This is a genomic window from Mucilaginibacter sp. OK283, assembly GCF_900110415.1.
GTDB lineage: Bacteria > Bacteroidota > Bacteroidia > Sphingobacteriales > Sphingobacteriaceae > Mucilaginibacter.
The window spans coordinates 115,343-173,013 of the sequence record NZ_FODR01000008.1 but is presented as its reverse complement, the minus strand read 5'-3'; the positions used below and the strand labels follow the sequence as shown (position 1 = coordinate 173,013).

General features: G+C 44.2%; 44 protein-coding genes and 1 pseudogene (2 of these 45 running past the window's edge). 22 read left to right on the top strand and 23 right to left on the bottom strand.

The window, feature by feature from the left end:
- The 5 genes from BMX56_RS18770 to BMX56_RS18750 all read left to right on the top strand — a co-directional run.
- Positions 1 to 56 carry the final stretch of an alpha/beta fold hydrolase gene (locus BMX56_RS18770; protein ID WP_090651215.1) on the top strand. 820 nt of this gene lie to the left of the window's left edge, so 56 of the gene's 876 nt are visible here — the last part of the coding sequence; its start codon lies off the left edge, out of view; its stop codon occupies positions 54 to 56.
- Between the two features lie 71 nt (positions 57 to 127).
- Entirely contained in the window at positions 128 to 697 is a 570-nt protein-coding gene (locus tag BMX56_RS18765) for a dihydrofolate reductase family protein (protein WP_090651214.1), read from the top strand.
- 196 nt (positions 698 to 893) lie between these two features.
- Positions 894 to 1,187 (top strand): hypothetical protein, encoded by a 294-nt coding sequence (locus tag BMX56_RS18760; protein ID WP_090651213.1) that lies wholly within the window; start codon positions 894 to 896, stop codon positions 1,185 to 1,187.
- A 131-nt stretch (positions 1,188 to 1,318) separates the two neighbouring features.
- Positions 1,319 to 1,867 (top strand): prolyl hydroxylase family protein, encoded by a 549-nt coding sequence (locus tag BMX56_RS18755; RefSeq protein ID WP_090651212.1) that lies wholly within the window; start codon positions 1,319 to 1,321, stop codon positions 1,865 to 1,867.
- Between the two features lie 247 nt (positions 1,868 to 2,114).
- On the top strand, positions 2,115 to 2,903 hold the full coding sequence (locus BMX56_RS18750) for an HAD-IIA family hydrolase (RefSeq protein WP_090651211.1): 789 nt from the start codon (positions 2,115 to 2,117) through the stop codon (positions 2,901 to 2,903).
- A gap of 156 nt (positions 2,904 to 3,059) precedes the next feature.
- Here BMX56_RS18750 and BMX56_RS18745 read toward each other — a convergent pair whose 3' ends face one another.
- From BMX56_RS18745 to BMX56_RS18735, 3 genes are read right to left on the bottom strand one after another with little or no spacing between them, the layout of a single operon-like run.
- Positions 3,060 to 3,983, bottom strand: coding sequence for a DUF6607 family protein (locus BMX56_RS18745; RefSeq protein WP_090651210.1), 924 nt, complete (start codon positions 3,981 to 3,983; stop codon positions 3,060 to 3,062).
- Between the two features lie 41 nt (positions 3,984 to 4,024).
- Positions 4,025 to 4,633: an HmuY family protein gene (locus BMX56_RS18740; protein WP_090651209.1), complete on the bottom strand. Its 609-nt coding sequence runs from the start codon at positions 4,631 to 4,633 to the stop codon at positions 4,025 to 4,027.
- 36 nt (positions 4,634 to 4,669) lie between these two features.
- A complete protein-coding gene (locus BMX56_RS18735) occupies positions 4,670 to 6,736 on the bottom strand; it encodes a TonB-dependent receptor plug domain-containing protein (protein ID WP_177183860.1) in 2,067 nt (688 codons plus the stop codon).
- 131 nt (positions 6,737 to 6,867) lie between these two features.
- On the opposite strand from BMX56_RS18735, the gene BMX56_RS18730 reads away from it, so the two are divergent.
- A complete protein-coding gene (locus BMX56_RS18730; protein WP_090651207.1) occupies positions 6,868 to 7,818 on the top strand; it encodes a helix-turn-helix transcriptional regulator in 951 nt (316 codons plus the stop codon).
- A 207-nt stretch (positions 7,819 to 8,025) separates the two neighbouring features.
- Positions 8,026 to 9,921 (top strand): PAS domain-containing sensor histidine kinase, encoded by a 1,896-nt coding sequence (locus tag BMX56_RS18725; protein ID WP_090651206.1) that lies wholly within the window; start codon positions 8,026 to 8,028, stop codon positions 9,919 to 9,921.
- A 90-nt stretch (positions 9,922 to 10,011) separates the two neighbouring features.
- Here BMX56_RS18725 and BMX56_RS18720 read toward each other — a convergent pair whose 3' ends face one another.
- The 3 genes from BMX56_RS18720 to BMX56_RS18710 all read right to left on the bottom strand — a co-directional run bounded on the left by BMX56_RS18720 (position 10,012) and on the right by BMX56_RS18710 (position 12,968).
- Complete coding sequence (locus BMX56_RS18720) at positions 10,012 to 11,646, bottom strand: SulP family inorganic anion transporter (RefSeq protein WP_090651205.1); 1,635 nt, start codon at positions 11,644 to 11,646, stop codon at positions 10,012 to 10,014.
- 4 nt (positions 11,647 to 11,650) lie between these two features.
- The gene (locus tag BMX56_RS18715; protein ID WP_090651204.1) at positions 11,651 to 12,244 is read right to left on the bottom strand and encodes a class I SAM-dependent methyltransferase; all 594 of its coding nucleotides are present in this window, start codon (positions 12,242 to 12,244) and stop codon (positions 11,651 to 11,653) included.
- A 64-nt stretch (positions 12,245 to 12,308) separates the two neighbouring features.
- A complete protein-coding gene (locus BMX56_RS18710; protein WP_090651203.1) occupies positions 12,309 to 12,968 on the bottom strand; it encodes a methyltransferase domain-containing protein in 660 nt (219 codons plus the stop codon).
- Positions 12,969 to 13,066: 98 nt separating this feature from the next.
- Between BMX56_RS18710 and BMX56_RS18705 the strand changes: the two genes are divergently transcribed.
- Positions 13,067 to 13,774 carry a Crp/Fnr family transcriptional regulator gene (locus tag BMX56_RS18705; RefSeq protein WP_090651202.1) on the top strand — a complete coding sequence of 236 codons (708 nt, stop codon included), beginning with the start codon at positions 13,067 to 13,069 and terminating at the stop codon, positions 13,772 to 13,774.
- A gap of 35 nt (positions 13,775 to 13,809) precedes the next feature.
- Here the strand turns inward: BMX56_RS18705 and BMX56_RS18700 are convergent, their stop codons facing one another.
- Complete coding sequence (locus BMX56_RS18700) at positions 13,810 to 14,199, bottom strand: response regulator (RefSeq protein ID WP_090651201.1); 390 nt, start codon at positions 14,197 to 14,199, stop codon at positions 13,810 to 13,812.
- A 247-nt stretch (positions 14,200 to 14,446) separates the two neighbouring features.
- Positions 14,447 to 15,556, bottom strand: a pseudogene (gene tal / locus BMX56_RS18695) (transaldolase).
- Positions 15,557 to 15,866: 310 nt separating this feature from the next.
- Between tal and BMX56_RS18690 the strand changes: the two are divergent.
- Both BMX56_RS18690 and BMX56_RS18685 read left to right on the top strand, forming a co-directional pair.
- The gene (locus BMX56_RS18690) at positions 15,867 to 16,394 is read left to right on the top strand and encodes a DinB family protein (protein ID WP_090651200.1); all 528 of its coding nucleotides are present in this window, start codon (positions 15,867 to 15,869) and stop codon (positions 16,392 to 16,394) included.
- A gap of 225 nt (positions 16,395 to 16,619) precedes the next feature.
- On the top strand, positions 16,620 to 17,384 hold the full coding sequence (locus tag BMX56_RS18685; protein WP_090651199.1) for a PRC-barrel domain-containing protein: 765 nt from the start codon (positions 16,620 to 16,622) through the stop codon (positions 17,382 to 17,384).
- 232 nt (positions 17,385 to 17,616) lie between these two features.
- On the opposite strand, the gene BMX56_RS18680 is transcribed toward BMX56_RS18685, so the two are convergent.
- The 3 genes from BMX56_RS18680 to BMX56_RS18670 are packed head-to-tail and all read right to left on the bottom strand — an operon-like array spanning position 17,617 to position 18,518.
- Entirely contained in the window at positions 17,617 to 17,826 is a 210-nt protein-coding gene (locus BMX56_RS18680) for an SHOCT domain-containing protein (protein ID WP_090651198.1), read from the bottom strand.
- A gap of 4 nt (positions 17,827 to 17,830) precedes the next feature.
- Positions 17,831 to 18,022: a hypothetical protein gene (locus tag BMX56_RS18675; protein ID WP_143065473.1), complete on the bottom strand. Its 192-nt coding sequence runs from the start codon at positions 18,020 to 18,022 to the stop codon at positions 17,831 to 17,833.
- A gap of 58 nt (positions 18,023 to 18,080) precedes the next feature.
- On the bottom strand, positions 18,081 to 18,518 hold the full coding sequence (locus tag BMX56_RS18670) for an Hsp20/alpha crystallin family protein (protein WP_090651196.1): 438 nt from the start codon (positions 18,516 to 18,518) through the stop codon (positions 18,081 to 18,083).
- 419 nt (positions 18,519 to 18,937) lie between these two features.
- On the opposite strand from BMX56_RS18670, the gene BMX56_RS18665 reads away from it, so the two are divergent.
- The 6 genes from BMX56_RS18665 (at position 18,938) to BMX56_RS18640 (ending at position 27,601) form a co-directional block, all read left to right on the top strand.
- Positions 18,938 to 19,630, top strand: a complete 693-nt coding sequence (locus BMX56_RS18665; protein ID WP_090651195.1) for a TapB family protein — start codon at positions 18,938 to 18,940, stop codon at positions 19,628 to 19,630.
- A gap of 162 nt (positions 19,631 to 19,792) precedes the next feature.
- Positions 19,793 to 20,650, top strand: a complete 858-nt coding sequence (locus BMX56_RS18660; protein ID WP_090651194.1) for a chromate resistance protein ChrB domain-containing protein — start codon at positions 19,793 to 19,795, stop codon at positions 20,648 to 20,650.
- Positions 20,651 to 20,721: 71 nt separating this feature from the next.
- On the top strand, positions 20,722 to 22,119 hold the full coding sequence (locus BMX56_RS18655) for a TolC family protein (RefSeq protein ID WP_090651193.1): 1,398 nt from the start codon (positions 20,722 to 20,724) through the stop codon (positions 22,117 to 22,119).
- Positions 22,116 to 25,280, top strand: coding sequence for an efflux RND transporter permease subunit (locus BMX56_RS18650; protein WP_090651192.1), 3,165 nt, complete (start codon positions 22,116 to 22,118; stop codon positions 25,278 to 25,280). Before BMX56_RS18655 ends, BMX56_RS18650 begins: the two co-directional genes overlap by 4 nt.
- Complete coding sequence (locus BMX56_RS18645) at positions 25,277 to 26,362, top strand: efflux RND transporter periplasmic adaptor subunit (protein WP_090651191.1); 1,086 nt, start codon at positions 25,277 to 25,279, stop codon at positions 26,360 to 26,362. Before BMX56_RS18650 ends, BMX56_RS18645 begins: the two co-directional genes overlap by 4 nt.
- 54 nt (positions 26,363 to 26,416) lie before the next feature.
- Positions 26,417 to 27,601: a chromate transporter gene (locus BMX56_RS18640; protein ID WP_090651190.1), complete on the top strand. Its 1,185-nt coding sequence runs from the start codon at positions 26,417 to 26,419 to the stop codon at positions 27,599 to 27,601.
- Positions 27,602 to 27,642: 41 nt separating this feature from the next.
- Here the strand turns inward: BMX56_RS18640 and BMX56_RS18635 are convergent, their stop codons facing one another.
- From BMX56_RS18635 to BMX56_RS18595, 9 genes are all read right to left on the bottom strand, one after another.
- On the bottom strand, positions 27,643 to 28,797 hold the full coding sequence (locus BMX56_RS18635) for a L,D-transpeptidase scaffold domain-containing protein (RefSeq protein WP_090651189.1): 1,155 nt from the start codon (positions 28,795 to 28,797) through the stop codon (positions 27,643 to 27,645).
- A gap of 128 nt (positions 28,798 to 28,925) precedes the next feature.
- On the bottom strand, positions 28,926 to 30,578 hold the full coding sequence (gene glgP / locus BMX56_RS18630; RefSeq protein WP_090651188.1) for an alpha-glucan family phosphorylase: 1,653 nt from the start codon (positions 30,576 to 30,578) through the stop codon (positions 28,926 to 28,928).
- A gap of 2 nt (positions 30,579 to 30,580) precedes the next feature.
- Positions 30,581 to 31,000 (bottom strand): hypothetical protein, encoded by a 420-nt coding sequence (locus BMX56_RS18625; RefSeq protein ID WP_090651187.1) that lies wholly within the window; start codon positions 30,998 to 31,000, stop codon positions 30,581 to 30,583.
- Positions 30,988 to 33,372 carry a phosphoketolase family protein gene (locus BMX56_RS18620; RefSeq protein ID WP_090651186.1) on the bottom strand — a complete coding sequence of 795 codons (2,385 nt, stop codon included), beginning with the start codon at positions 33,370 to 33,372 and terminating at the stop codon, positions 30,988 to 30,990. The genes BMX56_RS18625 and BMX56_RS18620 overlap by 13 nt, the downstream gene beginning before the upstream one ends.
- On the bottom strand, positions 33,354 to 34,562 hold the full coding sequence (locus BMX56_RS18615; protein ID WP_090651185.1) for an acetate/propionate family kinase: 1,209 nt from the start codon (positions 34,560 to 34,562) through the stop codon (positions 33,354 to 33,356). The genes BMX56_RS18620 and BMX56_RS18615 overlap by 19 nt, the downstream gene beginning before the upstream one ends.
- Before the next feature lie 605 nt (positions 34,563 to 35,167).
- Positions 35,168 to 36,022 carry a universal stress protein gene (locus BMX56_RS18610; protein ID WP_090651184.1) on the bottom strand — a complete coding sequence of 285 codons (855 nt, stop codon included), beginning with the start codon at positions 36,020 to 36,022 and terminating at the stop codon, positions 35,168 to 35,170.
- Between the two features lie 156 nt (positions 36,023 to 36,178).
- A complete protein-coding gene (locus tag BMX56_RS18605) occupies positions 36,179 to 38,125 on the bottom strand; it encodes an alpha-amylase family protein (RefSeq protein ID WP_090651183.1) in 1,947 nt (648 codons plus the stop codon).
- A 51-nt stretch (positions 38,126 to 38,176) separates the two neighbouring features.
- Positions 38,177 to 39,529: an MFS transporter gene (locus BMX56_RS18600; protein ID WP_090651182.1), complete on the bottom strand. Its 1,353-nt coding sequence runs from the start codon at positions 39,527 to 39,529 to the stop codon at positions 38,177 to 38,179.
- 43 nt (positions 39,530 to 39,572) lie between these two features.
- Positions 39,573 to 40,343: a DUF6377 domain-containing protein gene (locus tag BMX56_RS18595; protein WP_090651181.1), complete on the bottom strand. Its 771-nt coding sequence runs from the start codon at positions 40,341 to 40,343 to the stop codon at positions 39,573 to 39,575.
- Positions 40,344 to 40,667: 324 nt separating this feature from the next.
- On the opposite strand from BMX56_RS18595, the gene BMX56_RS18590 reads away from it, so the two are divergent.
- The 6 genes from BMX56_RS18590 (at position 40,668) to BMX56_RS18565 (ending at position 55,293) form a co-directional block, all read left to right on the top strand.
- Positions 40,668 to 41,657, top strand: coding sequence for a LacI family DNA-binding transcriptional regulator (locus BMX56_RS18590; RefSeq protein ID WP_090651180.1), 990 nt, complete (start codon positions 40,668 to 40,670; stop codon positions 41,655 to 41,657).
- A 236-nt stretch (positions 41,658 to 41,893) separates the two neighbouring features.
- On the top strand, positions 41,894 to 43,504 hold the full coding sequence (locus tag BMX56_RS18585) for a DUF6377 domain-containing protein (protein WP_143065472.1): 1,611 nt from the start codon (positions 41,894 to 41,896) through the stop codon (positions 43,502 to 43,504).
- 501 nt (positions 43,505 to 44,005) lie between these two features.
- Positions 44,006 to 47,020 (top strand): SusC/RagA family TonB-linked outer membrane protein, encoded by a 3,015-nt coding sequence (locus BMX56_RS18580; RefSeq protein ID WP_090651178.1) that lies wholly within the window; start codon positions 44,006 to 44,008, stop codon positions 47,018 to 47,020.
- Positions 47,021 to 47,031: 11 nt separating this feature from the next.
- Complete coding sequence (locus tag BMX56_RS18575) at positions 47,032 to 48,570, top strand: RagB/SusD family nutrient uptake outer membrane protein (RefSeq protein WP_090651177.1); 1,539 nt, start codon at positions 47,032 to 47,034, stop codon at positions 48,568 to 48,570.
- Positions 48,571 to 48,643: 73 nt separating this feature from the next.
- Positions 48,644 to 51,946 (top strand): VCBS repeat-containing protein, encoded by a 3,303-nt coding sequence (locus BMX56_RS18570; RefSeq protein WP_143065471.1) that lies wholly within the window; start codon positions 48,644 to 48,646, stop codon positions 51,944 to 51,946.
- Between the two features lie 8 nt (positions 51,947 to 51,954).
- Complete coding sequence (locus BMX56_RS18565) at positions 51,955 to 55,293, top strand: FG-GAP repeat domain-containing protein (protein ID WP_090651175.1); 3,339 nt, start codon at positions 51,955 to 51,957, stop codon at positions 55,291 to 55,293.
- A gap of 7 nt (positions 55,294 to 55,300) precedes the next feature.
- Here BMX56_RS18565 and BMX56_RS18560 read toward each other — a convergent pair whose 3' ends face one another.
- The 3 genes from BMX56_RS18560 to BMX56_RS18550 form a co-directional block, all read right to left on the bottom strand.
- Positions 55,301 to 56,230 carry a GyrI-like domain-containing protein gene (locus tag BMX56_RS18560; protein ID WP_143065470.1) on the bottom strand — a complete coding sequence of 310 codons (930 nt, stop codon included), beginning with the start codon at positions 56,228 to 56,230 and terminating at the stop codon, positions 55,301 to 55,303.
- A 109-nt stretch (positions 56,231 to 56,339) separates the two neighbouring features.
- Positions 56,340 to 57,248, bottom strand: coding sequence for a helix-turn-helix domain-containing protein (locus tag BMX56_RS18555; RefSeq protein WP_090651173.1), 909 nt, complete (start codon positions 57,246 to 57,248; stop codon positions 56,340 to 56,342).
- 121 nt (positions 57,249 to 57,369) lie between these two features.
- Positions 57,370 to 57,671: the end of an SDR family NAD(P)-dependent oxidoreductase gene (locus BMX56_RS18550; protein WP_090651172.1), read on the bottom strand. Its footprint extends 463 nt past the window's final position; the window shows 302 of its 765 coding nt (coding positions 464–765); the start codon falls outside the window, past its right edge; the stop codon is at positions 57,370 to 57,372.

Here is a 57,671-nt window from a genome sequence, read left to right as displayed (position 1 = left end):
GCCTGATGATGCAGACGAAAACAATAGCAGGTTACCTGGACGACTTTTTAAAGTAACCAAATCGACCCTGGTATTTTTAAGAGAGGAATTTTAATGTCAGATTTATCTATGAACTAACTATAAAAAAATGAGAAAAATCAGAATTTTTGAACACATCTCGCTGGATGGCGTGATAGAACATGACGGAGACTACACCTATGGCGCTTGGACAACACCCTATCGCAGCCCTGCCGGCGCGGCAACCCTCCTGGAGGCATACGGGCCGAAATTTGACCTGCTGCTTGCCCGCCACACCTACGATATATTTAGTAATTTTTGGCCTAATGCCGGAAATTTCCCTATGGCAAATGCTATCAACGCTGCAACCAAATACATTGTAACCCACAGGCCCGACAGCCTGGAATGGGGTCCGGTAGAGAATTTGGGCGAGGACGTTATAAAGGCGATTCGCGATCTCAAGTCAACAGAAGGGCCCGATCTGATCGTAGTGGGGAGTTCGACGCTAACGTCCGTGTTGCTTGACCAGGGACTGGCTGACGAGGTTGTACTCATTACCTACCCGGTTTTGCTTGGCCGGGGCAAACGCTTATTGTCGGATAGTATTGACGCCCGGGAGCTTGCTTTTGTTGACTCGAAAACTACGCCCACGGGCTTGCTCATCAACACTTACCGGCATGTTGGTCCACTAAAATCTTAATATTTCACCGGCTTAGTCGGCTGAGTTTTCTCTATTTTTATTAGTAGCTTGTTCAGTCTGGCCGCTATATTACCAAATTCTTTAAGTAAAAGCCGTGATACAAATATTTCTGTAGCCACCTTGTTAACGCAAAGGTGGCTTTTCTGTTATTAAGCGTAAGATAATGTTTTGTATTTTGAGCCCCAAAATGATACCTATGAAAACTTTAGCCGACTTTAAAGCATCATTAAACTCAGCACAACCAGCTACCGGGTTGTCTGTGCAGTTAAAAAGCCTTTGGTATGATGGCAAAGGCGATTGGCCAAAGGCGCATGCCCAGGTTGATCATTTAAGCGATGAGGCATCGGCATTGGTACATGCTTACCTGCATCGTAAAGAAGGGGATATTTCGAATGCGGACTATTGGTATCGTAAAGCACGGCAAATGCGCCCCGACCTGTCTTTGGAAGAGGAATGGGAACGGTTGGTATTACAATTTCTTAATAAATAAATCAGGAGCCGCCAGAAGGGAACCGTTATAATCAGTAAGGTGTTGACGAGCTTTTGTACTATATTTGACGGGCGGAATGCTGTCCTGCTACAAAAACCATAAACGATAAGCCGAGATTTAACAACTACGTGATGCAACTCCGCGTTCTGACAAATGATATTTTCATAATTGAAGATTTTTGGAATCTCGAAGAATGTGACGACTTTATTTTTAAAAGTGAAGCTATTGGTTACGAACCTGCGACTATTGAAACAGAAGGCGGGCAAAAAGTTGTTACAAGTGTTCGTAATAATAACAGGGTTATTTATAAAGACTATGAGCTTGCCGATATACTATGGCAGCAACTAAAACCATTTGCGCCGAAACAGATTGGTTATAGTAAAGCCGTCGGATTAAATGAACTTTTTAGATTTTACAAATATCAGCCAGGGCAGGAATTTAAACGCCACAGAGATCAGAGTTACATCAGGAGTGATGGCGAAGCCAGCTATTACACCTTTATGATTTATTTGAATGAAGATTATGAAGGAGGGGAAACAAATTTTGGTAACCTGGTTATTCAACCCAAAAAAGGTTTGGCACTCGTTTTCTTACACAGTTTAGAACACGAAGGCAGGCCGGTAACGGAAGGTACAAAGTATGTTTTACGTACGGACATCATGTTTCGCCTGGGCGAATAAAACCTGACCTGTTAAGTCAGAAAAACAGCCTGACCATGCAATTAACCAATGTCCCAAAGTTTTGTGGCATTGAAGGTTTAATATGCCTGAAGTGCTTTTCTAAACCTTAGTTATATTAATAAATTATTAATAAATAAAGAAAATTGTTATTGAATTTTTAATAAAATAATCAATTTGTTATTAATATAGTATATTTGGATATATAGAAGCCGGTCTTCTTACAACTTATAATTTAAAAAAACATAATATGAAACAAGGACTTTTAATCGATATGGATGGTGTTATCTATAGCGGCGAGGAACTGATATACGGGGCGGATAAATTTATCAAATATTTAATTGACAGCGATATACCTTTTGCTTTTATGACCAACAACAGTCAGCGAACAAGCCTGGAAGTTGTGCGTAAATTGAAAGGTTTGGGAATTGAGGTTCAGGACAAGCATGTTTATACCAGTGCTATGGCTACCGGGAAGTTTTTGGGCGATCAGAGCCCTAACGGAACAGCCTACGTTTTGGGCGAAGGAGGTTTATTGAGCAGTTTGCATGAAAATGGCATTACACTGGTAAATACCGATCCGGAGTTTGTGGTTTTGGGCGAGGGCCGCAATTTTACGCTGGAGATGGTTCAGCGTGCGGTAGATATGATTTTGGCGGGTGCCAAATTTATTACCACCAACCGCGACCCCTCTCCGAAAAAACCAGGATGGAACAATTTAGGGATTGCGGCAACTACCGCCATGATTGAAGAGGCAACCGGCCGGAAGGCTTTTGTTACAGGCAAGCCAAGCCCGGTAATGATGCGGTCGGCCCGTAAATTTCTGGGGTTGGAAACAGCCGAAACCACTGTAATAGGCGATACGATGGAAACCGATATACAGGGGGGCGTGCAAATGGGTTACAAAACAATCCTGGTTTTGTCGGGGATATCAACTAAAGACAGGCTTGCGCATTATGCATTTAAGCCGGATATGGTTGCAAGTTCAGTCGACGAAATAAAATTCCCGTTAAAATGGTGGGATAAAGTTCCCGGTTAAATATTGGTGCATGCTATCGGGGGCTTAATCATGAAGCCCCCGATGCCTGCTTTTAGTAAGGAATAGCTGATGTTTATGCTGCCGAATTTGAAAAATTAGTGCCTGCCTTACCGCATTTTCCGGATAAATCTGGCGGTAAGCGCAGGGCTTTGTTTCTTAAATTGCCGTTAAATAATTTTCGATCACCTTGCTGATTTCCAATTTATTTTTGGCGGTATCCCATTTTTCTTTTGCCGACTGGTCGGCCAGATCAAACAGCCTTTCATACAGGAGCTTTCCATCTGTTTTTCCTTTTAGTTTTACCTGTGCATGCTGCGCATAAACCTGGTCCCAAACCTGCCGGACTGATGTCCAATAAGGTTTCCGGGTTTTCCACCAGCCTTTAGCATAATTAAATTTACTTTCATCCGCTTTGGTAAATTCTTCGTAGCCCTTTTCTCGTACCAGTAATTTATCTTCGGTGACCGAGCGGATAATTTTTTGGTTATCCTGCTCAAACATCCAGCCGTTGGCTGTCAGGTAAATCCGGTTTCCCCTCCTGAGTACGTTATAATCGTTGCGCTTGGTAAACTCCCGGCGAGGCAGGGGCGCATCACATTCGCTGTGCCACTCATGCCTGCTATCAGCATGTACCCATGTGCCTATACTTTCATAGCGTGGGCTGTCATCTACCTGGAATACTTTTTGGACCCAGCGGCCTTTTACTTCGGCTGGTTTTAAGTTCACTTTTTTCCAGGTATTGTCTTTGTCAAAAGTTACCAGGTTGTTTTCTTCGTAAACCCAATCCTCGCGCCAATGCTTAATCACAGAGGTATCGCCGGTAACCAGGATATGCTGGATCACAATTTTTTTTGGCGATTCTTCTTCAACCACAGCCCATTCATAACCGGATGAATGATATTTAGGATGGTTTTTGTAAGCGGTATCGGGCGCAAAAGTTTCCGCATAGTCAAAGGTTACTTTATAAAAACCGCCGAGCGAACGGATGGCCGCGCGGTCCTGTTCCATTTTTGATTGCGCGTAAAGGCCGGCTGCAGCCAGTATCAGCAGGCCCAATGTTAAACATATTTGTTTTTTCATGATGATTTGAAGTGTTTTATTTGTTTCTTTTTTAAAGCAAACTATTGTAAACTGGTTGTGCCATCGCCCTGGTACGCAAAACGGAAGGTATAATAGCGCGATGCCGGCCTGGTGGCCAGGTTGGCAAATTCGGCAGTTGTTGTGTTTGGGTTGCCCTTGTAATAACTTATCATTTCTACCTTGGCATAGTTGCCCGCCGATGTTTTAATCACGATGATCTTCCCTGGCACAGTAAGGATGGCATGCTGTGGCTCGGTGGTGGCCGTGTAGGTGTACCATCCCGATATGGCAGGTGCGCCTGTTGCATCTGTTTGATAACCGGCGGTTGGCGCGGTAGCCAAAGTTTCAAAGGTGCTGCTTACTATTTGGGCCTGGGTAGTTCCGGTGCCCGATGTGCCGCCGTTTATAAATATGCTTGTTCCCTTAAATTTAATATCCCATTTGGTTGTGGCCGTATCGGCGCCGGTAATTTGCGCGCCGGTTGAAAGGCTGTAATAAACGGCGGCAGTTGAGCCGTCAAGATCGGTAACTGTTTTTGTGGTGAGTTTACTTACTGCCGGAGTAACGTCATCGCTGTTTTTACTGCACGATGATGTTAGTAAAATGATAGCGCTGCTTAATGCCAATGATAAAGTTGCAAATTTGTTCATGTGTTTTATTGTTTGAATTGTTATTTGATTTGTGTGTTATTTTTTATTGAAATTGTAGGCTACCCCGGCGTAAATGAGCCTGCCCGGCAGGTTAAGGATAACCTGGGTGTCTTTATAGTTCAGCAGGTTTTGCGCGGTAAGCTGTACCCTGATGGCATCGCTCAGGAAAGGCTTTGATAGCGATGCGTTAACAAGCACGTATCCTTTTGTATATTCATCACCGCGGTTTACAATGCCGTTTCCATCGGTATCCTTATAGCCGTACCTGCCGCGATAGATGGCCCTTATAGAGGCGTTGATGCCTGTTTTATTTTCCTGGTAGTTTACACGGATATTGTACGTGTATTTTGACCGGCCGAGCAATCCGCCGTAGTCGCTTCTTTTAATAACTTTAGTAAGATTGGTTTCGGGATCTTTGGTAAAAACCTTACCCGCGGCTATCTGGTCCAGCACTTCCTGGTCATATGCTTCCAGGTATTGAAAGCCGCCCGCCAACTGTAGCGACTTAAATACCTGGTAGCTCAGATCGGTTTCGGCACCCTGCGTGTAAACTTTATTGAGGTTGAAGTAAGAGAAAACAGATTGGCCATTGATTTTTATGGCTATAGCCGCAGTTTCTATCAGGTTGGTAATATTGTTGCGGAACAGGTTGGCTGTCCAATAGAGTTTGCCTGTTGGTTTGTACCGGTAACCTAAATTAAAGGCGGTGGAACTTTCAGCATTTAAACTTTTAAGCGTAGCGGGATCAATCAATAAGGTTTCAATTTGGCCGGCCTGCTGTAAGCGCTGTATACCTGCACTTGCTTCTTCGTAACCAAAAACACTGTAGCCAACCTCGGCATTGGTAAAGTTTAAGTAAAGCTGGCGAAAGTCGGGGGCCTTATAACCTTTACCAACCGACCCTAACACTGTAAATTTTGGACTAAGTGCATAGCTTGCCGCCAGTTTGGGGCTTAACTGCGATTTATAAACACTGTGCACATCATACCTGCCACCGGCAATAATATCCAGTTTTTTTACCGGCAGCCAGTCGGCCTGGAAGTAGCTGTAGCCGGATGTGAACGATTGTAGTTTGGTGTAGCGTGTAGCCTCAACCGTTTCATACTGACCACCTGCACCGCCGGTTAGTTTCAGGTTATCCGTTAAAGCATAATCATTTTGCAGTTCGGCACGGTTAAAGGCCTGGTTAAAATAGGTCTGGTCGTATACTGACTGGTCATCCTCATACCTTACGTCCGATTTGGTTTTATAGGTTGAGCGGTAAAGCTGCAAGGTAGAAAGCAGTTTATCGGTGAAATGGTGCGTAATTACCGGGGCTATATTAAAATCTTTTTCGGTACCCGTCCCTGCAGCATAACGGTTATCAACCAGGTACCTGCTGTCCTGGTCATTGGTATAATACCTTACAGAAAGTTTGATGGTTGTTCTATCGTCTATTTTGTAAGATGATTTGCCATTAAATGTATAGCCGGCGAAAGGGGAAACCGTAGGCAGACCCGATGAAGACTGTAATGTATAACCGCCGCTGCTGTAACGGTTGGCAAAGCCCGAAATGTAGAACCGGTCATTTTTGTAGGCCGAATTTAAGCTAATATCTGCGGTATTATTGGTACCATACCTGGCTGCCGCCCCGCCCGATATTCCCTTTACCGGATCGGCAGTAATGATATTTACAACCCCGGCCATCGCTTCACTGCCGTACAAAGAAGATGTTGGGCCTTTTACAATCTCAATACGGTCGATATTATTAATGGTAATCCTGGAAAGCTCAAGGATACCCGTATTGCGGCCAATTAAAGGTAGCCCGTCTATCAAAATCATGGTATAGGCAGGGTCAAAGCCCTGAATCTGTATGCCCTGCCCGTGCGGGTCATCTAAAATGGTCATCCCGGTTTGCTCGGCCAAAATCTCGTTCAGCCGTACCAAACCTTTTTTCTTTATTTCGTCGGCTGTAATGCGGGTAATTGGTATTGGCACCTGTTGCAGGCTTTTCTGGGTGCGGGTTCCGGTAACCACTACTTCTTTCAGCTGCTTAATATTTGCTGTATCCTTTTTCAATGTATCCCGCCTTTGCGCATAGGCCATATGGAATGTAAATAACATAGCAAAAGCGCAAAAGATATATTTTATTTGCATTTATTTAGACTAATTAAAAATAATGATGCAAATTTGGGCGATTTACAAACAGTATGATAACGCCAGCGGGATTTTAATAAACGCGATACGGATTAATAATGATCAGGATTACTTCTGCTTTATTGGATGATGATGTTTACCATTTTGATGGTAGTTTAAGGGATAAAGCCTTATTTAATCAAACCGGGAACTGGGGCCGTGTAAGCATCATCACGGTAAAACTGCCTGATATCTGTTTCTTTGTAATCGATTTCGAAGGCGATAAAATATCCCCGGTCACGGTGGAGGTTGATACCCTATGCCTGATGATGAGCTTTACCTTATCAGGGCCAACACAACCAGGTTTAGCGGGCTTCCCATTTTGTGAAGGCGAACACAATAGCTTTTTTTCGCCCGGCCATTTAAAATTTAAAGCCCGCCTTCAGGGCCATTTATTACTGTTTGTGGTCTGTTTCCTTGGAGATAGTTTGAAAAAAAGTTTACCGGGTGCATTGAGCCCCGAACAGCTGGAGTTGCTGCAGGTAAACAGGCCAACCACGCTGCAAATGAGCCAGGCTATTCAGGGTATAATGGCTAATATTGAAAAAAAGGGGAACCATCACATTTATTTTGAAGCGAAGGCATTGGAGTTACTTTTCCTTGAATTGGAACAGGTAGCTGCCTTAGCGGAACAACCGGCCAATTCATTTTTGAAAATGCACGACCTGGAACGCATTAACCAGGCCAAAACCATAGTGGAGGAAAATTTGTTAAACCCCTGCTCGCTTATTGAACTGGCGCATAAGGTAGGCCTTAACGATTTTAAACTAAAAAAAGGTTTTAGAGAAGTTTTTGGGACAACGGTTTTTGGCTATTTATATGATTTACGGATGGACAAAGCGAAATTGCTTTTAAAAGATGGAAAGCCGGTAAGGGAAGTGGCTTTTGAGGTGGGGTATAAAAATGCCCATCATTTTACAACGGCATTTAAAAAGAAGTTTGGTTATCTGCCCAGCAAAATTAATAAGCTTTTGGGGCTGTTGGTTTTTATGCTTTCGCTTGCTGATTAGTGTTACAGCCATTCCGGGTGTCAGTCAGCAAAAACAAAAAGACTCCGAATGAAAAAATGCAATGGTATTAACCAAACCGGCCACGCTGGCGGTAAAATATCGTCAGGTATTCAGAATTTGTTATTAGTTAACGGATTGGAAAATTATTTAAGAATAATCTAACTGATATTCACTTATCTTTATTTTTGAGGAAAATGTTGTGACTTTATGCAAATCATCAACGAATACAATTTATCCTATATATTGCGAAATGCGCCGGTAGGTATTTGCATAGTGGATGCGGCCACCCTGGTGGTCGAAATGGCTAATGCTCATTTTTTGAAATTGGCCGGTAAGCCGGAAGAGGCGGTTTTGGGGAAGCATTACCGGGAAATATTTCCTTTGGACAGGCTTGATCAGGATGAAATGATCCTTAATAAAGCCGTCCAGGAAGGTCGCCCATATACTGCCAGGGAAAGGGAGATGCTGCAGTTACATGACGGTGAGAAAGAAATGGTAATGGTTAGTTTTGTTTACTCTCCAATAAAAAACAGCAAAGGTAGTGTTACCAGTTTAGCTGTATGGCTGCTGGAGAATACCGCGCACGGACTGAATGAAGAACTGGCCGCTACCAACGAAGAATTTGCTGCCGCCAATGAAGAACTTGCCGCGGCTAATGAAGAGCTGGCGGCCACCAACGACGCGTTGATTGAAACCCAGGCCAACCTTCAGCGGAGCGAAAAATTGTTCCGGTCAATTGCACTGAATATTCCCGGGTCGCTGATTATGGTGATTGACAGGAACCACCGGTATATAACCATTGAGGGCGATATCATGGAAAAGATGGGTTTTGACCGGCAGAAATATGAAGGCAGGCATCCCTCGGAGGTTTCGCCCGAACGTTATGAAGCCTCCCGCCACCTGTATGAAAGGGTGATAAACGGCGACCAGTTTTCGATTGAATGGAAAACTGATGCCGGCGAATTTTATATTGTACATTTTGTACCGTTAAAAAACGAGCGAAACGAAGTAGATGCCGGCCTGATCATTACCCTTGATATTACCGGCATTAAGCAGGCCGAAGAAAAAAGCGCGAAGCTGGCCGCAATCGTCCAATCATCTGACGATGCTATCGTTGGCAAAACACTGGAAAGCGTGATAACCAGTTGGAATGCAGCAGCCGAACGGATATTTGGCTATACGGAAGACGAGATGATAGGCCAGACAATTTATAAGATTATCCCTTCTGACCGCCAGGATGAAGAGCCTCAAATACTGGCCCGTTTAAAAAAAGGAGAGCGGGTAGATCATTTTGAAACCAAACGCCTAACCAAAGACGGGCGCTTACTGGATATTTCATTAACAATTTCTCCCATTAAAGATGCGCAGGGCAATATTATTGGTTTATCTAAAATAGCCCGGGATATTACCGAAAAAAAACAGGAAGAGCAGCGGAAGAATGATTTTATCGGGATGGTTAGCCATGAACTTAAAACACCCCTCACCTCGCTTAGTGCTATCATCCAAATGGGCACCAGTAAGCTCAGGAACAGCGAGGACGAATTTTTATCCGGCGCCATGGAAAACGCCAGCCGCCAGGTTAAAAAGATGACCAGTATGATCAATAGTTTTCTGAATATTTCGCGGCTGGAATCGGGGCAACTGCTTATCGAAAAAGAACCTTTCAGGCTTGATGAACTACTGCGCGAAACCCTGGAAGAAACTAAACTCACCGTGAGCAGTCATATTTTTAGCCTCAATGAATGTAACGATATTACGGTGAACGCAGATCGCGATAAAATCGGCTCTGTTATCTCCAACCTCATCAGCAATGCGGTAAAGTATTCGCCCCGGGGAAAATTAATTGACATTCGATGCCAAACTGAAGGAAAAATGGTGGTTGTGAGTGTAAAAGATGAAGGGATAGGCATTAAAGCATCAGAAATTGACCGGGTATTTGACAGGTACTATCGCGTTGAAAATCGCGATTTACGTCATATTTCAGGTTTCGGCATCGGCCTGTATCTAAGCGCTGAAATTATTAAAAGGCATGATGGCAAAATATGGGCAGAAAGCGAAAGCGGCAAAGGCTCTACGTTTTATTTTACGTTGCCGCTGGCCTAAGGAAATAATAACAGTTTTTGTTTTAGCGTGCCTTTATACCCGATGGGTTTTACAACCTTAGCAAACACAGGCCGGCCATTATTGCTGATTTTACCCGGCTTCCAAGATACTGTTGGCGCGCTTTAATGCGTTTTCAAAAGTATCTTTAACGTTTCCCTTACCAATCTGAAATAATAAACGCGCTTTTTTCAGCTCATCCATAACCTGTCCGCTGGCAACCTCGGCTAAAACCAGTTTTGTTCCGTTGTTTTTTGTTGTTGCATGTACTTCCCGCAACACCCTGATGCCGGTAGCATCAATAACCGGCACGTTCCGCATCCGGATGATCAGCACACGGGCCGGGTTTTCAATAACCTTCATCGCATCCTTAAACTTGTAAGCCGCGCCAAAAAATAAAGGGCCGTTAATCTCAAAAACATCAAGGCCTTTAGGCATATCATCCTGATTAAATAACTCGCCCGGCAAAACATCCGCTTGCTGTACAGAACTGGCCTGCATCATTTTCCGCATAAACAAGAATGCAGCCAGGATCATGCCGATCTCGATTGCCACTGTCAGGTCAACCAATACAGTGAGCGCAAAAGTGGTAACTAAAACTACGGCATCGCTTTTGGAGCCCTTAAGTACCGATTTAAAACTTTCCAGCTCGCTCATATTCCAGGCAACCACAACCAATATTCCGGCCAATGTCGGCATCGGGATCAAGGCAGCCCATTTGCCCACAAACAGCATAATAATTAATAAGGTGAGTGCATGAACAATCCCGGCCACCGGTGTTCTGCCGCCGTTTTTTACGTTGGTGGCCGTCCGTGCTATAGCCCCGGTGGCAGGTATCCCCCCAAACAGCGATGAACAAATATTGGCCAGCCCCTGGGCAATCAATTCTGTATTGGATCGGTGGTTTCCGCCGGTCATGCCATCGGCCACTACTGCCGATAACAAGGATTCGATACTGCCCAGCAATGCAATGGTAATGGCCGGCCTTATTAATTGCTGAATGGTGGCGAAACTGACACCGGGAATTACCGGCCGGGGCAGGGATGACGGTATAGCGCCAAAACGGCTGCCGATGGTTTCGACAGGTAAATGAAAAAAACTTACGGCAAAGGTTGTAACCAGGATGGCAATCAGCGAACCAGGCACCCTGTGTGTTACTCTGGGCCAAAGCAAAACCAGGCCCAGGGTAACCACTCCGATACCCGCCGCGTATGGATTGACCGAAGAAATATGCTGGCCAAAAGCCAGCCATTTGCTGATAAAATCGGCGGGAACGCTGCCCATATGCAGTCCCAGGAAATCCTTAACCTCCGAGGAAAAAATAATGAGCGCTATGCCCGTAGTGAAGCCGGTAATTAAGGGGTAGGGGACATATTTGATGGCATTGCCTAATTTGGTAACACCCATAACAATCAACAATACACCGGCCATAAAAGTGGCGATGATTAGTCCGTTGATACCAAACTGCTGTACAATGCCATAAACTACCACGATAAAAGCCCCTGTTGGCCCGCCTATTTGCACCCGGCTTCCACCCAGTGCCGAAATGATTAGCCCGGCGATAATGGCAGTAAAAATTCCTTTCTCGGGCGATACGCCGGAGGCGATGGCAAACGCTATAGCCAAAGGCAGGGCCACAATGCCCACAATGGTCCCGGCAATCAAATCTTTAAAGAATTGTTCTTTCCCGTAATACTTTAGGGTATCTATGAGTTTGGGCTTAAACATCGGCTTATTCTTTAATCCACATTTTTAATAGCCTGCTATAGGAATTGTTTACCAGCTGATAACCAGGCGGAACCTGGCCGCCGGGGGTATGAAAGGTAACCAGCCGCGTTTTTGAAGGCTTTTCAGCCAGCATTTGGTAAACCAGCCTGCTATACTGGTCATACAGTTCAAAGGAAGTTTCAACAGCATAATCTATGCGGCTGTCGGGTTCAATATTTTCGTAGAATGGGTTATAGAAATAAAAATGATCGTAGTTGTTAAATTCCAGTTCAGTCAGGTTCCCGTGTGTAAAAGTTACATTGGGCAAATCTAACCCGGCTTTGGCTGTCTCGGCAAAATTGTATAGTTCACGCCGCTGTTCAATGCCCGAGAACGTTGTTTCGGGATGGAAAAAACCGGCGGTTATACAAAATTTGCCAACGCCGCTGCCGATATCCAAAACCCTGGTATTAGGAACGGCCAGGAAATTGCCCGCTATTTTGGCAATCTCCACGGGTGTCCAGTGCATTTGCGACAGTTTCCGGATATGTTCGGGATACAACTCGTCAAAAGCGCTGTCATGGTAAAACAGGGATGGGTTTAATAGCTCATTAAGCATTCTTTTATTTTTGGAAGGATAAAAATTTTTAAAGACGGGGGTAAAAATTGGAGTTTCCATCAGGTCAGGCTTTAATCCACATTTTCATCAGGCCATTGCAGGCTATATCTGCCAGCCTGAAGCCGGATGGTATTTCCTGCTCCAGGCTATGAAAGGTAACCAGCCTTGTTCCCAATGGCTTTTTATCCAGTTCGGCGCACAGGTACTGGTTATAGTAGGCATAAAGGCTTTGCGATAATTCCAGGCTATCATCTATTTTGTTTTCGGGATCGATATTTTCATAAAAGGAATTATAAAAATAAAAGTGATCAAACTCCTTAAAATTCACCTGGGTAATATTGGCATAGATAAAATTTACATTGGGCAATTTTGTATATCCTTTGGCTTCTTCAGACATGCATATCAGCTCATGCCGTTGTTCAACGCCATAAAAATAGGTTTCGGGAAAATGGTAAGCTGCAGCCAGGCAAAATTTACCAACGCCACTGCCTATGTCCAGCACCCGGGCGCCAGGCTCGGCCAAAAAATGGGCAGCTTTATGTGCAATGGCCAATGGTGTCCAATGTTTCAGCGATAGCAGCTGAAAATGTTCGGGGTACAGCCAGTCAAATGCCGCATCATCGCTGAATAAACCTGTAATCGGATCGATTTTTTTTAGTTTTAACTGGCCTTCGTTGACGTCATCTGCCGACGGGAAGAAATGGAAAAAAGGGTAAGCTTTCATTGCCGGTAAATTTAAATGCTTAGGTAACCCGGTTTTCCGTAACAGATCAACGCAGGAACTGATATTTATCAGTTTTTAAAAAATCCGTACCTTAGCGTATGAGCCTATCCGGAATTTTTCCAATTGACAGGTGGAATTTTACCACGCAATCAACGCTTCATGTGCTTTCCGAAGCCGACCATGCAGATTTACTTGCGCACCACAGCGATCAGCATTACCAGAAAGGCGACGTGATTTTCAGGGAAGGTACCGTACCCTCGGGCATATTTTTAATTAAAAGGGGCAAAGTCAAAAAATACAAGGTTGATAATATCGCAAAAGAACAAATCTTTTATGTGGCCAACCAGGGCGAGTTATTCGGTTACCATGCGGTACTGTCTGATGAGCGGTACCCAGACTCGGCAGCGGCTATTGAAGATAGCCTGATAAGTTTTATACCCAAGGAAGATTTTATCAGCATTTTACACCGGTCTCCGGCTTTTACCTGGCGGCTGCTCAAGGCGTTAAGCCATGAATTTACGGTATTAACCAACAGTATTTCGGTAATCGCGCAGCGCACAGCCTCGGAACGGTTGGCCATAGCCCTTATCGTGCTCCGGGAGAAATATAAAGTAGAAGGTGCCGATGAAAAAAATATTGTTTTAAATATCACCAGGCTCGATCTGGCTAATATGGCGGGCATTGCACAAGAAAACGTAATTCGCTTATTAAAGGAGTTTAAAGCAGAAGGCATCGTAGAAACTGATGGCCGTAAAATATGGGTTAAAGACTTACAGCGGCTGATCAAAAAATCAAACTATAAATAAGCCGGCCACCTAACCGGTTGCTTTATGCTGACGGGTTAAGCGTGGTCGGCAGTTTCCCGGCGCTTATGGCGTTGGGGTAAATATTTTCTGATTACTTGGTATAGTTTATGCAGCTCAAACGGCTTTTGGATATAATCATCAAAGCCAAATTGCCGGTATTTTGCTTCAATTTGGTTATCACAGCTAAAAGCGATTACCGGCAGGTGTGGGAAATGCGCTTTTATCCACTGGCTAACCTGCCCCGCCGAATTGTGGCTGAGCCAACAGTCAAGTAAAACCAGTTTGGGGTGATGGCGCCTGATCATTTCCAACGCATTTTCGTTCGTATCGTCCAGGCTGCAAACCCGGTAGCCTTCCATTTGTAAAGCAGTGGCTACCACATCCAGGGTAGCGGCATCCGCTTCTTGTACCATAATTGTTTCCATAAACTTTTAATTTTTAGATGAAAAGATAGAAACCGGAACAAACGTATAAGTAGCCAGCAAAAAGGTAAATAAAGTTAAGCATAAATTGTGCTTTCCCCGATGGTGCTTTTTTAATTTTTGCTGTATTAAATTAGCAACCACCGGGTAAAGCGCTAAACTGTCGAATGCCCGTCCGTGCATCCTGTTAATAACTTAAATAGCCATATCTTACTAAACCTGCTATGGAATAGTTTTTCCCTTACGGGCTTTAAAGAGCGTAAGACCTGGCCCGGGACCGTGCTTTTTTCTCTTCGATAGCCTGCAATAACTGGTCGTATGGCTTGTTAAACTTTTCGATTGCCTCGGTTTCCAATTGTGCGGTAACCTCATCAATATTGATCCCTATCTTTTTCAGGCGGGCCAGCGCCTGCACAGCTTCATCTGTGCCCTGCTCTAACCTGCTTTCCGGCTGCCCATGATCGCGGTAGGCGTCCAGCGTTTCCAGTGGCACGGTATTCACGGTTTCGGGGCCAATAAGAGCTTCTATATACTTGGTATCCGCGAAAGATGGATCTTTGGTGCCGGTGCTGGCCCATAACACGCGTTGCGGGTGGGCGCCGTTTTCCTGCAATTTTTTAAAGCGGTCGCTGCCGAAAACCCTTTTATATATCTGGTAGGCCTGTTTGGCGCAGGCAATCGCTATTTCACCTCTCAGTTCGGGATAGCCCTTTTTTTCCAGCATAGGGTCTACCAGTACATCAATACGGCTCAGGAAAAAGCTGGCTACTGAAGCAATTTGGTCAATTGGCTAGCCATCGGCTAAGCGGTCTTCCAGTCCCGACAGGTAAGCGTCGGTAACAGCTTTATATTGGTCGAGCCCAAACAGCAGCGTGATATTGATATTAATCCCCTCGCAAATGGCCCTGCGGATGGCGGGCAAACCTTCGGCGGTGGCGGGTATTTTGATCATTACGTTTTTCCGGTCCGTCTTTCGCCAAAGTTCCGTTGCCTGCCTTATGGTCCTGCTGGTATCCCGCGCCAGGTGTGGCGAAACCTCCAGGCTGACAAAACCGTCATGCCCGGTTCTGAAAACGGGTTCGAACAGGTCGGCCGCCTCCCGGATATCTGTAATTGCCAGCTCATAAAAAATGGCCTCGTTGTTTTGGTACTTTTCTGCCAGTTCCCTGATCTGCTCGTCGTAATCAGCGCTACCGCTAATGGCTTTTTCAAAAATGGCCGGGTTCGAGGTCATGCCCCGCAGGCCGTCTTCTTCAATCATTTTTTTTAACCTGCCCGAGCGGATGAGGCCCCTGTCCAGCAAATCCAGCCAAATGCTTTGGCCGAACTCCTGAATTTGTTTGATTTTATTAGTTTCCATGTTTCAATATTTTAAACAGCGGGATCCTGGGCCCGCTATCGTCAGTATGGTATTATATAGAAGCCGGAAAATGGGATGCACAAGGACTAAACAGTATGCCTTGGCTTTCGATTTATAAAGGTGTTATGTGGTGAAATTAATTAACAGGTCCCTATACAATGTTTATAGAACAAAGCTCATTTTTATTGGTTTGCATTTTTTTTAATTGACAGGGAAAATTTCAATCAAATTAAAAAAAACGAAGCCTGGGTTAAACTTTTTTAAGGCACACTTGTTTTTGACTTATTGGTCACCAATAAAATTCAAGCTCATGAACGACGCATTGTTTGCAAGTGAATTTGCCAGGGAGCTGGAGGCCGAATCGCCTGCCAGTCTCAAATGCCTGGAGCGGATCCCTGCCCGGCTGTTTGGCTGGAAACCGCATGAAAGATCCATGGAACTGGGTTACCTGGCGTTGCTTGTGGCCGAGATACCCTTATGGATTACACATATCATCAAACATTCCGAGATCGACTTTGCTACCTTTCAGCATTTTAAACCGGATGATACGCAAGGCCTGGTAAATTATTTTAAACAAAACGTGGCAGGGGCTAAAGCAACCCTGTTAAATGTCGGCGAAGGTGAATTGGCAGAAACCTTTTATCTTAAAACAGGTGGCCGGGAATTGCTCCGGTCATCCAAAAAAGAGCAGGTAGAATCGACGATTAACCATATGGTGCACCACCGCGGGCAACTAACAGTTTATATGCGCCTGAACGATATTGAGGTGCCATCAATATATGGGCCTTCGGCAGACGACAGGAGTTTTACTTCGGCAAGTGGTGTACAGTATCTGTAAAAGTGTCCTGTAATGATTAGGTGAGGGTTAGTCTTGAGTCGAAAGTCTTAAGTTCCATGAGGCTGTTTTTAAACAGCTTCTAAATAAAAGACAAGCAAAATATGACTTGAGACTTCCGGCTAAAGACTGTTGACTTAACAATGGATTATCCCGCAGATATTCCGCTTTTCAGCATGATTTTTGTGGGTAATTAAGAAGCAGATGCTGCGATAAACCGAAAAAATCATGAAACGGAATGTAAAAAGTTTGGCTGGCTTCAGTATGGGGGCAACCGATGGTGAATTTGGAAAACTGGAAGAGTTTTATTTTGACGATGAAACCTGGACTATACGTTACCTGATTGTTAAAACGGGGGGTTGGCTGTTTGGCCGCAGGGTGCTGATTTCGCCTGCTGCATTAAAAACGCCCGATTGGGAAAATAAAGTTTTCCCGGTGAACCTAACCAAAAAGCAAATTGAACACAGCCCTGATATTGATACGGAAAGAACAGTTTCCCGGCAGCAGGAAATCGACCTGTATAGTCACTACGGCTGGCCATACATGGGTTCCGCCGGAGCAGGATTTTATGGGGGCATGGGTATGTCGGGCATGATGGAGTCCCGGGTACCGTTTGAAGAAAGCATTTTGGCAACAACAACCGGCGATAAGCACGTCAACCCACATCTGCGCAGCACCCGCGAAGTTACAGGTTACCGCATTCATGCCACTAACGGCGAAATTGGCGATGTGGAAGATTTTATTGTTGACGATCAAAGTTGGCGCATCCATTTCCTGGTAGTGGATACCGGTCATTGGTTTCCGGGAAAAAAGGTGCTGGTATCGCCCAAATGGATCACCCATGTAAAATGGGAAGAAGACGCGGTTTATGTAGATATCACGGTTAACGCCGTAAAGAACAGTCCTGAATACGACCCCTCGGTGCCGCTGCCCGAAACGAATGAAAATGAATTTTACAGGCACTACGGTAACGAGGCAGAAAACAGCTATTGATTCATCACATTGCCCCATCGGGCTTAATATCATTAAGTTAAAAAAAGCAGAAAGATAAATAATATTGAACATTGAATTCTGAATGCCCAACACCGAAGTTTTTTCCTTCATTACCCGATATTGGACATTCCTTATAAACAACTGTACATGCATCACTTGCCGGGCAAGGAATAACAACCCCGGGGCCAATCCCCGGCCCGGCAATTTTTTGGTTAAAAACTATAAAAACTATTTACTTTTCCAGTTCCGCTTTTCTTTCCCGGTATTCTTTTTGGTCAATCTCGCCCCTGGCAAAACGTTTTTTCAGGATATCCAGCGGTCTTTCCCGCTGATACCGCTGCCCGGGTATGCCAATAGGCAGGGCAAATATCCAAATGACTATCAGGCCCCAAACTATCCACCAAATCCAGTTCATTCCCCAGTAATATTGATAATACCACATGACTTTATTTTTTAAATGGATGTTGAATTTTTTCCTGCAAACGCCGCCATTTTGCCAGCGCTTCCTGCGCGAGTTTCCTGGCACGCTCTGCCGCTTGTCCCTGCTGATCTTTTTCGGCAAGCGGACCTTCCGTTTTAAGCTCGGGTGCCGGTTGCCCGGCATCATTTTGCTTGCTTTGATCTATACTGGCCAACATAACTAAAAAAATAAAGGCGCCTGGTACGGCGCCTGTTAACAATTGCCGCAGTTGTGGCTTATTTAATCTCTATCTGGCGGCTGGCCGTCCTGGTTTCTTCTTTTTTGGCCACATTAACCTTCAGTAAGCCGTCGGTGTATTCCGCATTGATACCCTCGTCATCCACAGAATCGGGCAGTGTAAATGAGCGTACAAATGAGGTATAATTATATTCGCATTTGTTGTACTTTTTGTCGTTAGCCGGTTGCCCGCTCTGTTTTTCGGCCGAAATGGTGAGTACGTCGCGGTCAAGGCTTACTTTAAAATCTTCTTTGCTTAGCCCCGGCGCGGCCAGTTCAATATGGTAATAGCCATCCGTTTCTGAAATGTTAACCGCCGGCACGCGCGATACCATACGGTCGGATAAAAAAGTGTCGTTCATGATAGATTCAAAAATGTCGTCGAACCCCGGGCGCAGCATACTGCTTTTCCCGTCATTAAACTTTACAAGTGTCATGATGCTTCCTCCTCTTGATTTTTGATCTGCCGGAATATCCGGCTTACTGTTACAACAAAGGGGAATGCGGGTGGTTTGTCATTTTTTTATTTTGGCCCAACCAAATGCTTCCATAATTGTATGTCAAAAGCCCAATAAGGAATTGATGCCGGGAAATCATTTAAATCATGATTTTGCAGGCCCGCTTGTTAACATGTCCTTTCGCGGCTACTTGTCAATAAGCATTATACAGTTACCATGTTAGGTTTTTGGGGGCCGAATTGTATTGTAAAATCCGAACTTACCCCTTGTTTTAAAATATCCCTTGTTTTTAACATTTCAGATTACGTAACTGCCGCATCATGATGACGTATTTATACGATTGTATATCTGTTCTTTAGGCAGGATATTTACTCCCGGTTTAATCATCTTTAAACGTCATGAAAAAATTGATCATCCTGCTGCTATGTGCTGCTATTGGCGGGCATACAGCCAACGCGCAAAGTTGTAACCAGTTTGTTAACAACGTCAACGGCAAAAAACTCAGTTATATTAACCACGATGCCAAGGGACAGCCACAAATGACCGCTGTTTATACCAGCACCAAAAAAGACGCGTCGACCGTGGCGGTACATGCCGTTATCAGCGACCATAATGGCAAGGTTATGGGCACCGGCGATTCGGAGATGATTTGCAGCGGGGACGCGATTAAGATTGATATGAAATCGTTTATCCCGGCCGCCTCTATGAAACAATACGGGGACATGCAGGTGAATGGCGAAGCCAGGTACCTTAGTTACCCTGCCGATATTAAAGCCGGGCAAACGCTTGATGATGGATCGGTAACCATCAGCCTGAATAATGGCGGCGCGGCAAAAGGGGAGATGCAAATGGACATTGTTAACCGTAAAGTAGAAGCAACCGAAACAGTAACCACCGGGGCCGGTAGTTTTGATTGCTTTAAAGTAACGTACGATGCTACAACCACGATGAAGATGATGGGGATCAGTATACCTTTCAGGATGAAAGTAACCGAGTGGTTCGCGCCAAAACTGGGCCGTTTTGTAAAGTCGGAAACCTATAGTAAAAATGGCAAGCTAATGGGCACCATGACACTGGAGTCTATTAACTGACCAAACGTTGGCGGTGTTTTTACTTTGCAGATACGGGAATAAGCGTCAATCACCGCTTTAGCATGTTTCTGGGAATTGAACAAATTTGTTACGATACACCCGGATAGTCGCCAAAGAATCCGTTGCTATAAAAAGGATTAGATTTCTAACTTTGGTAACGAAATGAAATGGATTACCCGCGAACATCCGAAGATAGACCGTATTGCCTGTCCCTGGCTAATCAAACGCTTTATCGATTCCGAGGCTGAGATTATTTATGTACCGGTAGACCAGGTGATTTCGCAGGCCGCAGTCTTGAATGCTATTCCCTTTGACCTTCCGGGTGTAGAGTACACGCACTACGACGACCAGTGTACCTTTGATTATTTTATAAAAAAGCATCAGCTCAAGGATATCGCGCTCGACCGCATAGCTGCCATTGTTCGGGGGGCCGATACGGATAGACATGATTTCGCCCCTCAGGCATCGGGTTTGTCGGCCATTTTTTTAGGGTTATCAAAAAATATCCCTGATGACCACGAACTGCTGGAACTGGGTATAAAAGTATATGACGGCTTATACACCTGGGCCAAATATCTGTACGAGCAAAAACATATACAGGAGCCTGTAGAATTCCTTTTACTGGAGGTTTTTAATAAATACCTGAAGCAGCAGGGATCAAAAAAAGCACCGGTATGGGCAAAAGAGATTAAGGAGATGATCCAGGACCAAATTGATACCAATATGAGCTTAAGCTTGCAACAGGTGTCGGAAGAACTAAAGATTAACCCGGCCTACCTGTCGCGGGAGTTTTCCAGGTACTTCGAAAATTTATCCTTCGGCGACTATATCCGTAAAATGCGCATCGAAAAATCAATAAACCTGATGGAAACTACCGACTATTCTTTAACAGAGATTGCTTACCTCACCGGATTTTCGGACCAAAGCCATTTTAACCGGATTTTCAAAAAACAAATGGGGATGAGAGCCTCCGACTACAAAAAAAACGTGGTAAAAAGTAAAGCAGATTCTATTCGGTAAAATCTGTTCTATTTTAAAATAGTAAATTGCCATAGTATTGCGCTTACATATACAGTACTGGATTTCCAGCTATGAAATATCCCGACTTACCCGCCCTTCCAAAAATCAGCGTGCTTGCAGGTGTGCTTCTTTGTTTTTTATTCCCCAGGCAAACTTTGGGGCAGCAAAGTAAGCCCTATCTTGATTCCCTGCTGCATACCGCAACAGCTAATTATCCCTTGATAAAAGCCAAGAGATTGCAAACACAATCTTTACAATATGCTGTGAAGTATAAGCAGAATGGCATTATTCCGTCGCTTAACGCATCGTACCAGGTAGATTATGCAACCGCCAATAATATAACCGGCATGGTTTATCCGCAGTTTATTACACCTATCAGCGGTCCGCCAAGCAAGGGTAATGATTATAGCGGCGTGCCGGGCAGCGCGGCCGCACTTAACCTGCAATGGGAACCCGTTACTTTTGGTCAGCGCCGTGCCGAAGTTGACCTGGCTAAGGGCATATTGAAATACGGGCAGGCAGACGAGAACTTAACCCTGTTTCAGCACCAGGTAAATGTAATTGGCGCCTGGTTAAATTATTTACTGGTTAGCGAGTTGATTAAAGTTTACCGGTCAAATATTGATAGAGCAGCTTTTAATTTAAAACAGGCCCAAACCCTGGTAATAAGCGGTTTGCGGCCCGGAACCGACTCTTCGTCCTTTCAATCGGAGTATACACGGGCCCAAATGCAATTAATCACTTTTGAAAAGCAACAGGATTCCACGTTGATAGCGCTTAAGGAACTGGTAGGTGGTACGCTACCAGCCGGCCTGGTGGTTGATACTTCACTTTTTAAAACTCTCCCCGTAATTGCTTTAAGCGATACTATAACAACCAGCCACCCCGAAGTGCAATTGGGACAGGCCAACCTAAATGCCAATGAACTGGCGTTAAAATCATTAAAGCGAAGCATCCTGCCCAAATTAACCTTATGGAGCACCGGTTACGGTCGGGGATCGGGCATTGCCGCCGATGGTTCGGTAAACTCCGGCGACGGCTGGCGCTTTCAGCGTTATAATTATGGTGTGGGGGCACAAATTGCTTTTCCGATACTGGAAGTTTTCAGGCAGAAGCCCCTATGGAAACAACAGGAACTTATCACCGCATCAAGCCGTGAGCAACTTTTGCAAACCGAATTACACCTTAATACCCAAAAAGAAATTGCAGCATCCAATTTTAAAAGGGCGCTGCAATCGGCACAGCTTGCCCCGCAGCAATTACGCTCGGCCGAGTATACCTACAAGGGTATTCAATCAAGATATAAATCGGGTCTTATTAATTATTACGATGTGATACAGGCGCAGCAATTATTATTTCAGTCGGCAGCTACAGTCAGCATCGCTTATTACAGTGCATGGCGCGCATTATTAAATGAAGCGGCTTACAGCGGCAACCTGAACCTGTTTTTAAATCAATACGGCAAATGAACATTATCCAGTTTTTATACGCCTCATTAAGAAAGCCGGTCACCATTGTTGTAGCCGTTATTGCCATCGTTTTTTTCGCAGTGGTATCAATACGTACCATGCCGGTAGATATTTTCCCGAAGCTGGGTACCCCCACCATTTATGTGGCGCAAACATACGGCGGGCTATCGGCCGAACAGATTGAAGGGTTTGTAACCTCCTATTATGAGTACCACTTTTTGTATGTAACCGGTATTAAATCTGTAGAAAGCAAAACCATCCAGGGGGTTACTTTATTAAAATTGAATTTTTACGAGGGCACCGATATGGGGCAGGCCACCGGCGAGGTTGTATCAATGGTGAACCGCGCGCGGGCTTTTATGCCTCCCGGCACGGTATCGCCATTTGTAACCCGCTTTGACGGGGGCAGCGTGGCGGTTGGCCAACTGGTTTTCAGCAGCCCTACCAGGTCATTAGGCGAGGTATCAGATCTGGCCCTATTTAAAGTACGGCCCATGTTCTCTACCCTGCCTGGCGTTTCGGCGCCGCCACCCTTTGGCGGTAATCAGCGTTCGGTGCTCATCAAGGCCGATCCTAATAAACTAAGGAGCTATGGGGTTAGCCCCGAAGAACTGGTGACCGCAATTGCCAAAGGGAACACCATCCTGCCGGCGGGTAACCTGCGTGTGGGCGATCAGATGCTCATTGCCCCCCAAAATACGGTGGTAGATAATATACAGGATTTGGGCAATATTCCCGTAAAAACAGGCAGTGGCCCGGCCGTTTATGTACATGACCTGGCGCAGGTGGATAATGGTGCCGATATTACAGCAGGTTATGCGTTAATTAACGGCAAACGTTCTGTTTATATCCCTGTTACCAAAAGGGCCGATGCCTCCACCTGGGATGTGGTACAAAAGGTGAAAGCAGCCTTGCTGGATATGCAGGCGGCCATTCCGCCTGATATTAAAGTAAGTTATGAGTTTGATCAATCGGGCTATGTTATCAATTCATTAAAAAGCTTAATGACGGAAGGTATTTTAGGAGCTTTGCTCACCGGCCTTATGGTACTGCTATTTTTGCGCGATTGGCGCGGTTCGCTCATCGTGGTTTTAACTATCCCGCTGGCCTTGCTTTCGGCGGTTATCTGCCTCAGACTTTTTGGGCAATCCATTAACATCATGACCCTTGGCGGTTTGGCGCTGGCCATAGGTATTTTGGTAGATGAAGCCACCGTAACGATAGAAAATATCCACCATCACCAGGAAAAAGGCGAGCTGAAGGGACGGGCCATTTTAGAAGCCTGTAAAGAAATTGCTTTGCCCAAATTGTTAATCCTGCTTTGTATCCTGGCGGTATTTTTTCCGGCTTTCTTTATGTCGGGCATTCCTAAAGCCATGTTCCTGCCGCTTTCCCTTTCGGTTGGTTTTGCGATGATAGCCTCGTTCCTGTTATCGCAATCATTTGTGCCGGTGGTTGCTAATTGGTTGTTCAAAGATCGGCTGGCCGAAACCACAAAAGAAGGTAAACGGATGACACGCTTTAAAGAAAGACATGAAGGGCTGATTCATCGCCTGTCGCCGGGCAGGAATATTTTAATACCTGTTTATCTCGTGCTTTCCATTGCTTTGGCGGCGTTACTTTTTCTTACAGTGGGAAAAGAGCTTTTTCCGAAAGTTGATGCCGGGCAGTTCCAGGTAAGGCTAAGGTTGCCAGAAGGGACGCGTATTGAACGGACGGAAGCAAAAACAAAACAACTGCTTCACCTGGTCGATAGTCTTTCGGGCGGTAATAAAATTGCCATATCATCGGCCTATGTTGGTTTGATGGGTTCAAGTTACCCGGTTAGCGTTATTCACCTGTGGACGAGCGGACCCGAAGAGGCACTGCTAAAGGTTAAATTTATTACAGGCTCCGGTATCAAAATAGATGATTTCAGGGAAAAGGTACGCCAGGCGGTAAGTATGCAAATGCCCGGGGCACATATTTCTTTTGAACCCGCCGATTTGGTAGGCCAGGTAATGAGCCAGGGAACGGGCACTCCTATACAGGTGCAGGTTTTAGGTAAAAGCCTGGCACAAGACAGGCAGTTTGGGAAAAAGATTGTTGAGCGTTTGAAAACCCTGCCTTACCTGCGCGATGTAGCTTATAGCGCCCCGCAGGGTTACCCAGCCATGAAAATTGAATTTGACAGGGTAAAGCTGGGACAATTAGGCCTTACTGTAGAGGATGCCGGGAAATCGCTGGCTGCGGCTACTTCATCCAGCCGTTTTACGCAGCCCAATTATTGGGTAGATAAAACAGCCGGAACAGCTTACCAGGTACAGGTGCAGATACCTGAGCAGGTAATGAACGATGCCGCGCAGGTAGATAATATTTTGTTGAGCTCCAATAACGGCAAGCAGGTTTATATGCGCGATGTAGCAACCTGGAAAATGGGCAATACCGAAGGCGAATTTGACCGCTTAAACCAAAAACGCTTTATTACCATAACTGCCAATTTGCAGGGCAAAGCGCTGAGTTCGGCCATTAACGATATCGATAAGATTATCAGTGAAACCGGCAAACTGCCCGAAGGCATGAAAATACAGCAGCCGGGCCAGGCCGAAGTTTTTTTACAAACTTTTCAGGAGTTGCAGAATGGTATTTTGCTGGCTATCGTGGTAATTTTCCTTTTGTTAGCAGTAAACTTCCAGTCGTTCAGGTTATCGCTGGTCATTATCTCGGTTATACCGGGCATATTAGCCGGGAGCCTGCTGTTGCTATGGATCTGCGGTAAAACACTGAATATACAATCCTATATGGGCTGTATCATGGCTGTAGGTGTGGCCGTGGCCAATGCCATCCTGTTTGTAACGCAGGCAGAAAAATATAGAAGTGAAAAATTACAGGAGCCCTATTTGCAGGGAATTAAAGACCGGATAAGACCTATCCTGATGACCAGCTTAGCGATGATTGCCGGAATGGTGCCAATGGCCTTAGGCTTAGGCGAGGGGGGCGACCAAACATCGCCCTTAGGTACAGCCGTAATAGGCGGCCTTATCTTTTCCATCTTCTCCAGCCTGGTTATTTTGCCGTTAATATACCAGTTCTCCATAGGTAACCGGCCGGTGCCTGTTATCTCTTTGGATCCGGATGATCCGCAAAGCAAATATCAATCCCTAACCGAAAATCAATCATGAAAGCTGTCAATTATATATTCTTAGTCCCTGTTTGCCTTTTGGCGGCCTGTGGCGGCAACCAGGCCGAAAAAGCAGCCCCCCAGGGCCTGCCGGAAAAACCGGTGGTTAAACTGTTAACGCTGAAACCAGAACCCATTGCTAACAAACTGAACCTCACCGGAGAAATTATTCCGTTCGATCGCGCCAATATTTATGCCCGTACACCGGGCTATGTGAAGGAAGTAAAAGTTGATATCGGCTCAAAAGTTACTAAAGGCCAGGTTTTATGCGTCCTTGATGCTCCCGAATTAAAAGCGGCGCAAGCGCAAAGCCAAAGTAACAGCATGGGCGCCAGGTCAAAATATGAATCCAGTAAATCAACATATTTAAGGTTATTAAAAGCTGCGCAAACGCCCGGTGCTGTGGCTGATAACGAACTGGAAATTGCACGAAACCAAATGCGGACGGATAGTGCCGTTTACCAGGCCTCCCGTTCGGCTACTCAGGCCAATAAAGCTATGGAAGATTACCTGGTGATCCGGTCGCCTTTTAACGGTGTGGTTACAGCCAGGAACATATTTAAAGGAGATTTTGTAGATAATACCGGTAAAACGCTGCTGTTCCGTGTTGAAGATAACTCGTCGTTAAGGGTTGATGTGGCAGTGCCGGAGGCATATAATTCCACCACGCTAAAAGATAATGAAGCAAGTTTTACGGTATCGGCCAATCCCGGCCAGGTGTTTAAAGCCAAACTGGCACGAAAATCAGATGCCATTGACCCGCAAACGCGAAGTGAAACCTGGGAGCTTACCTTTCCAAATGCAAACGGTTTACTTAAACCCGGCATGTTCGCCCAAATTGTATTGCCGGTTAGCCGCCCCAAAGATGGGTTCCTGGTGCCGTTTAAAGCAGTGGTATCTACCCAGGAACGCAAGTTTGTGATCAGGGTGGTAAACGGAAAAACTCAATGGGTAGATGTAAAGACCGGTTTTACCGGCAAGGAAAAAACCGAGATAGCCGGCGATTTGAAGCCTGGCGACCAGTTGGTGGCACAAGCCAATGAGGAACTGAAAGAAGGCACAACCGTGCAGGTAAAGCAATAGGTAAAAAGGCAAATATTGTAGCCTGGCAAATATGCACAACGAGGAGAAATACCCATGGAAGAGCAATTAACCAAACAACAACCGGCTTATTCATTGCTGGATATTACAAAATACTTTTTAAAAATGGGCACCTGGGGTTTTGGCGGCCCGGTAGCTTTGGTAGGGTATATGCAGCGCGACCTTGTTGAGCAAAAAGACTGGCTAACGACCGAAGAATATAAAGAAGGATTGGCTTTAGCGCAGCTGGCTCCCGGGCCTTTAGCGGCTCAGTTGGGTATCTATATAGGCTTTGTTCACTATGGCCTTATCGGTGCAACGCTTACAGGCCTGGCTTTTGTACTGCCTTCCTTTATCATGGTGGTGCTGTTAGGCATGGCATACAAGCTTTATGGCGGCTTAACCTGGATGCAGGCAGTGTTTTATGGAGTAGGTGCAGCGGTTATTGGTATCGTCGCCATGAGCGCTTATAAACTAACTGTTAAATCTATCAGCAAGTTTGAACCGGCTGCCATGAAATCCAAATGGCTGTTGTGGCTTTTTTATATAGCCGGTGTTGTAATTACGATTATTACCGAAAGAGAAGAAATACTATTGTTCCTGGGCTGCGGCATTGTGTATATGGTTATCAAAGCGCCGCCCCGGTGGGTCAAAAAGCCGGCGGTACTGCCGGCCGGAATATTGATAAGTACCGGTTTCTGGAAATATGACGGAAAGACTTTGCAGGAGATTGCCTGGTTTTTTGCAAAAGCGGGTGCGTTTGTATTTGGCAGCGGCCTGGCCATTGTGCCGTTTTTGCATGGCGGTGTGGTAAAGGAGTTTGGCTGGCTAACAGAAAATCAATTTGTAGATGCGGTTGCCGTAGCTATGATCACGCCGGGACCCGTGGTTATCACGGTTGGGTTTATCGGTTATCTTGTTGCCGGTTTTCCGGGAGCATGTGTGGCCGCGTTAGCTACTTTTTTGCCTTGTTATTTATTCACTGTCGCTTTAGCGCCATCTTTTAAAAAGATCGCCAAAAATACCAGCATCAAAGCATTTGTAGAGGGCATCACCGCATCGGTAATAGGCGCCCTGGTAGGGTCGGTAATTATTATCGGGTTACGGTCAATTGTTGATATCCCTACAGCGCTGATTGCTTTAGCTACCGTAGCTGCACTTATTTATATCAAAAAAATACAGGAACCTTATATTATTGGTATAGCTGCCGTTATTGGGTTAATCATCAAAATCAGTAGTTAAAATGCTAAAACCGGTATCAAATTTTCGGTGAGGTGGCGTGATCAAGGCTTGCTAACCTTGTATAATGCTTTTTTCAATCTTTGATCGGCATAAAAAATATCTTTATAAGTAACCAGCTGCCCGTTCCGGATATCGCAGGTGAGGTAAGTAAGCGAGACTGGAATGGACTGCTTTTTGCCGATGTTTGATAGCAAGGCCAAAAGCTTAGCGCCGCGGACAACATTAACCTGGATAATGGCTGTATCCTGGCCAACAACGGGTGTTATTATAACCGGTTCTCCTTGCTTTTGATAGCCCGGCCTGCTTACCTGCAAAAATACATGCCCTTTAGCTGTGGTGATGTTGATTGCCGAATAATCCAGGCCTGTCGCCAACATATCCATACCAGGTTTGCCTATTTTTATTTTGAAGTATTGATCGCCGGTTTTGGTATGCACAGTTAATATACCTGAAGGGATGTTGATATCAACAGGTGTTTTTTTCCTGTTGCTGTACCAGCGCAGGCGCTCCATATTGATGGCTACCCGTTGCACGTCGGCTTCACTAAACTCGTAACAATCCAGTTCATAAAGTCCTTTCATCAAATACATTTGATGTTTCAGGGACGCGTAAGCTTTGGATTGAGGTTGCACCTTGCTGATCTCTTTTTCAAATTGCTGGCTTTTAAGTGCATTGATCAGCACCTTTTCGGCATTAAACTCGCTTTTAATTCCCGAGTCGATTTTTGCGGTAGGGTAATTCGGGTTAAGCCGGCCATAATGCAGGTTGTTTTCAAAAGCAATTATGGCATCGGTTAACAGGATGTCGAACATCGCTTTTTGCCTGTTGCTAACCGGGCTTGAGCTTGATCTGAGTAGCTTCAACTTATCGTATAATAACTGATCTGGATGATAATCGGCGTGTTTTAGCCCGTAGGTAACCACACAATCAAGCAACAGCATAGCATCGGTAGCATGAGTTTTAACGGTGTCTGGCGCTATCCAGGCCAGCTTGAAGCCGGTTTGCCGGTAAACGCGCTGAACACTGTTTGGGAAGTATAATTCTTTGCGGTGTACTGCGAGTTGGCTTTTTATAGAGGTTGCTATGGATGTATCTTTTCGGGCACTGTATGCCGCGGCCTCTGGTGCAGCGCCGAATAACAATAACAACAAAGTTACTCCTGCCGAAAAGAAAAACAAGCGGTGATATTTTTGCATCTTTATCTGGTTTTAGCTTTATAAAGATCGTGCTAAAACCTGCCATTGTGCATGATGGCCGTCATGGAAAAAACTGACATTGGGCACAAAACGGCCAATCAATTAACAACTAATATACAGATACCTTGTTACAGGCTATACATTTTCTCGTAATATTCGGCTGCCAATCGCCCGGCTTCAAATGTGGGTGCCACATCTGTGGCAGCCTGTTGCATGATACCTAACCATTTTTTTGGAGCGCCATAATACATGGGCAATACCGCTTTTTCCAGCACATCCATGAGGTTCCTGTTTTCCTGGTTATCTTTTTCATGCGCCTGCAGCTCGTTGGATGCGGGCTGAACCAGGAAACAGTTTTTCATGTCTTTGGCAAACTCAGGTACCCAGCCATCTGGCAGGGAGAGGTTAATGCTGCCATTCATGGCCGCAGTCATGCCGCTGGTGCCCGATGCCTCGCGGTACATCCGCGGATTGTTGAGCCAAACATCCGATCCTTTTTTTAGCAAGGCCGATAAATGCAGTTCGTAACCGGTTAACACCGCGCAGTTGGCAAATGCCCGCGTACGTGCGATGATCTGGTTGAATAAAGCGATAGAACCTTCATCCTCCGGGTAGGGCTTGCCGGCCCAGATCAGTTGTACAGGATATTTAGCATTATTTACCATGGCCATAAATCTTTCCCAGTCCTGCATTACCAGGTCGGCCCGTTTATAGCCGGCAAAACGGCGGGCCCATACTATGGTCAGCACGTTTGGGTCAAATAATTTTCCGCACTGGTCTGCTATCACCCGGAACAGATCAAGCTTCATAGCCTTTTTACGGGCAACAATAGCTTCAGCATTATTCGCAGCGATGGCCTCATCTAATGCAACATCCCGCCAATAGGCTTTATTTTGTGCGTTAGTGATGGCTATAATTTCGCAAACACCGGGATTATCGCTCCACATTTGCCGCGCTACTTCGCCATGAAGTTTAGATACGCCATTTGCTTTACCCGAGAACTTAAGCGCCGCCAGGGTGTAGTTAAAACTATCTCCGTCCATCCCTAACAACGATTTTACTTCGTGCTCCCGTAAATGATAAAAAAACGACATTTTTTTTAGCAGGTCATATCTATGCGCTTCGTTACCGGCCATCTCGGGGGTATGGGTGGTAAAAACCACTCTTTTCTTCACTTCTTCCAGGCTTTTATATTTAGCGTACAGGTAGAAGTTTAATGATACCGAGTGCCCTTCGTTCATGTGATAAATATCCGGTTCAAAGCCTAAAATGTCCAGCAATATAGCGCCGCCAACGCCTAAAATAATGGTTTGCGCTATCCGGGTTGCCTCGTTTGAATCGTATAGCCTATAGGTAATCGACTTAGACACTTCATCGTTTTCCGGAACATTTGTACTCAATAAAAATATGGGCGCCGTACCAAATGTTTCGGGTTTTAACAACCAGGCTTTAACATGTACAGGCGCGTCATGCACCTGTACAATAAAAACTATACCAGTATCCTGTAAAAAGGAATACTGCTTTTCAATAAATTCCGGCTTCATAAAGGCGTTGCCATCCCTCACCTGGTCATAATAACCGTATTTCCACAGCATACCTATGCCTACCATGTTTTGCTTTAACTCATAAGCACTTCTTAAATGCGAGCCGGATAAGAAACCCAATCCGCCGCTATAGATTTTTAAAGCCTGGTCAACCGCGAATTCCATTGAAAAATAAGCAACGGATGTTTTGTATTTCTGATCCGGCTCATAGCCAAAAATATCTTGTTTATTCAGCATATTTAACTTTTAATCCTATAAGGTGTCCATTTAAAATACCTATCTTCCACTATCTGCTGTTCAACCAATTGGATGTTGGCATCAACCAGATTTACATGTAAATCTTCGTAATGGTCTATCCTGTATTGCAATAATGCGGCCACACCGTCGTCGCCGCGTTTAATTAACTCATTTATGGATGCCAGGGCACCTTCCTTGGCTTTTTCCATAGCTTTTACCAAACTGGTTGTTTGATAATATTGCTCATAATCCGGCTGTAAAGTATAAATAACATTATGCCGGTCTGTCAATCGGGCACCAACCAGGCTAAAGTCATTTGCCGGTATCATTTTTATTCCGGTGTCATTTTTATCAACGCGATAGCTGCGGTAATAGGTATGCATATCGGGCCTTACAACTACCTCTTGTTCTATTGTTTCCATTTCCAGTTAAGTATTTCGGGCATATCCTTGCCGTTGGCTTTAATATATTGCTTGTGTTTGGTAAGCTTATCTGTTAGGTACTGTTTAAGATAAACGCCTTTGCTGCCCGTTTGCGGCAGGCGGTCAATAACATCCATTACCAGGTGAAAGCGGTCCATTTCGTTAAGTACGGTCATGTCAAAAGATGTGGTGATGGTGCCTTCCTCTTTATAACCCCGCACATGCATATTAGCATTATTGGCGCGGTTATAGGTTAAGCGGTGTACCAGCCATGGGTAGCCATGGAAAGCAAACACCACGGGCTTATCAATGGTGAACAACGCGTCATAATCTTTATCGCTGAGGCCATGCGTATGTTCGGTGCTTTTTTGAAGTTTAAACAGGTCTACAACGTTAACAACCCTTATTTTTAGCTCGGGCAGGTGTTCCCTTAAAATCGATACCGCTGCAAGTGTTTCTAAAGTTGGCACATCGCCGCTGCAGGCCATTACCACATCCGGTTCGGCTTCCTGGTCGTTGCTGGCAAAATCCCAGATCCCTATGCCGCGGGTACAATGCTCAACCGCCTGTTGCATATTAAGCCATTGCGGTGCGGGGTGTTTACCTGCCACAATAACGTTTACATAATGATAGCTGCGCAGGCAATGATCCATTACCGATAATAGGCAGTTGGCATCGGGCGGTAAATAAACCCGCACAATGTTGGCTTTTTTGTTTACCACATGGTCAATAAAGCCGGGGTCCTGGTGAGTGAAGCCGTTATGGTCCTGCCGCCAAACGGTAGAGGTCAATAAAATATTAAGCGATGCTATGCGCCTGCGCCAGGGCAGTTCGAGCGTTGTTTTTAACCATTTGGCATGCTGGTTAAACATCGAATCGACAATATGGATAAAGGCTTCGTAACAGTTAAACAGGCCATGCCTTCCGGTAAGCAGGTAGCCTTCCAGCCAGCCTTCGCATTGGTGCTCGCTCAGCATTTCCATTACGCTGCCATCTGCTGCCAGGAATTCGTCGTACGGAATTATTGGGGCGTCCCACTGGCGGTTGGTTACTTCAAATACAGCATCCAGTCGGTTTGATACGGTTTCATCGGGCCCAAATATCCTGAAGTTTCGTTTTTCCTGGTTTGCCTTGATCACATCGCGTAAAAAGCGCCCGCTTACGTAAGTATCACCTTCGCCGTTAACGCCGGGGCTTTCCACCGTGGTGGCATAGTCCCTAAAATCGGGCAGTCGCAAATCGCGCAGTAAATTACCGCCATTGGTATGCGGATTGGCACCCATCCGCCGGTCGCCTTTTGGCGCCAGTTCTGCCAGTTCGGGCACCAGTTTGCCCTGTTCGTCAAATAATTCTTCGGGATGGTAACTTTTCATCCAGTCTTCCAGCATTTGTAAATGTTCGGGCGGTGCCGAAGCAGAAACTGCCAGCGGGATCTGGTGCGAACGGAAGTTGCCTTCAATTTTATGTCCATCCACTTCCTTAGGCCCTGTCCAGCCCTTGGGCGACCGTAATACGATCATTGGCCAGCGCGGGCGTTCGGTATTGGGTCGCCCGGCATCATATTTTATTTGTTTAATGCGGTCAACCGCATAGTCAAGCGCGGCGGCCATGTCCTTGTGCATTTGCTCAGGGTCTTCGCCTTCCACAAAAATGGGGTTCCAGCCGTAGCCGCGGAACAGTTGCTCCAACTCTTCGTGGGTGATGCGGGCTAATACGGTGGGGTTAGAGATCTTATAACCGTTCAGGTGCAGTATAGGCAATACAGTCCCATCGGTAAGCGGGTTCAGGAATTTGTTGGAGTGCCAGGCTGTTGCCAAAGGGCCGGTTTCGGCTTCGCCATCGCCTACAACACAGGCAACCACCAGGTCGGGGTTATCCAGCACCGCGCCAAATGAATGGCTTAGGGAATAGCCCAGCTCGCCACCTTCGTGGATAGAGCCCGGCGTTTGCGGCGAAGCGTGGCTGGATATGCCGCCGGGATAAGAAAACCGGGTGAACAGTTTCCGCAGGCCGTCTTCATCTTGTGTAATATCAGGATAAACTTCTGTGTATGTTCCTTCCAGGTAGGTGCCGGCAACAACAGCCGGCCCGCCATGTCCCGGACCAGAAACATAGATCATATTCAGATCATATTTATTGATGATACGGTTTAGGTGCGTATAAATAAAGTTTTGCCCCGGTGTGGTGCCCCAATGCCCCAGCAGCATGTTTTTTACATGCTCCAGCTTAAGCGGTTCTTTTAACAATGGGTTGTGGTGCAGGTACAATTGCCCTACCGATATGTAATTTGCAGCGCGCCAGTAGGCGTGTATTTTTCTTAATAGTTCGGGCGATAATTCAGCCTGTTCTATATCTAAAATTTCGGTTTCCATGGTGAGTTTTGTTTTAAAATAATAGTTTGTGTATGTTGTGCAATCATTGCTTCTTCATTGGTTTTTAGCATCATAACCTTTACCTTGCCTGTTGGTGACGAGATGTTTTCGTTGTGATGGTTGTTCAATTTTTCGTCGATGTTGATGCCTAAAAAGAACAGGTTGTGGCAGATCAGTTCCCGGATAACTGCCGAATGCTCGCCTATGCCGCCGGTAAAAACCAGCAGGTCTAACCCGCCCATCGCCGCTGCCAGCGAACCGATAAACTTGCGTGCCTGGTAACAAAATGTGGTAATGGCCGCGCGGGCTTTGGCGTCATGGGCAGCCAGGCCCAGCAATTCCTGCACATCGCTTTTGCCTGCAATGGCCTTTAACCCCGATTGTTTACTAAGTAAAGTATCCAGCTGTGTAGTAGTGAGCCGCCCTTGTTTCAGCAGGAACAGCACAACGCCGGGGTCAAGATCACCGGAACGGGTACCCATTACCAGGCCGCCAATAGGGCTAAGGCCCATGGTAGTTTCTACGCTGATACCATTTTTTACAGCGGCCATGCTGGCGCCATTGCCCAAATGAGCTATAATGATATTTTGTTTATTCACATTAATACCATCGGCGGCCAGTTTTTGCATAATGTATTGGTACGAAAGGCCATGAAAGCCATAATGCAGCAGGCCTTGTTCCCGGTATTTATCGGGCAGGGGGTAATATTTAGCTTCATCCGGCATATCAGCGTGGAAGGCCGTATCAAAGCAGGCTACCTGTGGCAACTGCGCAAAAGCTTGTTGGAATGCTTTGATAGCTTTTATTTCATCGGGCAGGTGGTTAGGCGCCAGGTAAATATATTGGTGCAGGGTTTTCAGTAAATCGTCTGTTATGAGTTGCGGTGCCCGGTGGTTTGGTCCGCCCTGCACCAACCGGTGCCCTATGGCCAGCAGCCTATTGTTGTATGGGCTTTTTTTAACCCAACGGATTACGGCTTTTACTGCTGCATCCAGGTTTTTAAATCCGGCGGGGTGGCCGGGCAGCGCTTGTTCCTGCTTGTTTATCACAAGTTTGCTTGATGCACTGCCAATAGCGTTTACACTGCCCGATAACTCCTGCTGCAGCGAACCCGTATGGTACAAACTAAATTTAAGGCTTGATGAACCGCAATTAATGGTTAACAGAAAAGTATTTAAGGAGACCGCCATACCTGTTTTAATCGTGTAGTTTTAAAATGGACTACAATGCGAAGCTATAGCTTACTACCGGCTCGGGGAATGACGTTCATGACCATAAATAGTGATGTATATCATATCCTTAGGTACAACCCGATGGGTATTAAAATGTTTTGAATTTTCCTGGTGTATTTGTGATAGAATTTTGTGTTAAATATTAAGGAGGTAGAAGCAGGGCAAACACATCTAAATACTTAACGGCAATAAGCTGTCATTTAATAATCGCTAACGGAATAAGCTTATGGGGTCGGAAAGATATAAGCATCAAACGATACCTTGTTTTTATTAGCTGATCGTGGTTAAGTGATCCAGGTATCAAAGGGACTTGTATTGACCAACAACAGGCACAAATATCTGGATGCTTCTAAATTGCACGATCAATTTAGTGTTAACCATGTTAAAATATAAAATATTGATTATTAAATATTTATAAAAAATATATTTGAAATGTGTTAAGTTATGTTAACCCAATTAAACGCATGTGCTGGCGGTAGAAGTTGTTTTTCCTTACCATAAATAGCAAAACGCCGCCCGGAGTGCAGGCAGCGTTTTGTTTAGTTAGCTGGTTTCCAAATCAATTACGCCCGGAAAACCAGTAAAGGAACAGACAGTTGGGCAGCCATTTTTTTCGTATGGCTTAAGCTTAAAATATCATCAATAAAACTATAGGGGCCATGGTTCATAGCCAGGATATCTACCTGCCCATGCTCACATAGCCGGGTAAGGCCTTTTTCGGCATTGGTATCCTCCAGCGCACGGTAATAAATGTGGGGATAATCGGCTTTGTTAGATAGTTCGGTGAGCAACTGATCTATCAGCAACTGAAGTGCCGCAGAATGGTGCTTATCGGTATAAACATGGGTCAACAGAATTTCGGCATTAAGGGGCCGGGCTAATGCTATTAGTTCATATATAGATTTCATGTCTTTCCCGATTTTGTTAAAATCAGTAGCGAAAGCGATCTTTTTAACCATCCTTACATCCGCCTCGGGCGGAACGACCAGCAGTGGCTTCTTAGCTGCATCAATGAGGGCGCTGCAATGATTTGCTAATAAAAATCCGCCCCACCCGCTATTACCATGCCTGCCGATAACAACAAGACCAACATCGGCAGTTGCGCAGTTTGCGTTCACTACATCAGTAACCCGGCCTGCTTCATTTACATAACCAACTTCGGGCCTGAAGGTGTCTGTTTGGTCAGTAAGTTCAAGATGGGCTTTTAAACGCTGTAATTCAGCGGTACTATCATCTATCAGCAATTCGTTTTCTTCTATCGGCCAGCCTGTAAATCCCGCTTGCGGCATTTCTGCCGGTACAATTACTGCATTGCACAGCAATACATTTGCCCTCATTTGTTTAGCCAGGTAATAGCCATATTCGGCTGCATGCCCGGCGTTATCTGAAAAATCGGTAGGAATTAATAATGTTTTCATTTCTTGCCATTTAACCGGGAGTAAAATTGGCTAAAGTGCCCGTGCAAAAGTATGACGATGGTCACTGCACAAAATGATATGTGCTACAAAATGAAAAGGACAAATGGTTGGAACATAGGCCGCCCAGTTACTATCAAAAATATTGATGGATCGGGGTTATAAAACCTCCATTAAATGAAAACCGAAGGGTTCAATGATCAGGTATCCATCACTATTGGCAATATCGTATTCAATGCCGGTCCAATGGTCGGTTAACTGCGTTGTAATACCCTCATTTAACCCAAAGGCTGCCCATGCAAGATAGCATACCTCGTTACTGAAATTAAATACACCGTAAAAGGTTTTGTTTTCATAAGTCCTGGCGTAGCCCGCTACATGAATGTTATAAGGCTTAAACCAATTCAGGTTATTATGATCGGCCACGGCCGGTAATTTTTTGCGTATGGAGATTAACTTTTGAGTGCCCGAAAAAATAATATTTTCAACTGTTCCGGGGGTATTTATCAAATCGTTTTTTTGCCAGTCAATCACCGGGCGGTGCATCCACCGGTTATCATAACTTTTAGCCTCATCGGTTAAATAGGAGTAGTCGTTTGTATAGCCGGCTTCATCACCATAAAAAATCATGGGTATGCCGCCAAGAAAAAAGCTGTGCGCCTGCATCAGTAAAATTTTTTGAATGGCCGTGTTTATTGCACCTGTATCGTTACGTTGTATTGCCTTTTCAAGGCCGCATAATGAAGCCAGCGAACCGCTGATGCGGGCATCGCCCGTTTGGGGGTTCGCCGAAAATAAAGCGCCTGCCGATGGGCTCGATACAAAATTGCCTGTATAATAATCCTGCAAAAACCGGCGATGGCGATAGGGATCGTAGCCCGCCCTCCTGATCATTTCATCATCGTAGCCTAAACCAATATCGTCATGGCACCTGGTATAGGTAATCCATGAGGCGCCGTATGGTTTTTGTTGCAATTGGTTTTGCGCGGCAAGCATTACACGGGTGTCGCCTGTGGCCAGCATATCCCATTGTAGCGCCATTTGGGTGGCGTTGTAAGCAAAGTCGCATTCTTTAGCGGTAAACCGGCCATTGCCAAAGTACTTCATAATCTCGGCGGGGGCCACAATAGCTTCGCCAAGCAGCGCCATCCCGGGCGATGCTACCAATACGCATTGCTTAATAAGGCGCAACAAGGCATGTGCCTGCGGCAGGTTTTGGCAATTGGTGCCCAATTGCTTCCAGATAAACGCGGGTGCGTCAATCCGCAGAATATCTACACCCAGGTTGGCATAAAAAAGCACGATATCCAACATCTCCAGGAACACAGCGGGGTTGGTATAATTTAAGTCCCATTGGTAGTGGTGGAACACGGTCATTACCCATTTATTACACTCCGGTATGTAAGTAAAATTCCCGGGCGAGCTTTCCGGGAAAATTTCGGGCATGCTTTGGTCGTATTGATCTGGAATTGCCCTGTCATCATACATGTAAAAATAGTCCTGGTATTTAGGGTCGCCATTTTTTGCCTTTAACGCCCATTCATGCAGGTTGGATGTATGGTTAAGCACAATATCCGTCATGAGGTACATTTGTTTGGTGTCCATCTTCCGTCGCAGCCGTTTTAAATCGGCCAATGATCCAAACCGTTCATCTATTTTTCTGAAATCAGATACCGCGTACCCGCCATCGCTTGCAGTCGGCGGGCTTTCAAATAAGGGCATCAGGTGCAAAAAGTTTACACCCAGATTTTCAAAATAGGCCAGTTTATTGCCCAGGTTGGTTAACGTGCCGCAAAACCTATCTACGTAAAGGCTCATGCCGGTAATTTGGTTGCTTAAAAACCAGTTGTCCGTTGCAGCTTTTGCTTCATCTTTATTTTTAAACGCCGCCGGCCTTTTTGAATAGGCTTTGATGATATTTAAGAACAGTTGTTCAAACACAGGTGCAGCGGCCGGGTGGTTGCCGTAGATCTCCTGATAAAGGTCTTGTATGGTATCGGCACTGGTCATCAGCCGTATGTAAAATGCATTGTCGGTGCCGGCTATGTCAAGTTTGTATTGGTTTAAAATACTGTTAACCTGCTGATGTAATTGATGGTTGTACACGATTATAATTTTTATCCAAAAATGGGTTGATAAAACAGGTTGTCCATATCGTTAATGCACTGCTCCGGCTGGTACTATCACATCATCTGTAATGGTATCTTTTTTAATGCGTATGGTTGCTGCAGCTGCAATTAATAATAGCACCCCTGCAAAAGTGATGGCATTTAAGGGGTTATCGCCCAGGAAATTTTTATAAATAAAGCCAAAGCTAATGGTTTGCAATATCATAGGTACAACAATCATCATGTTGATGATGCCCATATAAACGCCATACCGCTCTTTGGGGATGCTGCCTATTACCATAATGTAAGGTACGCCCATCATGCTGGCCCAGGCTATACCAAAGCCTACCATTGGTGCAAACAACAAATTTCTGTCGGTAAGGTGCGGGAATATCAGCAAGGCGGCACCGGCCATCAGCAGACAACCAATATGCACGTACTTGGCGCTGAACTTGTGTGCAAGCCAAACCAAACCAAACGCCGAACAAAAGGTAACTATATTATAAAATCCGTTTACCTTGCCCGCCCATACTACGGCCTGCTCATACAACTCTTTGTTCCCATCGGGCGTGGTATGAAATACCGATTTAGCTATACTTAACGATACAAACTGCCAGTAGCAAAACATGGCATACCATTGAAACAGGTACACCAATGCCAGTTTCCACATAGTGCCAGGCATATCTTTAATAGCTGCAAAAATTTCTTTTACCGGTTCAAAAAGGCCTCTCTTCCTGCTCCTTAGTTCGGCCAATTCCGCTTCGGAAGGAGGAATTTCGGGCGTAGTGGTTACCGACCAGATGACCGAAACGATAGAGCAGATGGCACCCACAAAAAACGACCCGAAAACCCAGTAGGGGATACCCGACTGCCCATCGCTGGTTTTTGTACTGCCCGATATGATATTTTTAAAAAAGCCAAGGGATAAGTTGGCCAGGGTAATACCCAGGCCAGTAAAAAAACTTTGTGTTAAAAAGCCAAAGGCCCGTTGCTTTTCGGGTAGCTTATCGGCTATAAATGCCCGGTAAGGTTCCATGGCGGTATTATTGGCTGCATCTAATATCCACAGTAAACCAACCGCCATCCATAAAGCCCGGCTAAAGGGGAATGCAAACAGGCAAATGCTGCAAAAAATGGCTCCTATTAAAAAGAAAGGCTTACGCCGGCCCCAGCGCGGGTGCCATGTCCTGTCGCTCAGTGCACCAATAAGTGGCTGGATGAGCAAACCTGTCATTGGCCCTGCTAAATTAAGCAGTGGCAGGTCTTCGGGCCTGGCGTGCAAAAAAGTATATAACGGGTTTATAGCCGTTTGCTGAAGCCCGAAACTATACTGGATACCAAAAAAACCGACATTCATGTTAATGATTTGCCAGAAACTTAAACGGGGTTTTAAAACAGACATGGATGGTTGTTAAATTGTGATAAGTTAAGAAAGTATAGCATATTTAAGCTGATTTCACATAACGGCCGGCTTCATCAAATGAAGCTTTAAACAAAGTAACCCCGTCCGTGTCATCGGCAGGCATATTAAGCCTGGCCTTGATGCGCATTTTATAAACGTAGATGGTATTGGCCGAATATTCTAAAATACCGGCTATGGTTTCGCAATCGGTAATGCCCAGTTTCATGAGGGCAAAAATGCGCAGTTCGGTATTTAACTGCCCGATGCGTTTTGGCCATATCTGGTCTTCCTTTTTCAGCATCGCGTTAAATTCCATAACAAAATTGGGGAAGGCTTTTAAAAAGTACTTGTCAAAGTCGCGGCAAAGCGATTTGCGTTCGTATTTAACGTCTATGTCATCAAAACAGGGAAGTATATCACGGTAGTTTTTTACAGCTAAGTGGCGTTTTATGCTCCGGTTTAGTTTTTCAAATTTGGTAATATAGTTTGATACCAGGCAAACAAAGTGGCCTATATGATCGGCCTTGCTTTGCCCGTTTTGCTCTATTATTTCATTTAAACTAAGCAAGCGCGATTGCTGCTCTGCTATAATATCCCGCTGAAACTTTATTTGTTTGGATAATGCATAAACTCTTAGTATACAGGCAGCCGATACCAATACCGATGTTGCCAGGGTTATAGCGATGCCGGTATTTATTTGCGGCATATGAAGCATAAACGCAGGAATATCTTTTAACAAAGAGGTTCCGCTTATTTCTAAAAGGTACGTATAGCAAAAAAATGAAAAAACGGAGGCAGTATGATATATGCTCATGTCTTCGGTAATTTTAGCTGGCAAAAAAAGTAACAGGTTATAATTGGGAATACTTTGCTAAAAGTAGGGTTTAGCTTTCATGTTTTATACGCACGGCAAGCAAAATAAGGTTCGCAAAAGCCTGCAAACGTTTGCGATAATGTTTGTTGTTGAAAAATAGTTAAGGAAATACCGTTTTAAGCGTTGGCTAAATGGAGTGATAAAGTGAATATGGGTGTTGTTTAACAGGATAATAGCAATAAGCGGCACGGTTTAAAAGCAGGCACCTGAATTGAAACAAAAAAATGTACTACTTTTAATAACCGATTACCAACAGCCAATGCTATGCCCGATATAACTTTAAAAAAACTTGCCGAAATGCTTAATTTAAGTATCTCTACAGTTTCGCGGGCGCTAAAAGATCATCCGGATATCTCAAAAGAAACCAGGCAAAAGGTTAAGGAACTTGCTGCCGTTGCCGAATATGAGCCTAATACCTACGCCATTAACCTCAGGACCAACCAAAGCAAGGAATTGGCAGTAATTATACCAACAATAGCCAATGATTTTTACCAGTCGTTCATCAGTTCGCTTGAAGAAGAAGTGCGGTTGTATGGCTACTCGTTGATTATGCTGCAATCCGGCGACGACCCGCTCATAGAGCAACAAAACCTGAAACGGTGCAGGCAGGGGAGGGTGTCGGGCATATTTATCTCGATAACTACCAAAACTACAGATATCAGTAGCTTTCTTAAACAAGGCGACCACCCTATCCCCATTATTTTTTTTGATAAGGTGCCCGCGTTTGAAAATTGTATTAAAATATGTGTTGATGATGTAATGGCAGCAACCATAGCAGCCAAAACGTTAATGGCTAAAAACAAACAAAATATCCTGGGCGTTTTTGGAAATGAAGAGTTATCCATCACCAAAAAAAGGCTAAGCGCTTTTACCGAAACATTGGAGGCGGATAATCCCGGGGCAAGGTTAACCATTCATCATGCAAGCTCAATAAATGAATCTTTTAGCATTGTAATGAAGGCCTTACCCCATCAACAGCCAGACGCTATTTTTTGCATGAGCGACGAGGTGCTGATAGGGGTAATGAAAGCTATACAAACCCTGCAGTTACGTATACCCGGCGATGTTGGTGTTATAGCTATAAGCGAGGGCCAGGTACCTACATTTTATTACCCGCAAATTACCTTTATTGAAACCAGTGGCTTTAAGCTGGCAAAAAGCGCTTTTGTAAAAATGATGGCCTGCATAGCCGGAAGTACCGGTATGCAGGAAATAAAAATTAACGCTGTCCTTGTAGAAGGTGGTTCGCTTTAATATGCTGCACGGGCAGCACCGCAATATGCCCGTATGGTTTAATTATGTTAATAAAGTAAGCCATAAAGACTGCTCCTTTATATATCTTTGAGATATAAACCCGTAATTTCAATTTCATAGTAGTAAAATAAAAGAAGATCTGTACCGGACGCTGTTTTTATCGTTGCAGCTTACTTGAATATTGTTCTGTGAAGGGCGGGTTAGTTAATGTGTTTAAACCTTTGAATTATATAAGCATGAAGTATTTTTTCTGTTTCTTATTGTTATTAAGTTCTTTATCAACATTTGCATCTGATGCAACAAATAATTTACTTGAAGAATTAAAAACGGAGATTGGAAAAAAAGGTGCTTACGAGCGTATTAAGGAGTCGCGGATTAACAGGCTGAAATTATACCGGGCAAGGCTATCTAAAAATGATTATGATGGTCAGTTTTCTACATTAAACAGTATTTACAGCGAATATAAAGGCTACCAGTTTGATTCGGCATATGTTTATGTGGATAAGATGATAGCCCTAAGTAAACAACGTGGCGATAAGCAAGGCGAATATTACAGCTACGTTAAAATGGCTTTTATCCTGCTGTCATCGGGCATGTTTCACGAAGCTTTTGATTATTTGCATAAGGTTGATGTTAAGGTTTTGGAGACCCCGGCCAAAATTGATTATTATTTTTTTTTGGGCAGGTGTTATTACGATATAGCTAATTATAGTAACGACAAATATTTTACGCCCGGTTACATTACAGCGGGCAATAAATCTATCGATTCGGCCATATCTTTTTGCGGCGATGACTTTGTGAGCCGTAATTATCTGCTGGGTTTGCAAAAGCTGCAGGAACGTAACTACGTTCAGGGCAAAGTTTGGTTTGGTAAGCTGCTCGAAAAAAACATGGTAATAACCATGCACTTAAGGGCAATGGTTTCCTGCTCATTGGGAATGATTTACTTACAGGAAAATCAAAAAGAGGAGGGCATTAACCTGATGATCCAATCGGCCATCGCCGATATCAAATCTTCTACGCGCGAAACCGTTGCCCTTTATACCCTTGCCGACCTTTTATATAAAAAAGGAAATATAAAAGACGCCTATAGTTTTATACAATTGGCCAAAGCAGATGCCGATTTTTATGGAGCAAGGCAACGGAAAATCCAGATAGGATCAATATTGCCAATAATTGCCGCCGCCGAACTCAATAACTCCGAACATCAGAAAAACCGCTTTCTGATCCTGTTGATTACGCTAACGGCCCTGGCCTTACTGGTGGTGTTTTTCCTGGTGATGATTGTTAAGCAGCTTAGAAAACTGAAAACTAAGGAAAAGATAATAGAAGGGAAAAATGCACAGCTTAATGATATAAATGGCAAACTCCTTGTAGATGCAAAGATTAAAGAAGAATATATCGGGCAGTTTTTTAAAGCGATATCGGGATATATACTAAAGCTCGAAAACCTGAAGGTATCTATCGAGGCTAAAATCTCGATGAAAAAGTACGATGCCATTACCTCACTCATCAATAATATAGATATTAAAAAAGAGCGGGAGAATTTATACTATAGTTTTGACCATATTTTTGTGAAAATATTTCCAAACTTTATTAATGTATTTAACAGCCTGTTTGACGAAAAAGATCAGATTTGGCCACAGGAAGATGAGTTATTGAATACCGATTTAAGAATATTTGCGCTTATCAGAATGGGTATTGCTGATAACGATACTATTGCCAAAATATTAGAATATTCTGTGAATACCATCTACGTTTATAAAATGCGTATCAAAGCCAAATCGCTGCACCCCGAACAATTTGAGCAGCGCATCATGAACATCAAACCATTTGACATCAGTTAATTTTTTTAAGCCTCAATAGGTGTTTATGAAGTTTAAAAAGCGCTTGTCGGGTAATTTAGTACCAAAATTTGTTAAAATAGAGGTAATAAAAACTTTATATTTTTATCATGGTCTTGTTTTTTAAGTACCTGATAATTAGGTATGTAAAAAATAAAAACAGCGAAAATGTTTATATAAATTTAAAATTATCCGCGTTTTACCAATCTTGTGTCCTACATCACATTTTTCTACTGCTTTAATAACTAAATTGCATAAGATTTTTAGGTGTAATATTATAAACCATTACATTTTCAGTAGCCAGTATTGTTAGTTAGTTCTCAGTGACGCCATTTTGAATTGGTTTTAAACGAGAATTTTTAACGTTTAATTAAGTATTTTTTTTCAAGATCTCAATTGAAAATACTTACAACATATGCCGGTCGCTAATTTGAAAGGTCATTTTTATTAGCCCAAAAAGTCTAAACCAGTTAATTAAACCAATTCAACTAAATCTCTGTAATTATGCAATTTAAACACTTACTCAAAGTATGTTTCTTTGCCGTAATTTATCTTTTCTCGGTGCCCGTTATGGCCCAGAATAAGATAATTACCGGAAAAGTAACTGACAAGAAAGATGGATCTCCGTTAATAGGGGTATCAGTTAAAACTTCATTAACCTCCCCGGGTGGCGCGATAACCAACACCGAGGGCGAATATCGTATTTCAGTTCCCGGGAACGCTACCGTTTTGGTATTAACGTATGTTGGCTATGTTAGTCAAACTGTTAATATTGATGGCCGCACAACAATTAATGTTACGATGGATGCCTCCAGTAAAGCATTAAACGAGGTTGTAGTTATTGGATACGGATCGCAAAGAGTAAAGGATGCAACAGGTTCTGTTGCTTCGTTAAGCACTAAGGATTTCAACAAGGGTGTTATTGCAACGCCTGAACAATTGTTACAAGGTAGAATTGCCGGTGTACAGGTTACCCCTTCAAGTGGCGAGCCAGGTGCCGGTGCAACTATTAACATCCGTGGCGCAAGTTCTATTCGTTCAAGTAATAATCCATTATACGTAGTGGATGGTGTTCCTCTTGATAACGGTGGTACAGCAGGTGGTTATGATAGCGGCGCAGGTAGTTCTTCAGCCCGTAACCCTTTAGCCTTTATTAATCCTGCCGATATCGAGAATATCAGTATATTAAAAGATGCATCCTCTGCTGCTATTTATGGTTCGCGCGGTGCAAACGGCGTTATTTTAATTACAACCCGTAAGGGCCGTAAAGGTGCAGGTATTCAATTTGGCGCAAGTACAAGCGTTTCCAATGCGGCAAAACGTTATGACTTGCTTGGCAGGGAAGATTTCCTGAAAGCCGTTGCGAGTGTTGGTGCGGACGCTACTTCGGTTGACTACAAAGGCAACACCAACTGGCAAGATCAAATTTTGAGAACAGCCATTTCTCAAAACTATAACATAGCATTTGGCGGGGCTAATAACACAGGTAATTACCGTTTTTCTGCAGGATATGATGATCAGCAAGGTATCGTGAAAAAAACCGATTTAAAGCGTTTTAATGCACGTTTAAATGCTTCTCAATCATTATTTAGCGGCCGTATCAAGTTCGATCTGCAATCGTTGTATTCAAATGTAAAGGATCAGTTTGCGCCTATCACCAATAACGCCGGTTTTAACGGAAGCTTAATAGGTGCTGCTTTGCAAACTAACCCTACTATACCTGTTTATGATGATAAGGGAAGGTATTTTGATATCAACGGATACGATGACCAGGGATTTCCGAAAAATAACAGTTTCAGAAACCCTGTATCAATGCTTAACCAGATAGATGACAGGGACAATATTAACCGTTTTCTTAACAACCTAACGCTTACTGTAAGACTTGTACAGGGCTTAACATACAAGGGAAATATAGGAGTGGATCTTTCCCGTGGGTTAAGAAAAACATTTTATGATCCAACAATAGTTGGTTTTACAGATCAAACCAACATCAGGGATTTTAATGTACCTTCTGCTACCGGTAATGGCCGGGGTATTCTGCAGCATACCGAACTTACCAGTATTATTACCGAACACACGTTAAATTACGAAAAGAAGTTTTCTGATAATAGTAGTTTAACTGCATTGGCCGGTTATTCATATTCAAACTATAAAAACTACAGCCGTAACGATTTTGGCTGGGGAACTGCAACTTCTGGTCAGTTTGTTAAAAACTATAATGATTTCAAAAATCATTTGGCTTACCCGGTTGGTGATAGTAGTAGTTACAGGTTACAGTCTTTTTTTGCACGCGTTAACTACTCATATAAAGATAAATATATCTTAACAGGTACGCTCAGAAGAGACGGTTCAAGCCGTTTTGGTAACAATCATAAATATGGTAATTTTCCGGCGTTGGCAGCAAAATGGCGTATCAGCAATGAAAGCTTTGCTCCCAAAGGAATATTTGACGATTTAAGCCTTAGGTTGAATTATGGACAAACAGGTAACCAGGAGTTTCCGTCATATGCATCGCTTGCTTTAAGGCAACTTAATTATTACGGTACATCAAGCACGCCGTTAAATGCAGCAAACCCCGATTTGAAATGGGAGACCCAAACAGCCTATGGCGCCGGTATAGACTTCAGCATACTTAACGGCAGGATATCTGGTACGGTTGATTATTTTAATAAATCTCAAAAAAACCTCCTTTTCTTACAGGATTTAGCACAGCCAGCTGCCAGTACAAGGTATTGGGTTAATTTGCCAGGTAACGTGCGTAACACAGGTGTAGAAGTAGGTTTGCTTTTGCAAGCTGTTCAGGGTAAAAAATTCAGCTGGGATATTAATTATAACATGACGTTTGTTAAAAACCGCATCGAAAACTTTGGTAACCGCAACGTAATAACCGGTAACATAGATGGCCAGGGCTTATCCGGTGCATATGCACAGTTTTTCGGAAACGGATATCCGTTGTATGAGTTTAACGTATCTCAGTATAATGGCTTGGACGCTAATGGATTTGGTATCTATCCAAATGGTATTGATGCGGCAACACCTCATGGTAGCCCGCTTCCAACCTTCCTTGCTGGTATCAATAACACTTTTACATATGGTAACTGGATGTTAAGTTTCTTCCTGAATGCACAAACAGGCTTTTATATTTACAATAACACAGCCAACGCATTCTTTTACAAAGGTAACCTTGTTAGCGGCCGTAACGTGACAAAAGCAGTTGCTTCAACCAATGAAAATCCTTTAAACTCTGGCGAAGTATCATCACGCTTCCTTGAAAAAGGCGATTTTTTAAGAATGAGCAACGCGTCTCTGGGTTACACATTCCCGGTTAAGCGAATGGCAATCAAATCACTGCGTGTTGCAGTCACCGGCCAAAATCTTTTCCTGATAACCGGTTATAGTGGCCTTGACCCGGAAATTAATACCAATAAGGAACGAAATGGTGTGCCTTCAAGAGGGATAGATTATACTTCTTATCCAAGCGCACGCACATTTACATTAAGTTTAAATGCAAGTTTTTAATATAAATTAGTATGAAAAAAATTACATCAATAGCAGTTACCTGTAGTCTCCTACTTTTGAGCACTATGGGCTGCAAAAAGTTAGACGAGACCGTTTACGGTTCCAAGTCTATTGACAATGGCGGAGCGGCAAGCGCTGCCGATCTTAACGGCGTTTATTCACAATTATTCGGACAATCAGATCAGGCAAATACTTATGCTCTACAAGAGCATCCTACAGACGAAATGATGGGGCCGACACGTGGTACCGATTGGGGAGACTTTGGTACGTGGCGCAAACTTCACACTCATACCTGGACGCCTTCACACAACCAGGTTAATGATACCTGGGACCAATTAAATATCGGGGTGTTTCGTGCTACGCAGGTTATTTCAAGAGCAACTACAGACCAGATTAAGGCTGAAGCCAGCTTTTTGCGTGCATACTTTATGTTCCAGATAGTTGACTTGTATGGCCAGGCCCCTTTTCGCGATCCCAATGCTTCAAACTCGTCTATTCCTAAAGTTTACAGCCGCTCAGAAGCTACCGCATTTATTATAGCCGACCTGGAGTTTGCGGAATCAAAATTAGGTGCGTCTGCTAATATCGGCATTGCCAGCAAAGCCGCAGCAGAGGCGCTTTTAGCCAAAGTTTATTTAAATAAAGCTGTTTATACAGCAACTACAGTTGGCGGGCCCTTTACGTTTGCAAAAGCCGATATGGATAAAGTTATTGAGTATGCAAACAAAGTTACTGCTGCTGGTTATTCTTTGGAACCGGCCGGCAAATACTTCCAGGACTTTGCCTGGGATAACACTACTCAATCGCATGAAAACATCTTTGGTATCTATAATACAGTAGATAAAGTACAAGGCTCGGCCAAAAATCGTTGGAAGATGGGCTTGCATTACAACCAAACACCCGATGGATGGAATGGCTTTACTACGCTGGCTGATTTTTACAAATCATTTGAAGCTACAGACGAGCGTAGAGGTGTTGATTATCCGGGACTTACCGACAAAGTTGGTTTAAGAGCAGGGTTTGCTGTTGGCCAGCAATATGGCCCTAAGGGCGTAGCTTTAAAGCAACGCGGTGGAAAACCACTTGTTTTTACTCCCGATGTAAATCTAAATTATTCAACAGAAGCACAAGGTATCAGGGTATTCAAATACTTTCCGCACCCGAATGCTGACGGAACAGTTACCGACAGCGGCGAAGATAATGACTATGTAATATTACGTTACGCCGATGTTATGCTTGAGAAAGCAGAAGCCATTATGCGTGGTGGTACCGATCCAAGCGGGCAAACTGCACTGGCTATCGTAAACGCTATTCGCGTACCGCGCGGAGCTACTCCATTGGCAAGTGTTGATGCTGCAGCTATGCTGGCCGAACGTGGCCGCGAACTTTATTACGAAGGTTGGAGAAGGAATGACCTGATCCGTTTTGAAAAATTCAATGATCCGGTTGATCAGCGTCCGTTAAAGACAGATAAATCAAAAACTTTGTACCCTATCCCTCAGCGTGCTGTGGATACCAACCCTAATCTTAAACAAAATCCAGGTTATTAATATATTGGGGTTTATTTGATTTATAACAGAACGTAGCGGAAATTTTCCGCTACGTTTGTTTTTTGCTGATGATATGATGCTATTTAAAAAGTGGTCTTTTGTTTTTGCAGGAGTTGTGTTATTATGGAGTTGTAACGGTGGCCAAAAAAGCACGTTGTTTTCATTACAACCCAACGATGAAACAGGCATAACTTTTATTAACCAGTTAACCGATCAGGACCGCACCAACGTATTTAGCTACCGCAACTATTATAACGGCGGCGGCGTTGCCATTGGCGATGTTAATAACGATGGGCTTAATGATGTTTACCTTACTTCAAATACCGGGGGTAACCAGCTTTTTATAAATAAAGGCAACTGGAAATTTGAAAACGTTACCGCCAAAGCAGGGGTAAAAGGCACCAAATATTGGAGCACCGGCGCAACTATGGTTGATATTAATGGTGATGGCTGGCTGGATATTTATGTTTGCCACAGCGGCAACGCCCGTGGTAAAGAAAAAGGGAACGAATTATTTATTAACCAGCGCAATGGCACGTTTAAAGAAGAGGCCGAAAAATATGGCCTGGTAGATAATGGTTTATCAACCCAGGCCATATTTTTTGACTATGATAACGATGGCGATCTGGATTGCTTTGTGTTGAATAACTCGTTCAGGCCAATTGGCTCTTTTGATTTTAGCAAAAACCTGCGCGAGGTTGTCGACCCCCTGGGCGGCGCGCGTTTGTACCGTAATGATGGCGGCCATTTTACCAATGTTACGCAACAGGCCGGTATTTTCTCCAGCGATATAGGGTTTGGCCTTGGGGTATCCGTGGCCGATGTTAACCAGGATGGCTACCCGGATATTTATGTATCTAACGATTTTTTTGAACGCGATTACCTCTACATCAACCAAAAAAACGGAACTTTTAAAGAGGATATCCAAAACGAGACCGGCCACCTGAGCCTGGCATCTATGGGCTCGGACATTGCCGATATTAATAACGATGGCCAGTATGATATTTTTACTACCGAGATGCTGCCCGAAGGCGATAAGCGCCTCAAAAAAATGACCTCGTTTGAATCGTACGATGTAATCAAGGCCAAACAGCACGATGGTTATTACAATCAGTATATGCAAAACTGCCTGCAGGTAAATAATGGCGACGGAACATTTTCCGAAACTGCTTTTTACTCGGGTATAGCCGCTACCGACTGGAGCTGGGGAGCGTTGATGTTTGATATGGATAACGACGGCTGGAAAGATATTTTTATCTCCAACGGAATTTACAAAGACCTTACCGACCAGGATTATATCGAATTTTTGGGCAATAGGGATAACATGGCCAAAATAGCCGCGGGGCGTAAAAAGTTTGATTTTAAGGATTTTACAGATAAAATGGTATCAACGCCTTTGTCAAATTACGCCTATCTTAATAACCACAACCTCACATTCAGCAATAAAGCTGCCGATTTTGGTTTAGATAAACCTTCCTTCAGTAATGGTGCTGCCTATGCCGATCTGGATAACGATGGCGATAATGACCTGGTGGTTAATAACGTAAACATGCCTTTATATGTGTATAAAAGCAACGCCGAAAGGAACGGCAACCACTTTATTCAATTAAAACTAAAAGGTAGTGGGTTAAATACTTTTGGTGTGGGCACAACCATCAAAGCCTTTATGAAAGGCAGCGCGCTTATTTATTATAACCAGCCCACCCGTGGTTTTCAAAGCTGCACATCGCCCAATTTGCTTACTATTGGTATAGGTAAGTATAAACAGGTCGATTCGCTCCAGGTAATCTGGCCGGGCGGTAAATACCAGCTCGTTAAAAATCTTAAAGGCGATAGCGTTTATACATGCAAACAAGTCAACGCAAATTTGAATTATAACTGGAACAAGCCGGTAATCAAATCATTATTTGCCGATGTAACCAAAGCCGTGTTTGATAGCATTCCCAAACACAAGGAAGATGATTTTATCGATTTTGATAACGAGCGGCTGATGCTGCAAATGCTATCTACCGAAAATCCTTATATGGCAAGCGCCGATGTGAATGGCGATGGCTTAACTGATTTTTATTTTGGCAGTTCGAAAAACGGATTTGCGGCCATCTACATACAACAAAAAAACGGCAGTTTTAAACAAACCATCCCCGATGATTTGGCTAAACAAAACTACCTTGAAAATGCTGGTGCCGTATTCGCCGATTTTGACGGCGATGGCGACCAGGATCTCATCATTGGGGTAGGGGGCAATGCCGATGAAGCAGGTACGCCTGTATATTTCCCCCGGTTTTATGAAAACGATGGCAAAGGGAACTTCCATCGTGATGCAAGCCGTACATTACATGCAGCGGTTAATGCGTCGATGATTGTATCGGCAGATTATGATGGCGATGGCCACCCCGATTTATTTATTGGCGGCAGGAGTGTGCCCGGGCTTTACGGCTGTTCACCACAATCATATGTTTTTCATAACGATGGTAATGGCCATTTCACCGATGTATCTGCTTCGGTATTAGGCAAGGATACCAAACTGGGCATGGTTACATCGGCCAAATGGGCCGACCTGGATAAAGATGGTTACCCCGATTTAATTGTAGCCGGTGACTGGATGGGCATCCGCATTTTCAGGAACAACAAGGGCAAATTTACTGAAGATACGCAACTGGCAAATTACAAAGGCTGGTGGAGCAGCCTGGAAGTAGCCGATGTAGATGGTGATGGCCACTTGGATATTATTGGCGGCAACATCGGGTTAAACTCCAAATTCAGGGCATCGTTTACCGAGCCGATGAAGATTTATATTAAAGATTTTGATAATAATGGCACAAAAGAATGCGTAACATCTATGTACCGCGGCGATGATATTAGCTATGTTTTTCATATGAAGCCCGATTTGGTTGGGCAACTGCCGATATTGAAAAAACGCTTCCTGCAATATGTGGATTATGCCGGTAAACCTTTTAATGAAGTATTTACCCCCGAGATGCTGGAAGGTGCCGAAACCCACGAGATGAACTTTTTAGCATCGGCCGTATTTTTAAATAACGGCAAAAAATTTACCTGTAAATTGCTGCCTGCCGACGCACAGTTATCTATGTTGAACACCATTTTGTGCGATGATATGGGTAGCGCAGGTAACACTAAAATAATTTTGGCCGGCAATTTTTATGGCTTTAAGCCCGAGATAGGCCGGCTTGATGCCAACCGCGGCCTGGTTTATCAATATAACAAAAATGGCTTTACCTATCTGCCCCCGGCAAAAACAGGGTTTGATTTGCGCGGGCAGGTACGGTCGTCGCTGGTTATAAAAAATCTATCGGGAGGCAAATACTACCTGTTTGGCATCAATGACGAACCTTTAAAAGCTTATAAACTCCGTTAATATTCAAAATGTTGTTTTACAAAATATACAGATCATTGCCGGCGAAGTTTTTGTTGTGGAGCTGTTTTATGGTGACGGTTTTCTTATCGGCCTGCAAACCTAAAAAGGCGGGCGAGGGCGTTTTTAAGTTATTACCTGCTAATGAAACCGGGTTGGATTTTGTAAACAAAAATATCGTTTCCGATTCTGTTAACATTCTTGATTACCTGTATTTTTATAACGGCGCGGGTGTAGCTGCTGCTGATTTTAATAACGATGGCCTGCAGGATCTGTATTTTGTATCTAACCAGGGTTCCAATAAACTTTACCTTAACAAAGGGAAATTAAAGTTTCAGGATATTACCGCCAAAGCGGGCGTAGCGGGTACAGGTAACTGGAAAACCGGCGTAACAGTTGTTGATATCAATGGCGATGGGCTTAAAGATATTTATGTATCGGTAGTATCGGGCTATAAAGGCTTTAAAGGTAAAAATCAGCTTTACATTAACAACGGCGATTTGACGTTTACCGAATCTGCCGCCAAATACGGGCTCGATTTTGCGGGCTTCTCCACCCAGGTTTCTTTTTTTGATTATGATAAAGATGGCGATCTGGATATGTTCCTGCTTACCTCATCGGTGCATAGCAACGATACCTATGGCGATTCTACCTTAAGGTTTAAATACAGCCACGATGCAGGCGACCATTTTTTCAGGAACGATAATGGGCATTTTACCGATGTTACTGCCAAATCGGGCATTTACAGCGCCCCGATAGGCTATGGCCTTGGCCTTAGCATTGGCGATTTGAACAATGATGGCTGGGACGATATTTATGTAAGCAACGATTTTTTTGAACAGGATTATTACTACATCAACCAGCACGATGGCACTTTTAAGGAACAGCTAAAAAGTGCTTTTGGCCATACCAGCCTCTTCTCGATGGGTAACACCATCAGCGATATCAATAAGGACGGCCACCTGGACGTGCTCACCACCGATATGTTGCCCGAGGATTTGAAAGCACTGCGGTCGACCATAAATGACGAGCCACTGGATATTTACAACCAGGAAGTTAATGCCGGGTATTATTACCAGTACTCAAAAAATTGCCTGCAGCTTAATGTTGGCAGCGGCAATAAGTTTGTTGATATGAGCTTATACGGTGGGGTATCGGCTACCGATTGGACGTGGTCGCCCCTGGTGCAGGATTTTGATATGGATGGCCGCAAGGATATGTTTTTTAGCAACGGAATAAAAAAACGCCTTAACGATATGGATTACCTGAAATACCTGGGCAATCCTGAAGTGATGCAGGAATACAAAAACAGCCGGGTATTTGATAAGGATAAAATCAATATGATGCCCGATGGTGCTGTGCACAACTTTTTTTACCATGGCGATGACATGCTAAAATTCACCGATGCATCTTTTAACAACGATATGCAAAAGCCGTCAATCTCGGCAGGCTCGGTAGCCGTCGATCTGGATAATGACGGCGACCTGGAGATTGTAACCAACAACATGGATGAGCAGGCTTACATTTACAATAATACCACCATGGAAGGTAGGGGGAAAGATAACCCGGCATATTTGAAATATGCTGTTAAATATACCAAAGCTAATCCGGATGGTATTGGTACCAGGTTTTTCCTGAAATCGGGTAAGCAACTGGACCACCAGGAAATTCAAACCAGTAATGCTTATGCGAGCAACCTGAGCAGCGAGTTGCTTTTTACCTTTCTGCCGGGCGATAAGCCGCAGGAAATGTTGGTAATATGGCCGGATAACAGCTGGCAGTTGATAAGGGATTTTAAGCCGGGCACTAAAACAGTAATAAAATTTGACAGCGACCAAACGCAATCAACCGGCGATGTGTCCTCGGTAATAAATACATTTATCAGTAATAAGCAACCCTTTGATTATACGCCGGTTCAGGCTAAGTTACTGGCAAGGTTAAAACCCTTTGATACGCCCGATTTTAATTACTATTCGCTGTTGCCACATACTTATTTGCCGCACACGCCTGCTGTTGCCGTGGCCGATGTTAATGGCGATGGTATTGATGATATTTACGTGGGCGGCTTTGCCGGCGAAGAAAAATACCTGCTGGCTGGCGACAAAAGCGGCGGCTACAACAAAGTAGCGGTACCTGAATTTAACCAGGTTAAAGATTACGGCGATGGACAGGCTGTTTGGGCCGATGTTAATAATGATGGCAAACCCGATTTACTGGTGATTAGCACCAATCACCCCTTACAGGAAAGTGATAAGTTGCTGCCGCCACGTTTGTACATTAACAAAGGAAATTTCCGGTTCGAGTATAAGGCATTACCCAAAATAGTTAATCAAACTGCTAAAATAGCCGTGTTTGATTTTAATGGAGATGGACGGAATGATGTTTTATTAACGGGCAGCATTTCTTATACCAACTATACCGCACCGCGCCCGTCGACCATTTTGATTAACAAGGGTAACGGGAATTTCGAGGTGAGTCATGATAAACAGTACAATGATATTACTGCCATTCAGTACGTAACGGATATAGTTACAGCCGATATTGACCACAATGGTAAACCCGATTTGGTAATCACCGCCGAGTGGCAGCCCATACAGCTATTTTTGAATGATGGCAAAAAGCTGAGTAAATTTTCATCACCGGTGCTGGAAGCCCAAAAGGGCTGGTGGCAATCGGTAATGGTGGCCGATGTGGATGGCGATGGCAAAGCCGACCTGGTAGCAGGTAATTGGGGAACCAACAATAAATACAATGTATCGGCAGAACAGCCCTTGTATGCTTACAATAGCGATTTGGATAAAGATGGTAAAAACGATTTGATACTATCCTATTGTGTAAAAGGACAATACTATCCATTTCGCCCTAAAAACGATTTGGAGCAGGAACTACCGTATCTGAAAAAGGAATGGCTGAGCTACCAAAAAATGGCCGATAAAACCACCGCCGAAATATTTAAAGATAAACTGGATGAAGAAAACCGTTTAACCGCCAATCAGTTCAGCAGTATTTTTGTGAGCGATGTGCTGCATGCCACCAAATTTGAGCCCTTGCCTTATCAATACCAGCAGGCGCCCATTCGGTCAATTATGCGTGCGAATAACAAAGCCGGGGATTTGCTGTTGAACGGCAACTTTTGGGGCGTGGTACCTTACGAAGGTAAGTACGATGCGTTAGGCCTGGTTGGTCTGCACTATGATAAAAATCAAAAAAAGTTTTCGGCACCCGGCTATATGGTGAATGCGGCCTTTAATTTCCAGGAGCTCCCGTTCATCAGTACTATAAAAAGGGCCACATCCACCAATTACCTGATCGTAACTTATGATGGCAGGCTGATGCTGGTTACTCAATAATTATCCTTTAAAATATGGGGGAGTATATTTTGGTAACCCATTTTGAGGTGTCCTTTTCAAGATACCTATCGGTCACCATCGATTCAAAAGGCATGGCAGGAGCTACCAGTTTATGATCTTTCATATACATTCTTACTTCTTCAAAGGCATCGTTTACCGTATTGGGGCCGCCCTTTACATCGGCTATCAGTAAATTGCCACCCATTACCAGGTTGTTGATAATCGATCCTTTACCCGGCGTTATTTTTTTATCAATGGGGATAGCATAGCTAACCTGGTATTCTTTACTGCCCACCTGGGTGATATTCAACATCGGGAAATTAGTCATTTTGGCTCCTTTAGCTATAGCTTCCTTTTTCAGGTTTTCGATACTGCTATAGATGCTTTGCATGTCGGGGTAGGTGGCTGTGCTTGCAGTTTTGGTTAGTAAAAATGGATCTGTTACTTTATTTATGTAAATTTTATAACCGTAGGCATTTTTCTGATCTTCCAAAAATGTTTTGAAGCGGGCTAAAACCTGCCGGGTTTTATTTTGCAGGCCGCGCGCGGCAAAATATTCTGTTACCCGTTGTATCGGGTTCATGCTGCTTTGTTTTTTGCCCACCAAAGTTACTTTTGCCGAAAAATCTCCCGCTAAATAATTAATATCAGCATTAATTTTAAAACTGCCCTGTTGCAAATCTACATTTACACCGCCGTTGGTGGTTTTATTGATGGTGAGCTGTACCCCGTCATAAGCAAACTGGTTTTCATTGATTTTTGTGCCAGGCCACCATTTGTCCCAACGTTGTTGATGGGTAAGGAATTTGGCCACCACGCCATCCGATGCTTCGATGGTTAGCTGGTTGCTTACGGTTAGAGTAGCTGGGATTATAAAATATATAGGGGCTGCAATAACTACAACAGCGGCAAAAATTATCAGTACGGTTTTCTTCATTTGGGTTATAAAGGGGCGTCCAAATTTAAATATAATGGACCAATGCGCGGCATTCGAAACGCAAATAAGCGATGGTATACCCAAATAAAAAGCAGGCAAATATTTTTCCCTATGATCTGAACGCCACAGGGGTAAACGATGTTTGTTTTTTAAAGTTTTTAGAAAAATGGGCAGGGTCATCATAACCCAGTGCATAGGCAATTTCGCTTACGCTCCAATGGGTTTGTTTTAGCAATATTTTAGCCTCCTGTATTATCCTGTTGCTAATAATTTCGGTCGTGGTACTACCTGTAACCTCTTTTAGTACCTTGTTCAGGTGATTAACATGCACAGCCAGGCGGTCAGCATAATCTTTGGCGGTTCGCAAACCAAGTTTTTGGTGTGGGGGCTCAAGCGGGAATTGCCGTTCCAGCAATTCGATAAACAAGGAAGATATCCTTTCGGATGCGTTTTGCGTGGTACTCATGGCCAACATGGGCTGTAGTTTTTGCCCGTAATGTATAAGTTCTAAAACCAGGGTGCGTAAAAGGTCATATTTATATTGGTAATCGGCATCAAGCTCCCGCTGCATTTTCCTGAAAATGTATTCAATTTCGTTTATCTCTGTCTCAGAAACCTGGAAAACCGGTACCTGCCCCGGTTGAAATATGGGCAATTCATCCAACAATACGGCTGATTTGCCTGGCGAAAGAAAATCGGACGTGAAAATGCAAAACATACCGGTTTGGTTGCCGTCTTCGGGCAGCCAGCGATAGGGGATTTTTGGTGTGGCAAACAGCAGGGCGTTTTTCTGTATATCTATTACCTTATCGGCATACTCGGCCTTGCTTTTGCCTCTTAACCAGCTAATTTTGTAGTATGCCCTGCGGCTGTAAGGCATTATTCTTTCTCCGGTCGCTTTATCAAACAACTTTTCGGCTTCAAATACATTGAAATGGCCAAGCTCTTTACTCGTCCCACCGTGAAACGGCGCGCCGTTCCGGTGGTAAAAATCTTCGAGGGATGTAGTGGTAATCATGCTGCTTTCCGAAATTTAAAGTTAGCAATTAATGCATTGTTATCGGCAATTGCCATTATCGGCAGGTAAAAGCAGGGTACACTATTCAATCAGGTACTACCTGCTTTTTCATTGAGTTTTATTATACCAGCATGCCGCCCGAAGCTTCGATGCGTTGCCCGTTTACCCACCGCGCATCTTCGGTACATAGAAAGGCCACTACGCCGCCAATATCTTCGGCCACAGCCGGCCGGCCTAATGCCGTTACCGAACTTACTTGTTTTTGTGTTTCTTCACTTGCCCGGAAGTGCCCGCCGCCAAAATCTGTCATTATCGCGCCGGGTGCCACAGTGTTGGCCCTGATGCCCCTTGAACCTAACTCTTTGGCAAGGTAACGGGTAAATACTTCAACGGCTCCTTTCATAGCAGCGTAAACCGACGATC

What these genes read in the sequence shown, in the direction of transcription:
- BMX56_RS18560 (WP_143065470.1), bottom strand. Translation starts at nt 56,230, where the DNA reads ATGAAGAAAACCGTACTGATAATTTTTGCCGCTGTTGTAGTTATTGCA.
- BMX56_RS18745 (WP_090651210.1), bottom strand. Translation starts at nt 3,983, where the DNA reads ATGAAAAAACAAATATGTTTAACATTGGGCCTGCTGATACTGGCTGCA.
- BMX56_RS18645 (WP_090651191.1), top strand. Translation starts at nt 25,277, where the DNA reads ATGAAAGCTGTCAATTATATATTCTTAGTCCCTGTTTGCCTTTTGGCG.
- BMX56_RS18685 (WP_090651199.1), top strand. Translation starts at nt 16,620, where the DNA reads ATGAAACGGAATGTAAAAAGTTTGGCTGGCTTCAGTATGGGGGCAACC.
- BMX56_RS18655 (WP_090651193.1), top strand. Translation starts at nt 20,722, where the DNA reads ATGAAATATCCCGACTTACCCGCCCTTCCAAAAATCAGCGTGCTTGCA.
- BMX56_RS18665 (WP_090651195.1), top strand. Translation starts at nt 18,938, where the DNA reads ATGAAAAAATTGATCATCCTGCTGCTATGTGCTGCTATTGGCGGGCAT.
- BMX56_RS18565 (WP_090651175.1), top strand. Translation starts at nt 51,955, where the DNA reads ATGTTGTTTTACAAAATATACAGATCATTGCCGGCGAAGTTTTTGTTG.
- BMX56_RS18690 (WP_090651200.1), top strand. Translation starts at nt 15,867, where the DNA reads ATGAACGACGCATTGTTTGCAAGTGAATTTGCCAGGGAGCTGGAGGCC.
- BMX56_RS18715 (WP_090651204.1), bottom strand. Translation starts at nt 12,244, where the DNA reads ATGCTTAATGAGCTATTAAACCCATCCCTGTTTTACCATGACAGCGCT.
- BMX56_RS18590 (WP_090651180.1), top strand. Translation starts at nt 40,668, where the DNA reads ATGCCCGATATAACTTTAAAAAAACTTGCCGAAATGCTTAATTTAAGT.
- BMX56_RS18620 (WP_090651186.1), bottom strand. Translation starts at nt 33,372, where the DNA reads ATGGAAACCGAAATTTTAGATATAGAACAGGCTGAATTATCGCCCGAA.
- BMX56_RS18720 (WP_090651205.1), bottom strand. Translation starts at nt 11,646, where the DNA reads ATGTTTAAGCCCAAACTCATAGATACCCTAAAGTATTACGGGAAAGAA.
- BMX56_RS18640 (WP_090651190.1), top strand. Translation starts at nt 26,417, where the DNA reads ATGGAAGAGCAATTAACCAAACAACAACCGGCTTATTCATTGCTGGAT.
- BMX56_RS18650 (WP_090651192.1), top strand. Translation starts at nt 22,116, where the DNA reads ATGAACATTATCCAGTTTTTATACGCCTCATTAAGAAAGCCGGTCACC.
- BMX56_RS18600 (WP_090651182.1), bottom strand. Translation starts at nt 39,529, where the DNA reads ATGTCTGTTTTAAAACCCCGTTTAAGTTTCTGGCAAATCATTAACATG.
- BMX56_RS18660 (WP_090651194.1), top strand. Translation starts at nt 19,793, where the DNA reads ATGAAATGGATTACCCGCGAACATCCGAAGATAGACCGTATTGCCTGT.
- BMX56_RS18680 (WP_090651198.1), bottom strand. Translation starts at nt 17,826, where the DNA reads ATGTGGTATTATCAATATTACTGGGGAATGAACTGGATTTGGTGGATA.
- BMX56_RS18575 (WP_090651177.1), top strand. Translation starts at nt 47,032, where the DNA reads ATGAAAAAAATTACATCAATAGCAGTTACCTGTAGTCTCCTACTTTTG.
- BMX56_RS18765 (WP_090651214.1), top strand. Translation starts at nt 128, where the DNA reads ATGAGAAAAATCAGAATTTTTGAACACATCTCGCTGGATGGCGTGATA.
- BMX56_RS18755 (WP_090651212.1), top strand. Translation starts at nt 1,319, where the DNA reads ATGCAACTCCGCGTTCTGACAAATGATATTTTCATAATTGAAGATTTT.
- BMX56_RS18670 (WP_090651196.1), bottom strand. Translation starts at nt 18,518, where the DNA reads ATGACACTTGTAAAGTTTAATGACGGGAAAAGCAGTATGCTGCGCCCG.
- BMX56_RS18635 (WP_090651189.1), bottom strand. Translation starts at nt 28,797, where the DNA reads ATGCAAAAATATCACCGCTTGTTTTTCTTTTCGGCAGGAGTAACTTTG.
- BMX56_RS18615 (WP_090651185.1), bottom strand. Translation starts at nt 34,562, where the DNA reads ATGGCGGTCTCCTTAAATACTTTTCTGTTAACCATTAATTGCGGTTCA.
- BMX56_RS18570 (WP_143065471.1), top strand. Translation starts at nt 48,644, where the DNA reads ATGATGCTATTTAAAAAGTGGTCTTTTGTTTTTGCAGGAGTTGTGTTA.
- BMX56_RS18705 (WP_090651202.1), top strand. Translation starts at nt 13,067, where the DNA reads ATGAGCCTATCCGGAATTTTTCCAATTGACAGGTGGAATTTTACCACG.
- BMX56_RS18625 (WP_090651187.1), bottom strand. Translation starts at nt 31,000, where the DNA reads ATGGAAACAATAGAACAAGAGGTAGTTGTAAGGCCCGATATGCATACC.
- BMX56_RS18760 (WP_090651213.1), top strand. Translation starts at nt 894, where the DNA reads ATGAAAACTTTAGCCGACTTTAAAGCATCATTAAACTCAGCACAACCA.
- BMX56_RS18555 (WP_090651173.1), bottom strand. Translation starts at nt 57,248, where the DNA reads ATGATTACCACTACATCCCTCGAAGATTTTTACCACCGGAACGGCGCG.
- BMX56_RS18595 (WP_090651181.1), bottom strand. Translation starts at nt 40,343, where the DNA reads ATGAGCATATATCATACTGCCTCCGTTTTTTCATTTTTTTGCTATACG.
- BMX56_RS18675 (WP_143065473.1), bottom strand. Translation starts at nt 18,022, where the DNA reads ATGTTGGCCAGTATAGATCAAAGCAAGCAAAATGATGCCGGGCAACCG.
- BMX56_RS18610 (WP_090651184.1), bottom strand. Translation starts at nt 36,022, where the DNA reads ATGAAAACATTATTAATTCCTACCGATTTTTCAGATAACGCCGGGCAT.
- glgP (WP_090651188.1), bottom strand. Translation starts at nt 30,578, where the DNA reads ATGCTGAATAAACAAGATATTTTTGGCTATGAGCCGGATCAGAAATAC.
- BMX56_RS18585 (WP_143065472.1), top strand. Translation starts at nt 41,894, where the DNA reads ATGAAGTATTTTTTCTGTTTCTTATTGTTATTAAGTTCTTTATCAACA.
- BMX56_RS18700 (WP_090651201.1), bottom strand. Translation starts at nt 14,199, where the DNA reads ATGGAAACAATTATGGTACAAGAAGCGGATGCCGCTACCCTGGATGTG.
- BMX56_RS18730 (WP_090651207.1), top strand. Translation starts at nt 6,868, where the DNA reads ATGATCAGGATTACTTCTGCTTTATTGGATGATGATGTTTACCATTTT.
- BMX56_RS18735 (WP_177183860.1), bottom strand. Translation starts at nt 6,736, where the DNA reads ATGTTATTTACATTCCATATGGCCTATGCGCAAAGGCGGGATACATTG.
- BMX56_RS18750 (WP_090651211.1), top strand. Translation starts at nt 2,115, where the DNA reads ATGAAACAAGGACTTTTAATCGATATGGATGGTGTTATCTATAGCGGC.
- BMX56_RS18580 (WP_090651178.1), top strand. Translation starts at nt 44,006, where the DNA reads ATGCAATTTAAACACTTACTCAAAGTATGTTTCTTTGCCGTAATTTAT.
- BMX56_RS18725 (WP_090651206.1), top strand. Translation starts at nt 8,026, where the DNA reads ATGCAAATCATCAACGAATACAATTTATCCTATATATTGCGAAATGCG.
- BMX56_RS18740 (WP_090651209.1), bottom strand. Translation starts at nt 4,633, where the DNA reads ATGAACAAATTTGCAACTTTATCATTGGCATTAAGCAGCGCTATCATT.
- BMX56_RS18710 (WP_090651203.1), bottom strand. Translation starts at nt 12,968, where the DNA reads ATGAAAGCTTACCCTTTTTTCCATTTCTTCCCGTCGGCAGATGACGTC.